Origin of the sequence: Deinococcus aerius, from assembly GCF_002897375.1 — a bacterium.
In the GTDB taxonomy this organism is placed as follows: domain Bacteria; phylum Deinococcota; class Deinococci; order Deinococcales; family Deinococcaceae; genus Deinococcus; species Deinococcus aerius.
On the sequence record NZ_BFAG01000002.1, the window covers coordinates 231,642 to 288,343 of the forward strand.

A 56,702-nucleotide genomic window follows, 5' to 3' on the forward strand; every position below is an offset into this window, starting at 1 on the left:
CAGCGTCCCGGCGAACCAGTCCACCAGGCCGCGCCAGTGCGTCTCGCCCACCAGGTAGATCGGCAGGGCGTGCATCTTGCGGGTCTGCACCAGGGTCAGGATTTCGCCGAGTTCGTCGAGGGTGCCGAAGCCCCCGGGGAAGACCACGAAGGCGACGGCGTACTTGGCGAGCATTACCTTGCGGGCGTGGAAGTACTCGAAGTTGAGGCTGAGGGTCTGGTACGGGTTGGGCTTCTGCTCGAAGGGCAGGAGGATGTTCAGGCCCACGCTGACCCCGCCCGCCTCGTAAGCCCCCTGGTTGGCGGCCTGCATGATGCCGGGGCCGCCCCCGGTCATGACGCCGAAACCCGCCTGGGCGAGTTCACGCCCCAGCGTCTCCGCCAGGCTGTAATAGCGGTCGGTGATCTCGGTGCGGGCGCTGCCGAAGACGGTCACGAGGGGGGGCCGGACGTGGGCCATGCGGTCGAAGCCGATAGAAAATTCACCGAGGATGCGGAACATCCGCCAGGCGTCCTCGGCCATGCGGTCGAGTTCGTAGTGGTGCTGAGGTTCCTCCAGGGTCATAGGCGGGCTCCTCGGGCAGGGCAGGGAATAACGCGGACCTCACGGGTCACGGGACGGCCAGCCAAGAAAGTGGGGCGTGCAGGCGCGGTAACGGCGGTAGCCTTCGTCGTACGTGCGTTCCAGAAACGCCTCCTCCACGGGGACATAGGCGCGAAACGTCATCCAGAACAGCGCGGCGAGCCCCAGGCCCAGCCCGGAGCGGCGCACGAATGCCCCTCCCGTGAGCAGCAGGGCCCAGCCAACGTTCTGCGGGTTGCGGCTCACCCGGTACACCCCGCCCGTGATCAGTCCACTCGTCGCCAGACCGGAGTCGTCTGCGGGAGGCAGGGCTCGCCAGCCCGCTGCGAACAGCCCGGTTCCTGATAGCGCGAGCGGCAGGCCAACGCTGACGGCTACCGGAGCCGGCAAGGTCAACGGCCAGGCCCGCGCCCGCACCGCGCCCAGCCACCCCAGGGCGTGCAGGCCGTAGGCGACGTACACCACACCGGCCGTGGCACGCGACAGGTGCCCGTCTTCCGCGTACTCCCGCCGCACCCGGGGCAGGGCCCAGCCATACGCCCCCAATGCGCCCAGCAGGGCCGCGCCTTCCCAGGATCGTCTCATCTCCCGGTCTAGCCGCCCAACGCCGCTTGGGCGCGGCGTTGAAACTGCTGGAGTTCCTTGCTGGAGGGAAACGCCTTCAGGGCGCGTGTCGTCCAGGTCAGCGTCTTGCGGTGGTCGCCCGCTTTGGTCCACGCCTCGAACGCCTCCTGGCGGTACAGGAAGTACAGGGTGGGCACGCCCAGCGCCACTGCCCGGTCGAAGTTGTTCACCGCCGCCTGCACGTTGCCCAGCCGCAGGTTCGCCTTGCCCAGCCCCCACCAGACGTAGGGGTCGTTCGGCCGGGCCCGGGTGTCCTGCTGCCCGTGGGATCTCAGGTGCTGCCAGTTGGCTGCCGCGCTGAAGTCGTCGCCCAGCACCGCGCGCACCTGCCCCTCCTTCGCTGGCGGGTAGGTCACCAGGTACTCCCCGTTGTAGAAGCGCCACAACTCCAGCAGCTCGGCGGTGCTCAGGCGCAGCGAGGGGCCGCGCAGCGGATCGCTGACCAAGAAGTAGCCCGGGCCGTACCCGTAGACCGTGCGGAAATGTGCCACATTGCTGCCCGCCTTCAGGCGCTGTTGCAGCACCACCGGGAAGCCCCGGGAGAGCAGTTCCCGCAAGAGCTCCCCGTCACCCGCGTACCGGATTACGCTGCGCAGCCCGAAGCGGCCCAGGTACGCGGCGAGTTCCAGGCTGGTGACCTGCGGGTCGCCGGGGGCGTCCTTCATGGCACTCGCCGCCTGGGCCTGGGTGACGCGGGTGCCGTAGTACCCCAACACGGTCAGGGAGGTGACCGGGGCGCAGTTGTCCGGCCCCTGGTACTCGTGGCGGATGCCCCCCAGGGTGACGCTCGCGGGGAGGGCGGAGGCCGCTCCCCCCAGGGTGCAGAGGGCGAGGCAGAGCCGGAGGAGCGGGGAAAGCGTCATTCCCCATCCTGTCCGGTTCATGCCCACGTTTGCTCATACGTCCAGACGTCTTTCTTGAGTCTCCGTTGAGACAGGAAGAGGCTTGGACGGGTCGCCGCGTCTGTCCGGGACTCTCGGGCAGGCAAGAAGAACGGGTCACGCGCCCTGTGGAAGGCTCCCTCACGGGGCGGCACCCCTGAACTGGCCGTCCCCGGCGAGGGGCCAGGCCACCACGGCGCTCACCTCCTGGACCAGGTCTTCGGCTCCCCCAGGTCCAGCCGTCACCGGCGTTGGTACACTGCTCCACGCTCCATGACCCACGACCCACACCCTGAGGAAGATGTCCCCTTCCCCCCGGCCTTTCAGCCGCTGAGTGCCAGCCTGAGAACCCGCTTTCCGCGGGTCCCCGCGGACGTGCAGCAGGACGAACAGGACGTCGGGCGCGCGTATGCGCGGGCCCTGGAACTCAGCAACACCTTCCTGGCCCAGCTCACCACGTTCGGCGAACTGGTGCAACAGCGGGCGCTGCCCCGGCCCACGGGGATCAAGACCTGGGAGCGCACCTTTGAGAAGGCTGGCGCGTACGGACTGGTTCCCCTGGACATTCTGGCGGGGAAGTACGTGTTCCAGGATTTACGGACGCTCTACGGCGCCGCTGAGCGCATCGAGGCGGTGTTCCAGGTGCGCGCCTTTCAGGACCGGTTCCTGCAACCGCAGCCCAGCGGGTACCGCGACCTCCAGTTTGTGGTGGACGTGGAGGGCCACTGCGCCGAGGTGAAGTTGTGCCACGCCGCCTTCGATGAACTCGACAGCTATGAGCACGACCTCTACAAGATCCGGCGCAAGCTGGAGGGCAAGGTCGAGGATGGGATTTCGGTGATTGAACAGTTGGTCTTGGACACCCTCAACGATGCGAGTACACTGATGTTCCAGCGGGTGTGGGCAACCGTCCGCGGAGAGGCCGGTGAGTGAATGACGAAGTTTTACAGGGTGGGTAACGTGCCCGTGAAAATTACCAAGCGTGAGGACGGCGTGACCCTGATCCAGGCCTTTAACGCGGCGCTGGGCCGGTTCGAGAGCAACTCCCGGTACTACAGCATGATCCGCCGCGACGACACCGGCCTCGTGCGTCAGGTGACCGAGGCGGAGTTCGACCGGCACGTGAAATCGCTGAGCCAGCAGGCGTCCTGACGGGACGCACGTGGGGCCAGGCAGGTGCCTGGCCCCACCTTTACGCCCTGAGGAGCGCTTCGGCGTCGGCCCTCACCCGCCGGGCGGTCAGGACCGCGCCGGACTCCCCGAAGTTCAGCGCGGCGGCGTACGCCTCGGCCAGGAGGGCGGGCGCCTGCGGGTCGCGGTGTCTCGCCAGTTCCCGGGCGTAGTACAGCCGGGCCAGCACCTCGCGCTCGGTGTTTTTCAGGGCGCGTGCGGCCCGCAGCGCCTCCTCGTACAGCGCCGCGCCGCGCACCGGATCACCGCGGCGGAACGCGATGAGGCCCTCGGTGGCGCGCAGGGTCAACCCGAGTTCGTTCGCTGGGGCCACGGCCTGGGCACGCGCGAGGTACCGCTCGGCGCGGTCGAGTTGCCCAGCGTCCGCCAGGTAGAACGCCATGTTGTTCAGGAGGGTGTCCTCCTCCGGGGTGGCCGTCAGGCCGAGTTTGGTGAGTTCGATGGCCTGCCCGGGCGTCTCGTCGAGCAGATGCGAGAGGTACCCGGCCATGATGGCGGGCGTGGACGAGAACGGTTCATCCTGCAACCAGGACACGAATGCCGCGCGGGCGTCCTCGTAGTTGCGGGCCTCGTAGCTGTCCTGCCCGCGGGCCTCGAAATTCCGGGGAACGTCCACGAGTTGCGATTCCTTCAGCTCCAGCCGGACGTGCGGCGCCGCCCACTGCACCTGTGCGACCGCGTTCTCGGTCGGCCGCTCCAGGGCCTGCTGAAACAACTTCCGCACCCGCTTGGTCTTTCCGTCCGTCAGGTCGAGGGTGCCCAGGGCGGCGGCGAGTTCGCTGCTGTGGAGGGGTGAGAACTCCCGGTGCTCCAGCACCTCGCGGGCCCGCTTGACCGACTTGGGGGGCAGGCCAGCCACCATCGCCGCGCTGATCTCGGCCGCCATCAGCCAAGGGTCCTGGAGGGTCAGCGGCTGTTGCCGCAGCAGCCGGACGGCCTCGCGGGGATCGTGGGCATGCAGGTGGAACCGCACCGCGGCCCGCAGGGTCAGGCGGTGGTGGGGGGCCAGGCCCAGCGCCACGGTGAGGTGGCGCTCGGCCTTTGCCAGGACACCCAGGGCCGCGTACATGCGGGCCAGGTCCACGTGAGCGAGCGGGCTCCGCGGAAAGGCCCGCACCACCGCCTTGAGGCGCCGCACTTCCTCTTGCAGCCGGTCCATGCTCAGGGCTGGGGTAACCAGCCTGAGGGGCGGGGCCTCAAGCTGGAACCCGAGGACGTCACGGGCCGTGGACAGGGCCGTGGGGGTCGTGTCGTCCGCGTGCAGCAGCAGGTACTCGGCGGCGTCCTCCGCCACCTGCGGACGCGCGGCGAGCGCCGCCGCACTCGTCAGTTCGGCCGCCCGCCCGATGCTGGGCCGTGCGGCGAACGCCACCCGCAGTTGGTTCAGGTGTGAGGCGATCTGGGCGCTCACCTGCTCCGTACTCGCGGCGCGGGGGGGCCGCAGGCTGGACGCCTCCCCCATCTCCACGGCCACCCGCGTGTCGCGCCAGCGCGGGATAACGCGCCGATCCTCCACCTTGTGGGTGAGGGTCACGGGGCCCGCTGCTTTCGCCGCAAGGCCGCCGCGACCGCGAGGCGGTCGAAGAGACTGACGTACTGCTGGAGGCCGGTCGGGTCCACCCGCCCGAGATTGCGGGGATGGCCACGCCGCAGGGGGTCGGGGAAACACAGCTCCCCGATGCTGCGGGTCACTTCCGCCGCGAGGACAGGTCCCAGGCGCCGCTGGAGTTGCGCCGACACCCCCCGCATCGCCCGCCCGAACGCGTCCAGCAGGTGCGGCAGCACCTGGGGAAAGTCCTCCTCCCAGTCCCCGCCGCAGAAGAGCGGCCGCATCGCCTCGTCCAGTTCGGCGTACAGGTAACTGTTGAAGTGCTGGTGGGTGAACAGGAACGTCACCAACCCCCCGAGCATGTACAGGTCGGCGCGCTTGCGGTCCCGCCAGACGTCGGCCGACTGGGCAAAATACAACGCCTCGGGCGGGGCATACTCCCAGGTGCCGGGAAAGGCCGTCTCATGGTGTGGGGATTTCCCGAGCGCGTCCACGGCGGTGCCCAGGTCGCCGATCTTCCAGCCGTCCTCCGAGAAGACCAGGACGTTCGCGGGTTTGAGGTCATTGTGGGCCAGCTTGGCGATGTGCAATTGCTGAACACCGACCGCCACATGGTGGATGCAGCGCAGCAGCCAGACCTCATCGATGGCCGTGATCGCCAGATGGTCGCGGACGTCCCCGTCCGCCCGGTCGAAGATGATGTACGGCACCGGGACATTCACCCCGGGCAGGCGCTCCTCTCCGTGACTGATGGCCCGCACCACGCGGTGCATGCGCAGGTTCCGGCACATCGCGAGCAGGGAGACTTCAAAATTGAACTGCGCGGAGACGGCCTGGAGTTCCTGCATGACGTTGGGGGCCTGGTAGACGTTCGACAGGTCGATGGCCTTGAGGAACCCCTCGCGCCCGTCGGCGTGCCGAACGAAGTACCCGACGGAGTGGTGTCCCTGGGAATAGGGCGTGGACGGTGCCGTGCTGCCCAGCACGGTCCAACCTTCTGAAAGCGTCAGACCGCTGAGAAAGTGAGCGGGGTGGGTTTCACGGGTTCGGGCCGCCGACAAGGTCATGGGGTCCTTTCGAGGAGGAGGGGGGGTGCGGGGCGGGGGGTGGAGGCTTGGGCAGGGACGCCCTGGGCCTTGGGCTCCTCATCCGGTGAGCACATCACGGGAGGAACGGGCTGTCTCCACCTCCACATCATCCTGGTCGCCGGAACACCCCCAGTTCCCCGTCCGGGTCATGAACAGCCCGGTCGGTGGGAGCCACCCGCTGCGGGAACACGGCGTAGTTGCGCCCACCGGGATAGCGGGCACTGGGGTAGAGGATGGCGTCGTACCGGGCGCTGTCCAGGACCGCCCGCGCGAGGAGTTGCGTCAGGGCCAGGTGCCCGTCCAGGTTCAGCGGCAACCACTCCTGGAAGAGGTCGCCTGGCTGCACGTCGAGGTGAGTCTGGACCCCGAGATCGGTCAGGTCGAGGACGGCCCCCAGGCGTAGCTTGACGGTGATGTCCAGCCGGGGGCGCTGGTCGGTGCCCGGTTGGATCACAACGCCTGGTGGGCCCGTCACCACCGTGATCACCCTGGCCTCGGCGTGGGCGACGGCCGTGTTTTCCGCCAGGTACAGCATCTCGTGTGCCTCTGGGAACCCCTGCGGCGCGTTGTACCGGCCCCCCGTCACCACTGAACCGGCGGTGTTCAGGGGGTCGGGGCTGTACTTGCGCAGCGCGAGCAGCGGCACCGTGCGGTAGGCATCGATGACCCGGGTCGGGGTCCACAGGGGGGCGTCGAGCAACGCGCGCTTCAGGTCCTGGCCCCGCCGCATCAGGTCGGCGTGCCCGTCTCCGCCAGCAGCAACAGGCGCTGCACGGCCACCGGCCGCCGTTCGAGCAGGTACGACAGCGGCGCCCGGCCCTCCAGCACCGGGTTGGGGGCGCGCAGCCACATCCGGCCCACCCCCAGGTCCCCGAAGACCTCCCTGAGATGCAGCCCGATCTCCTCCAGCTCGTGCAGCGGTTCCTGGAGCGAATCGCTGGTGGGGTGCTTGCTCAGCCCGCTGGGGTCGCGCTCCAGCGCCTGCGCCAGTTCGCGCATGGTCAGGCCGAAGGTGCTCGCCACCCGCCGGGCGTCCAGCTTGCCGCTGCGCGGGTCACGCGCGTCCATCAGCAGGTGGGCGGTCGGTCCTTCCGTGGTCGTCATCCCTTCACCCCCAGATTATCCTACCATCAAACCTCTATTCAAGCTCTATTTTTCCTCCTTCAGGCGGCGGGGCCGGCTCAGGACCGCTGGGAACTGTCCGCCGCAAAGCCGCGCCCCACCGTTGGGACGGACGCTCGACCCCGTGGACGACTCAGGTCTGGGGAGGCACGCTGCCCACCAGCACCGCGGTGACCCCCAGCACCACGAGCAGCAGGCCCGCCTCGACCGCCAGGGCCGCCCGGGGAAAGGAGGCCGTGTGCGGGGCGAGCGTCCGGCGGACGCCCACCGCGGCGAGGAGCGTGGCCGCGAAGACCCCCAGCTTCAGCAGCAGCGTGGTGCCGTACCCACTCCCGGGCCAGGCCTGGACGGGACCCGCGTGGTGCAAGCCCAGGTAAAGCCCGCTCAGCGACAGCAGCACGACGCTCCCCAGGGCCACGGGGGTAAAGGCCCGGGCCGCCGCCCGCCAGTTCGTCCCCCGCCCGCAGGCCAGCACCAGCACGCCCCCGGTCCAGGCGGCCATCGCCCCGGCGTGCAGGGCGTGGGCCGCGCGCATGGGGAGGTCGCCCCCCACCGCCCCGTGCCCGCCGCCCGCCACCCCCCAGAGGGTGACGGCCGCCCCCAGCCCCACGGGGACACTGGACCGGCCAAGGACCTCGCCGGTCAGGAGGACGGCCGTCCCCAGCAGCGCGGTCAGGGCCGCCCGGCCTGGCCCGGTCGAGGTGAGATAGGCCAGCACGTCGGCGGGGGCCGTGAACCCCAGGGCCGTCAGCGTGCCCCCGACTTGCAGGGCCACCCCCAGGGCGATCAGGAGCGCGCCGGCCCCCTGCCAGCCGGGCCACCCGCCGGGCGGGGCCCCGACCAGGCCCGCCAGACGGCGCCGGGCGAGCGCGCCGCCCAGCAGCAGGGCCAGCCCGGCGAAGGTGAGCAGGCTGGCGGCGGCCGGCGTCACTTCACCCGAAAGACGCTCTGCCCGCTGATCGGGTGACCGTCTTCCGAGGCGAGGCGCCACAGGACCGCGTACAGGCCCGGCTTCAGCCCGGCCTTGAGGGGCAGGACGACCCGCGCCGCCATGCCCGTGCGGGTCTGAATGGTGTCCGCCCGGGCCGCCGCGTCGTTCCTGGCATCGAGGGCCGTCTTGGCGAGGGTGGCGGCGGCCTGCTGCACGGCGGCGGCATTGCCGCTGGCGGTGAGCGGGTAGACCTTGAAGGTGGAAAAGCGCAGGCTGACCGGCTCGCTGAGGGTGAGGGTCACCTGCTGGGGAGCGGGCACCGTGGCGCCGCGGGCGGGGGTGACGGCGGTGACCTCGGTGTGCACGAGGGCGGCGCCCAGGGTAAGGGGGAGCAGGGCCAAGAGGCGCTTGAGGATCATGGATGTCTCCTGTTGGAAGGGAAACGGGGGAGCACCCCCGTCCCCCGGTCTTACTGGACGGTGATGGTGCTGGCGGGGGCCTTCTCGGGATCGCTGCCGTCCCAGAGCGCCACGCTGCCGTCGCTGTAGGTCTGATAGATCTTCCAGCTCACGGGGCCCGCCGCGTCCGGGTTGCGAGCCTGGAAGTAGAAGCGGGCGTACTCCTGCGGGGCGATGCGGCCCCGCCAGGTCACTTCCGTGATCAGCCCCGCCGCGTTCGTCTTGACGGTGCGGGTGAACCCGGGCGTGACCTGAAAGCGGGTGATCGTCACCCCGGCAGGGATCACGAGGCGAATCTCGGTGGTGCTGATCTCCTTTTCCGTGGGCACGTTCAGGCGGTAGGTCTCCGAGACGCCGACCTTCGATTCGCCCGCGCCGGTTTCGGTGCGGACGGTGGCGTGGGCGGCGGCGACGGGGAGCAGCAGGGCGAGGAGGAGAGGCAGGGGTCGGTTGAACATGGGAACTCCAAGGGGGAAGGAACGGGGACTCTGGCGGCCACCACTGGGGTGTTCAGAAGCCCTCGTCGTGGCGAGTCGGCATGACAAACGCCGACGCACACCTGGGGTGTGGGTCAGCTCGGCCGGGGGGGTGGCGCGCGGGCGTCCGCGTGCCGGGGCAAAGCCCGGCTCACCGGAAGCGTGAAGACGCCCGGGGGCGGCGGCGAGCGGGGAGACCCCGTGACCAGCTCCGGCACGCTGGCCTCCAGCCCGTAGGCCTGGGTCAGACAGAACAGGCAGTGGGCGCCGTGAGCGTGGGGGACCGGAGGCCGCCGTGGGGCCTCATCCCCGGGGTGATGACCACGATGGGTGGTCTGCGCTGCCGGAGCGCCGTGCTGGGCCTGGCCCACAAACAGGGGCGCCACCCCCTGGCCTCCTCGAGCCTGAAAGGCGAAGGCCGCCAGCACCGTCAGGAGGCCCGCCAGCAGGCGCATCCAGGGCAGGGGGACCGGGCGGGCGGCCTTCACGACCCTCTCAGGTTACGGGCCGCGGATGAGGAAGGTGCCCCGGGCGGTTACTCGTCGTGCGGCGGGGGCTGGTCGGGATCGCAGTAGTCGATGGCCGCCCCGGTCTGGAAGTTCCCCACCACGATCTCCCGTTTGAAGGGGTAGCCGACGCGCACCCCCTCGGCCGCCCGCTCGAAGGTGAAGCGTTGACCCTTGCGCACCGGCGTCTCCCCGAGCACCAGGGGCCGCCTCGCTTCGTAGATCGCGCAGTACGGCGTGCAGAAGTAGAAGCCCAGAGGCCGCCCCTGAGCGTTCTTCGCCACCACCGCGCCGCCCGTCTCCACCGCGCGGCGGATCTCATGCCACAGGGCCACGCTCGCCGCCGGGTCCGGGTCGAGCGCCCACATCTCGTCGATCACCCGCCCGGCGTCAGGGTCCTTGCGGAGGAACGCCACGCTGTTCGGGTCGGTCATCGCCCAGCGGTCAAACCCCGGCTCGCCGGGCAGGGCGGTGTGGAGGAGGGGAGCCTCGCCCTTGCGGGGGGAAGCGCTGCGCCCTCCCTCGGTCAGCAGCGCGGGGTAGCCGATCAGTTGCCCGACTCGGTACAGCCCCTCGATGGCCCCCTTGGCGTGCTCCTCGATCTGCTCGTGCAGGGCCAGCGACGCCCCAGGGCGGTACATGCCCGAGGCGTAGTTCGCCTTGGACAGCGCCCCCTCGAACTGGCCGCGCAACCGGGCCAGCTTCGGGGCGTCGGCCTCCGGGGTGGTCTTCTCCAGGTTGTGCATCGCGGCCTCAGCGTGCAGGCGCATGGCGTCCAGGGCCGCGATCATCGCGTCGAGGTGCGGCCTCGGGCAGGGCTCCACCGGGGACCACTTCGGGAGTTTGGCGGGTAAGGTCCTGGCAGGCAGTTCGAACGCCGGGTCGTGTTCCGCCTCGCTCGCGTACCCCAGCCAGCGCCCCACCTCGGCGTAGTAGGCGTTCACCTGGTCAAAGGTCACCGGGGGCACGAAGCCCACCGTACTGGGGTCGGCGGCCTCGTCCGCCTCCAGCATCTTGTCGGCCAGCGTTTGCAGCGCAAAGGCGTTCCAGGCACAGGCGAGTTCGAGCCCGACGTGGCGCTTCACCGCGAAGGGACTCGTGCCGCTGAGGGTGAGGTCGAAGCGGCGGCGTTCGGCGGCGTCGAGCAGCGGGTGAACCTGCGTCCCCGCCTGGCGGTAGGCGTACAGCGTCTCGGCGTCCCGCTCACCACGGGTAAAGGCCCGGACTCGGGTCCACACTCCTGGGGTTTCCACGCCTGTACCTTACGTCACCCTTCGGGAAGTCGTTCCCTCAATTGAGGCGGGGGAAGAGGGCGCCGTGACGACCGGCGCCCCCCGTCCTCACCCGTGGTCCAGCAGGCCGCCGTGCAGCGCCCGCCACATCAGGGACAGGGCGAAGGTCCACAGCAGCGTGCCCACCAGCACGTCCAGCCACCGCCAGGCCCGGGGGGAACGGAACAGGGGCGCGAGGCGGACTCCTCCGAAGGCCAGCAGCGCGTACCAGGCGAGGGACGCAGAGACGGCTCCCAGGGCGAAGAGGGTCCGGCCCAGCGGCGGGAGGGGGGTGGACAGGGCGCCGAACAGCACCACGCTGTCCACATAGGGGTGGGGATTGAGCAGGGTGAGGCCCAGAGCCGTGGCCGCCACCTGACGGGGACCGCCCAGCTCCCGGCGGGGGGTCCGGGTGTCGATGACGTTCGGGGAGCGGACGGCGCGAAACGCTTTCCAGCCGTGCCAGAACAGGAACGCGGCCCCGCCCCACGCCGCTACCGGGGCCAGGAGCGGGAGGCGCGCGAGCAGCGCCCCCAGGCCGGTCGTGCCGAGGGTGATGAACAGCATGTCGGCCAGGACGCCCGCGCTTCCCGCCACAAGGGGGTGATGGCGGTGGAGGGCTTGGCGCAGGACAAAGGCGTTGAGGGCACTCACGCCGATCAGGTGCGCGGCACTCACCCCGAACCCCTGCACCAGGGCGGCCGGGAAGAACTCAGCCATACCCCGGCCCGGTCGGCTCTTGAGAAGGGCGAATCATCCTGCCGAGGATATCCGTCGGGGCTGATACGTGCGGGAGACTGCACGATCAGGAGGAAGGGAACTCTTCCCGGTCATGGCCGCACGCGGCCACCGCGGCCAGCAGGTCGTCGATCAGGGCCAGCATCTGGCCCACCCGCTCGGCCTGCACCAGGCCGCCGTCCCTCAGGCAGGCCAGGTGGTGGCTGACGTTGGGCTGGGTCAGGCCGGTGAGGGCCATCCGTTCGGACACGCGGCGTGGCTCCTCGCGCAGGGCTTCCAGGAGGCTCAGCCGCGAGCGGTCGGAAAAACCCCGGAACAGCTTGGCTTTCGCTTCCAGCAGGTCGGGCGCGGGGGGCGTCCGCACGGACATGGGACGCGCAGAGCGGCCTCCCGCGCCACGAACAGGAGGCCGCGGGCGGAGTCGCCCCTGAGCAGGAGAGACCCAGTCTGGGTCGTGCCACGATCAATCCCCGGCCACCGCGACGAGCCCAGGTGTGGCACGCTCGGCGCCGCCCGGCCAGCGGTCACGGCTGCCGGGGCCAGCCGCGCAACGCGCGGTAGCGCGCCCTCGGCTCGGCGGTGAGCGGGTGGATGCCGTGCCGGGCGCACCAGGACAGGTGGAAGACGGTCCCCAGGGCGAAGGGGCCGAAGGTCCACAGCAGCGACCACGGGCGGCCCACCGTGCGCGTGGTGAGCCCCACCCCCGCGAAGTAGACGGCCCACTTCGCCAGGCGCCTCTTGGGGCAGGTGCCCTCCTCGAAGTGGCGGAAGAGGGCGAGCCCGGCGCTCGCCAGGACGGGGGCGGCCACGAATTCCAGCGGCATAGGACACCTCCGGCGCGGGACGGAACGGGGGACCACGCGCTACCCCAGGAAGGTCTGCGCGAGCAGGTAGACGTTCAGGCTGATGATCAGCGCCGCGATCACCCAGCCCGTCACCGTGACGAGGCGGGTGTTGACCAATCCCCCCATGACGTCCCGGCGGGCGGTAAAGATCAGCAGCGGCACCAGCGCGAAGGGGATGCCGAAGGAGAGCACCACCTGCGAGAGGACCAGCGTGTCGGTGGGGTTGAGCCCCGCCAGGATCACCGCAAAGGCGGGCAGCATCGTGATCAATCGCCGCACGAGCAGCGGAATGCGGAAGCCCACGAAGCCCTGCATCACCACCTGCCCGGCCATCGTGCCCACCGCCGAACTGGAGAGCCCCGAGGAGAGCAGCGCGAGCGCGAACGCCACGGCGGCAGCGCCACCCAGCAGCGGGGTCAGCGTCCGGTACGCCACCGTCAGGTCCGCCACGTCCGCCTGGCCGCCGAAGTGGAAGGCCGCCGCCGCCGAGGCCAGCATGCTCAGGTTGATCAGCGCCGCGATACTCATGGCGAGCAGGACGTCAAGCTGGTTGTAGCGGACCAGTCGCCGCTTCTGCTCCTCGGTGCCCGCTGGGATGCGGTGCTGGGTCAGCGCGCTGTGCAGGTAGATCACGTGCGGCATCACCGTCGCCCCGATGATGCCCACCGCCAGGTACAGGCTCTCCGGGCCCTCGAAGCGCGGCACGAAGCCGCCCAGGGCGTCGAGTCCCGGGCGGCTGAGGATCACCTGCACCACGTACGCCAGCGCGATCACGGCCACGAACGCGGTGATGGCGATCTCGATGGGCCGGAAGCCCCGGTTCTGCAAGGCCAGGATCGTGAAGGTGATGACGCCCGTGATGACGGCCCCCCACAGCAGCGGCAGGTTGAACAGCAGCGCAAAGGCCAGCGACGCCCCCAGGAACTCCGCGAGGTCGGTCGCCATCGCCACGAGTTCCGCCTGCACCCAGTAAAACCACACCACCGGCCGCGGCCAGCGGTCCCGGATGTGCTCGGCCAGGTTCTTGCCGGTCACGATCCCGAGCTTGGACGAGAGCGTCTGGATCAGCATCGCCATCAGGCTGGCACTCAGAACCACCCACAGCAGCAGGTAGCCGAACTGCGCCCCGCCCTGGATGTTGGTGGCGAAGTTGCCGGGGTCCATGTACGCGACCGACGCGACGAAGGCCGGGCCCAGGAAGGGCAGCACCCGGCCCAGGCCCCTTCGGTTTGAGGTCCGCTCCAGAATGGCCGCCGCCCGGGCGTTCATCCGCTCGTCCAGGCTGGGGGACACGCGGCTCACGCCGTCACCCCCTCGGAAACCCGAACGCGTTCAGCGACGAGAAGGGCCAGGGTCAGCGGAGCCCCACCGACCTCCAGGGTCAGGGTGCCCAAGGCTGGCTCGTGAGACAGGACCTTCACCTCCGCGCCGGGCGTCAGCCCCGCCTCCATCAGGCCGCGCAGCACCGCCGGGTCCTCCGGGACCCGGGTGACCTGGGCCCGCTCACCCCGGCCCAGACTCGCCAGCCGCCGCTCGCCCTGGACCGGCAGTTCCCCGTTCAGCCCGGGGATGGGATCGCCGTGCGGGTCGAAGTTCGGGTCGCCCAGCCAGGCGGCGATGCGGGCCTCGAAGGCCTCGCTGATGACGTGCTCCAGGCGCTCGGCCTCGTCGTGTACCTCGTCGAGGGGATAGCCCAACGCGCGGTGCAGGTACAGTTCCAGCAGGCGGTGGTGGCGCACCACCTCCAGGGCGACCTTCTCCCCGGCGGGGGTGAGCCTCGCGCCCCGGTAGGCCGCGTGATCGACCAGGCCGAGGTCGGTGAGTTTGCGCAGCATGCCGGTGGTGCTGGCCGGGGTGACGTTCAGGGCGTCGGCGAGTGCCTGGGTGCCCACGGTCCCGCCCTGGCCCAGCAGGTAGAGCTGCTTGAGATAATCCTCCGCCGCGTGCGAGAGAGTTCGGTCCGTCATAGGTCATTATTTAGGCTTACCTAAAAAGAAGTCAAGGAGAGAAAGAGGCGGGGCGCCCCCGATCTGGGGGTCGGCGATAGCTTTCCCAATGTCTGAATGTATGCTCATATGTAGGTGTGAGGTGATCGACGATGACACGAGACCCGGTGGAAGCCCTGGCCCTGCTCGTCTACACGCTGGCGTACGTGGGGATCGCCTTCGTGTGGCGCTCACTGCTGGTGTGGCGGCGGACGGGGGTGAACCCTTACGTGCTGCCCGCAGACGACTCCGCGCACGGGTACGTCGGGCGCGCGATGCGGGTCCTGCTGCTCACGGTGCTGGTCCTGGTGCTTGGACTGAACCTGATGCCCGGGCTGGAGGCCCGGCTCGGCCCGGTCCCCGCCCTGCTGGACCCACGTCTGGCCTTCCTGGGGTGGGTGCTGCTGCTGGCCTCCCTGGGCTGGATTGCCGCTGCGCAGGCGGGGATGGGGGCCTCCTGGCGGATCGGGGTGGACGAGGGCGCCCGGACCGACCTGGTGCAGCGGGGGCTGTTCGCCCATTCCCGCAACCCGATCTTCCTGGGGATGCGGGTGAACCTGCTGGGGCTCTTCCTGGTGGTGCCGAACGCGGTGACGCTGGCGGTGCTGGTGGCCGGGGAGGTATTGATGGGCGTGCAGGTGCGGCTGGAGGAGGCGTACCTGTCCCGGGTGCATGGAACGGCCTATGAGGGGTACCGCCGCCGCGTGCGCCGCTGGCTCTGACCTTTCGTTAAGCGCGCGCGTGCAGTACGAACTGTCGAATTGAAGCGGCGCAGGTGCCCGGGCGCTTCCCCCTCCTCAAGACGTATCGCAAGCGTGCAGTGACGAGACCGGCACCCGGGAAGCCCGCGAGATGGTCATTGAGCTGACCACGGCCTACGAGGCCTGGTTCCAGCAGGTGAACGAGGAGCTGGCCGCGGCCCCCAGCCGCAACGCCCGGGTCAAGCCGACCGTTGAGAACATCGAGTCGGGTGCGGTGGATTTCAAGGCGCTTGCCGAGGAGACCCGGCGCCGGCTCAACGCCAGCTTGGAGAAGGGGCAGACCCTGGCGAAAAGCTGCGCGCAGCAGCGGAAGAGTCGGGAGAGCAAGCCCGCGCGCGGACGCACGATGCGGGCCAAGAACTAGCCGCCCGCAGGCGAGGGGACGTTCCCCCGACGGGGGCGAGGACGAGCGCCCCCACCTTACGCCCAAGACGAGGCCCCTGGCGCTTGACCCTCGCGGGGTGAAGAACACCACGGTCATGCTCGGCGTCCCCGCCCTCAGCCTGCTCTCTCCCGTGCTTGCCCGAGGCCGCGCTTCCGGGCCCCACTACGGTGGGGCCACCATACCTCCTTGTACGACAGCAGCGACAGGGTCCGGCGGTCAAGAACCTTCGGCGAGCGCGCGGTACGGAAGGCCTTCCAGCCGTGCCAAACCAGAAAGGCCGCTCCTCCCCCGGCGGCCAGTGGGGCGAGGAGCGGGAGGTGGGTGAGCAGCGTCCCCAGGCCGGTGGTGCCGAGGGTGATGAACAGCGTGTCGGCCAGGACACCCGCGCTCACCGCGACGATGGGGTGGTGGCGGTCCAGGGCCTGGCGCAGCACGAAGGCGCTCAGGGCGCTCACGCCGACCAGGTGCGCGGCACTCACCCCGAAGCCCTGCGCGAGGGCGGCCGGGAGGACCTCAGCCACGCTGCCCCGGGAGTGTCTCTTGAGAACCGCGTCTCACGAGGCCGAGCATAGCGGTTGGTGACCCGCCCCTTCGGGAGGGCGTGATTCCCGAGGACACGGCCTGGGTTCAGGGCTTTGCGTGGGCCGGACGGGGTAGGGGGTGGGGGTCAACGGGCCGGAAGTGGCCGGACCCGGAAAGCCGAGGACCGCCGGACCGCACCGGCTCACGCCAGGGCGCTTGTTTCCTCGCGGCTCCTGGCGTCACCCCGGGTGGTCAGGGCCAGGGTCAGGATCAGCCCCTTCAGGCGCTCATGCTCCCCAGGAGTTGCTGGCACGCCTGCTCGCAGCGGCGGCAGGACTCGGCACACACCGCGCAGTGCGGCATGTTCATGTCGCGGGCGTGCATCTCGCACTCCTGCCCGCACGCCTGGCAGGCGGCGAGGCAGGCCTGAAGCTGGGCGCGCAGCACGTTCTGGTCGGGCTGGGTCAGCCGCGAGAGGACGCGCCCAGTGGTGCCGCACACGTCGGCGCAGTCGAGGTTCAGGCGGATGCAGTGGACGAGGTGCATCAGGTGCCCCTGCTCGCCCAAGCAGGCATCGGCGCAGGAGGTACAGACGTTCTCGCACTCGAAGCAGGCGTCGATGCACGCGGCGAGGGCGCCCTGGTCGAAGACGCTGGCGGGGTTGGGGTGCGTCTGGAGCATCCGGGCGGTGTTCTGCGGCATGGTCACTCTCCTGAACTGGGGCGGGGGGCGAGATGACGAGGCGGTGGTTCTTCCGCCGCTTCGCCAGCGTAGGCAGCCCTGTGTTCAGCTTGTGTAAAGCCGAGGCGACCTTCAAGGTGCCCTCAAGGCTCTGCTCGTCCCGGGCTTTTACAGGAACTGAACACGCCGGTTCTACGTTAATCAAGAGACCTTTTCGAGGTCAGAGGGGGAACCGATGACACACCACCACGAGGGACACCACGGACACCGCGTGAGCGTTCTGGAAGTGTCGTTCAGGAACTGCTACGACGCCAGCGAATTTGCCGATTTGGAAGGGAATCTCGCCCGGGTGCCGGGCGTCACCAGCGTCCACCTCGACCGCACCCGCGGCGTCGCTCATCTGGGGTACGACCCGGGAACCGTGACGCCGGAGGAACTGGAGCGGCGGCTACACGCATTTGGGTACGCCTGCGACTGCGAGGACGAGCGCCCCTCCACCGCCCAGCCAGGTCACCCCCAGGTGGGCCACGAACACCACGGCGGGAACCTGATGGCGCAGGGGCAAGCGGGTCACGCCGAACACACGGGCACGCTCCACGACCCACACGCGGGGCACCGGACCCAGACCGCCACGACCCACCCGTCAGATCACGGTGCTCACGCCGACATGGGCCAGGGCGGGCACGCGGGCCACGGCGCTGAGATGGTCAATGACATGCTGCGGCGCTTCGTCGTGTCGCTGCTTCTGACGCTGCCCATCGTGCTGTTCTCCCCCATCGGGGCGAGCCTGGGGTTTCGCCTTGCCCCGCCCTTCGGCCTGGGCATGGCGTGGTTCGGATTGATTCTCGCCACGCCGGTCGTGTGGTGGGGCGGCTGGCCGTTCATCTCGGCGGCCTGGCGTGCCCTGAAGCGCGGCGAGGCGAACATGATGACCCTGATCGCCACCGGCATCCTGGTCTCGTACCTCTACTCGCTCTGGGCCACGATCTTTTTGCGAACCGATGAGGTGTTCTTCGAGGCTGCCGCGATGCTCACCACTTTTTCGCTCGCCGGGCACTGGCTGGAGATGCGCTCCCGCTTCGCCACGGGCAGGGCGGTGGAGGCCCTGCTAAGGTTGGCGCCTTCAACCGCCCGGGTGATGCGGGGCGGCCAGGAGGTCGAGGTGCCGCTGGAGCAGGTGGGGGTCGGGGACGAGATCGTGGTGCGCCCCGGCGACCGGGTGCCGGTGGATGGCGAGGTGGTGAGCGGCCAGTCCTACGTGGACGAGAGCATGATCACCGGCGAGCCGGTGCCCGTCCGCAAAGAAAGCGGGAGCCGGGTGACGGGCGGCACAGTGAACCAGAACGGGGCCTTCCACTTCCGGGCGACAGCGGTGGGAGCGGACACCGCCCTCTCGCGTATCGTGCAGATGGTCCAGAACGCACAGGCGAGCAAGGCCCCGGCGCAGCGCCTCGCCGACCGGGCGGGCAAGTACCTCGTGTTTGTCGCCCTGGGCGCTGGACTGATCGCCTTTCTGGTCTGGTTCTTCCTGGGAGCCGGGGTGGTGTTCGCGCTGACGGCTGCCGTGTCCACGGTGGTGATCGCCTGCCCGGACGCGCTGGCACTCGCCACCCCGACGGCGATCACGGTCGGGGTAGGAAAAGGTGCGCGGGAGGGCGTGCTGTTCAAGAACGCGACCGCGCTGGAGGCGACCGCCGGGGTGGACACGGTGATCTTTGACAAGACGGGGACCCTGACGGAGGGCAAGCCCGCCCTCACCGATCTGGTGCCCCCACCGGGGGGAGACGAAGCAGAGCTGCTGCGCCTGGCCGCCTCTGCCGACCAGCCCTCCCAGCACCCGCTCGCCGAGGCCATCGTGCGGGGGGCACAGGAACGGGGGATCACCCTCAGCCCGGCCCAGGACTTCGACTCCATCCCCGGTCGTGGGGTACAGGCGCGGGTGGAGGGGCGACGGGTCCTGATCGGCAACCGCAGGCTGATGGAGCAGGAGGCCGTATCGCTGGGAAGCAGCGAGGCCGGGGTCGAGCGGCTGGCCGGGGACGGCAAGACGGCGATGTTCGTGGCAGTGGACGGGCAACTCCTGGGCGTGGTCGCTGTGGCGGACCGGATCAGACCGTCGGCGAAGGTGGCGGTGACGGAGTTACACCACCTGGGAGTCCAAACCGTGATGCTCACCGGAGATAACCGCCGCACGGCGGAGGCCGTGGCCCGGCAGCTCGGCATGGACACCGTGATCGCCGACGTGCTGCCCGAGCAGAAGGCCGCGAAGGTCCAGGAGTTGCAGGGCCAAGGGCGGAAAGTGGCGATGGTGGGGGACGGGGTGAATGACGCCCCAGCACTCGCACAAGCCGAAGTCGGCGTGGCGATTGGGGCAGGCACCGACGTGGCGGTAGAAACCGCCGACGTGGTGCTGGTCAAGAGTGACCCGGCAAGTGTGCCCACGGGGATCGCGCTGGCCCGGCAGGTGCAGGGCAAGATCAAGCAGAACCTGTTCTGGGCCGCTATCTACAATTTGCTCGCCATCCCCTTCGCGGCGGGTGTGCTGTACCCCGCGTATGGCGTCCTGCTGCGCCCGGAGTGGGCCGCCCTGCTGATGAGCGCCAGCACGGTCATCGTGACGGTGAATGCCCTGCTGCTCAACCGGCTGCGCTTTGGGCGGGGGGAACCCACCGCGGCACCCGGGCCCCTTCCGGCGGCCTGAGGGCGGGAAGACGAGCGGGGCCGGGCCAGGCTCGACCCCACCTCCAAGGCACCTACACTGCCGGGTGTCTTCCTTTCACCTTCGTCCCGCCACACCCCAGGACGCGGCGACCGTCGCCGCACACCGCTCCCCGGAACGGGCAGGAGGACAGCCCCCACACACGACCTCCGCGGCCTGGGTCGAGGACGCCCTCACCCGCGGCGTGGACCTCGGATGGCTGGCGGAGCACGACGGAAAGGTCATCGGGGGCGCCGGCCTCATCCTCCTGGAGTGGGGGCCGACCCGGGACGACCCCAGCCCGTTGCGGGCGCGGGTGAGGGGCGTCTTCACGGTGCCCGAGTGGCGCAGGCGGGGGGTGGCCCGCGCCCTGCTGGACCACGCCCTGGACACGGCGAAGGCGCGCGGGCTTCACACCCTCAGCCTGGGCACGACCGATCAGGCCCGCACGCTCTCTCAGGCCCTCGGCTTTCAGGCGTCCCCCCCCCGAGATGGGGCGCCGGACCCAGCCCTGAGGAAGGGCCACGGTGCGCGGGGTCACGCCACGTCGGTGCCACCGAAAGCAGCAGGATGACCCCGGCCGGGGCTCCGGGCCTGTCTCGGTGCCGCAGGACCCGGGGGCGGGTCCCACGGCCGCGCCACGTCCGGTCTCGCCCCCGGCTCACCCGCCCGGCAGGAAACGGGACCACGGCACCTCGAACACAAGGGTCTTGACCGCCAGCAGCAACACCACCCCCACGAACAGGCGGCGCAACCCCACTTCGCTCAGCCTCAAGGTCCAGCGTGCCCCGAGTCCGGCTCCCACCGCCATGACGGCCCCCAGCAGCACCCCGAGCGGCCAGTCGATCACCCCACGCCACGCGAAAATCAGGGTGGCGACCAGCGACGACGCGACGTTGACGACCTTGGTGGTCGCCACCGCCCGCAGGAAGGGCATCCGGAAGGTCGCCACCCAGGCCGCCGTCAGCAACGTCACGTACCCCCCGCTGAAGAAGCCGCCGTACACGGCGAGGAGCAGGGTCAGGGTGTAGCCCAGCAGGGGGCCGGTGCGGCTGGGGGTGGGAACGGTGGACGGGGGGACCGGCGTGGGCCGCAGGACGACCCCAGCGACGGCGAGCAGGGCGCAGGCGATGATCAGCGGCAACACGTCGGCGGGCACCGCAAACACCAGCAGTGCGCCGACGACCGAGCCGACCAGCGTCAGGACCACCAGGGCGGGGAGGCGTGGGCGGTCCAGGGCGTCTCCCCGCAGGAAGGGGAGGGTGGCGCCGACGCTGAGGGCGGTGAGGGCCAGCATGTTGGTGCCCAGGGCCGTGGTGATGGGCACGCCGAACGCCAGCAGGGCGGGCACGGTGATCAGGGAGGTGGCGCCGGTGACGACGCTGATCACGCTGGTGAGGAAGAAGATCAGGGACAGCGCGAGCAGGTCGAGCGGTGTCACGTCCCCTCATCGTACCCAAGGGAAAGCGGACGGCGTGTCTGCCGTCCGCAGGGCGAAGCTGGGGGCTCAGGTGTACTTGAGGGCTTCCATCAGCTCCTCGACGATCTCCACGCTGTCGCCCCGGGTCGAGGCGGTGGCAACGTGCGCTTCGAGATGCCCGCGCAACACGACCTCGCCCGCGCCCGAGAGCGCCCCCTGCACGGCCTTGATCTGCCGCAGCACGTCCACGCAGTAGGCGTCCTCCTGCTCCAGCATGGTCACGATGCTGTCCAGGTGGCCGCGGGCGATTTTCAGCCGCCGGGCGGCGCGCTTGCGGGCGTCCTCGGGCATGCACAGGTGATGCCCGGTGTGGGTGGCAGGCTCGGTCTTGGCTTGGGTCATGTCAACCGCGCACCTGGGCGCCGTAGCCCTCCTCGGTCACGGCGGCGATCAGCGCTTGGGGGTCGGCTTCCCCCTGTACCGTGGCGGTGCCACCTGGCAGGTCCACCCGCACGTCCTGCACGCCGGGCACGCTCCTCAGGGCACTTGTCACGGCCTTCTCGCAATGGCCGCAGCTCATCCCGGTCACCGTCAGTTCCGTCTTCGTCATGCCCCAAGCTTACACCCTCCCCAGGGGGTAAGACAAGAGTTGGGGGGGAGGAATGGGCCTATTTCTTTCCCTACCGCCTTTCAAGGCTTGCCCTTCTCCAGCTTCTGGCGTATCCTCACCGTATATCCCCCCAGGGGGGATTGGAGGCAAGCATGAGCAAGACCATCGAACTGGGCGTGCAGGGGATGACCTGCGCCAGTTGCGTGGGCCGGGTGGAGCGGGGCCTGAACAAGGTCGAGGGGGTCGAGCAGGCCTCGGTGAACCTGGCGACCGAGCGCGCCACCGTCACCTACGATCCCGAGCAGACCGGGCCGCAGGCCTTGATCGCCAAGGTCAAGGATGTGGGCTACGAGCCGGTGGTGGGTGAGATCGAACTCGGGGTGCAGGGCATGACCTGCGCGAGCTGTGTTAGTCGTGTGGAACGGGCCCTGAGGAAGGTGGACGGGGTGCTGGATGCCAGCGTCAACCTCGCCACCGAGCGGGCTCACGTCCGCTACCTGCCGTCGAGCGTCAGCCCCGGGCAACTCAAGGCGGCCGTGGTGGGGGCCGGGTACACCGTGCTGGAGGGCCAGACGGGCGTGGACCGCAGCGACCAGGAGCGGGAGGCCCGCGAGCAGGAGGTGCGGGGGCTGCGCCGCGCCGTGACCTTCAGCGCCCTGTTCGCCGTTCCCCTGCTCATCCTGGCGATGCTGCCGATGCTTTGGGCGCCCTTCGAGATGTGGCTGCACGAGCGGATACCGATGGCGGCCCTGAACTGGATCATGCTGCTGCTGGCCGCGCCCGTGCAGTTCGGCCCCGGGCTGCGCTTCTACCGCCTGGGCTGGACGAGCCTGCGGCACCGCTCGCCCGATATGAATTCGCTCGTGATGATCGGCACCAGCGCGGCCTTCTTCTACTCGCTGGTCGCCACGGTGGCCCCGCAGGTGTTCCCCGAGGGCACCGCGCACGTGTACTACGAGGCCTCGGCCGTCGTCATCACCCTGATCCTGCTCGGCAAGTATTTCGAGGCCATCGCCAAGGGGAGAAGCAGCGAGGCGATGAAAAAGCTGCTGAGCTTGCAGGCGAAGACGGCGCGTGCCGTCCGTGCCGGGCAGGAACTCGAACTGCCCGTGGACGAGGTGCTGATCGGGGACCTGATCTCGGTGCGCCCCGGCGAGAAGGTGCCCGTGGACGGTGAGGTCGTCTCCGGCAACTCCTTCGTGGATGAGTCGATGATCACGGGCGAGCCCATCCCCGTCAGCAAGCAGGGGGGCGCGGCGGTCGTGGGCGGGACCCTCAACCAGAACGGGGCGTTCCAGTTCCGGGCCACCCGCGTCGGCGCGGACACAGCGCTGGCGCAGATCATCAAGCTCGTCGAGAGTGCTCAGGGTAGCAAGCCTCCCATTCAGGGCCTCGCGGACCGGGTGGTTTCCGTCTTCGTGCCCATCGTGCTCGGCATCGCCGCCTTGACCTTCCTGATCTGGCTGTTCGTGGGCGGGCAGCAGGCCCTCAGCTTCGCCCTGGTCAATACCGTGGCCGTGCTGATCATCGCCTGCCCCTGCGCGATGGGTCTGGCGACCCCGACGAGCATCATGGTCGGCACCGGCAAGGCCGCCGAACTCGGGGTCCTCTTCCGCAACGGCGCGGCGCTCGAAGGCTTGCAGGGCGTGAACGTCGTCGCCGTGGACAAGACCGGCACCCTGACCAAGGGGCGGCCCGAACTCACGGACCTGGTGACCGCGCCCGGCTTCGACCGCGCCGAGGTCCTGGGCCTGGTGGCCGCGGCTGAGGAACAGAGTGAGCACCCCATCGCCCGCGCCATCGTGGACGCGGCGAGGAAAGAAGGCGTCCCCGTCTTCCTGCCCGAGAGCTTCGAGGCCGTCCCCGGGTACGGGCTGGAAGCGCGGGTACAGGGTCCTCTGGTCCAGGTCGGGGCCGACCGCTACATGGAACGGCTCGGCCTGAACGTCACCCCGTTCGGCGCACAGGCCTCACGGCTCGGGGACGAGGGCAAGAGCCCGCTGTACGCCGCCATCGACGGCCAGCTCGCGGCGGTGATCGCGGTCGCCGACCCCATCAAGGAGGGCAGCCCGGAGGCGGTGCGCGCCCTGCACCGGCAGGGGCTCAAGGTTGCCATGATCACCGGCGACAACGCCCGCACCGCGAACGCCATCGCCCGCCAACTCGGCATCGACGAGGTACTGGCGGAAGTTCTGCCGGGCGGCAAGAGCGACGCCGTCAAGGAACTGCAAGGGAAGGGCCAGAAGGTGGCCTTCGTCGGGGACGGCATCAACGACGCGCCCGCCCTCGCTCAGGCAGACGTCGGCCTCGCCATCGGCACCGGAACCGACGTAGCCGTCGAGACCGCCGACGTGATCCTGATGAGCGGCGACCTGCGGGGCGTGCCGAATGCCTACGCCCTCAGCCGCGCCACCCTGCGGAACATCCGGCTCAACCTGTTCTGGGCCTTCGCGTACAACGTCGTCTTGATTCCCGTGGCGGCGGGTGTGCTGTACCCCGCCTTCGGGTGGCTGCTCAGCCCGGTGCTCGCCGCGGCGGCGATGGGGTTCTCCAGCGTCTTCGTCCTGACCAATGCCCTGCGGCTGCGCGGCTTCCGTCCGCCCGTCCGTCCTGATCCCGTCCCCGTGGCCGCGCCCGCCCGCGTGGCCCGCGCCTGACCTTCCCGAGGAGTGCCCATGTCCAAGCTCACCGTCGGTCCCTGGATTGCCGCCCAGAAACTCCCCAGCCGTGACGCCGCCCGCGACCGTCTCGCCTTCCTGGAGCGGACGCGGGTCCGCCGGGAGACCCCCAGCGTGGCGGGGTTCCCGCTCGTCGGGCTGGGGGGCAGTTGCGGCAAGCCCTGCTTCGCCCTGCCCTACGTCCTGACCTGGACCGAGGAGAACACCCGGCGCTTGGAGGAGCTGGCCGCCGAGTTCGGGTGCTACGTCGAGTATGGTGCGTACCCGCACCTGAAGCTGCACGAGAACGACCAGGAGGTGGGGGCGGTGCAGGACTGGACGACCTTCGGCACCGTGTACCTGCGGCCAGGGTACGAGCGGGCGGAGGAGCTGTTGGTGCGGCTGGCGGGGCTCTTGCAGCCCGACAAACCACGGCAAAATCACCTATAACCTTGGGCAGTGGCACGGCCTCAGTGTGAAGAAGGGAGCCCTCAGCCGCGTGGCCGAGAGCCTACCGTTCGTTCTCACGCCGCTACTGGTGTCACCCCTGCATCCCGAACGGGGGTCGGTCGTCGCGCCATTCCTGGTGTTGGGCCTGCCACTTCTGCTGGTGTGCCTGGCGTGGTTCTGCACGATGGCGGCGCTGGCGGATGCGGTGTCCGGCGTGTTCAGGCGCCACCCGTCCTTCGTGCGGTGGCAGCGGCGGGTGATGGGTGGCGTGTACGTGGCGCTGGGCGTGCGGTTGGCCTTCGTGCAGCGCGAATGAGGGCCCCACGTGATGCTGGAATGTGAGCTAAGTTCCTAGCGTACCAGCATTCTGGAATCTTGTCCTGACCCCCAGACCAGGCCCCGGGTGCACCAGCTCCGGGACACCCGCGCGCCCTACCTCCCGCCGCCGCTCGCCGTGACGCCCGTCACCACCGCCTCCCGGATGCCCTGGGCGATGCCGAGCGCCACCCGGTCGAGGTAGGTGGGATTCTGGAGGTTGAGGCCGTCGACCGGGTGACTGGTGTACCCGATCTCGATCAGTGCGGCGGGAATGCGGCTGCCCCGCAGCACCGCCAGCGAGCGATTGTTTTTCAGGCCTTGCGAGAACGCGCCGGTGACCGTGATGACGTTCTTCTGGATCAGGGCCGCGAAGCTGCTGGAGAGCGGGTGGTTGGGATTCCACCAGGTCTCCACCCCGTAGCCCCTCAGCGCGTTCGCGGGCGGCATGGCGTTCACGTGGATGCTCAGGTAGAGCTGGGTGCCGGGCGTGCCCAGCCCCGCCCGCTGGTTCAAGTCCGTGGCCTTGTCCGGCGCCAGTTCCCGGTCGGTCTCGCGGGTCATCACCACCTCCACCCCGGCGACGCGCAGCAGGTCGCGCACCCGCAGGGCCACGTCCAGCGCCACCTGCTTCTCGACGACCGCGCCGACGCCCCCGGAGTCACGGCCGCCGTGCCCGGGGTCGAGGACCACCCGCGGTTTGACCCGGGCCACGCTGGGGGCCAGGAGCGCCGTGCCGCGCAGGGCCGACATCGGCGGCACGGCGGCCACCACCCGCTCGCGGGGCATGAGCGGCGTGAGGTCTGCCAGCGCGGGGGAGAGGTCGATGGCGAGGCGGGAGCGGTCGCTGCCCGCCAGCGGCGGCACGAGTTGCGCGCGCCACCCGCTGCGCCCGGTCAGGGGCGTGCCGGTGAGCAGCGTCACCAGGGCCCCGTCCGGCGTGGGCTCGACGCGCCAGGCCCGCACCTCAGGCGTCACCTGCTGCGCGGAGAGGGCCGGCGCGCTCACGCCGCTCAGCTCCACCCGCAGGCCCACCCCGCCGGGCACCAGGCGGTAGCGGGTGCCCGGCGGCAGGTCCAGCACCACCCGGGTCAGCCCAGGGTTCCGGCCCAGCCGGGGCGGCGTGAGCGCGGCCCCGGGCTGAAGCGCCCCCTGGGCCTGCCCGCTCAGGGCGCTGGGCTGCCCCAGCTCCTGGCCCGGCAACGCGGGGGGCGGGGGGCGGTGCCGGCGCGGCCACCCCGGAGGTGGCGGCCAGAGCGTCACTGGGGGTCAGGCCCTCGGGAACGGCGGGGCGGGCGGCCACCGGTGCAGGCGGACGCGGGGGCGCGGCGGCCGTCGCCAGGCCGTTCGGGGAAGAGGCGGTCAGGCTGCCTGCCCCCGTCCGGGGTGCGGACAGCACGGGGCCCGGGCGGGCGAGTGCCCGGAGCGAATCGCCCGGGCCCCCCACCAGGGTCGGCCCGAAATCCAGGATCAGGACGCGTGCGCCGCTCGCCAGCGTCGCCTCGTTGCCCCGCCACCCGTCCGAGGAGGAGAGTGGGAACGGCGTGGCGAGCAGCACCTGATGTCCGGCGGCCCGGTATCCCGTCACGCTGGGGCCCAGGCCCGCCCGCGTCTGGGACACCACCCGGGCGCCGAACACGTCGAGGCGCAACCCCCCGGAGGTGGGGGTGAGCCGGTACGTGATGCCCGCGGCCAGGTCGAACACCACCCGCGTCGTGCCGCGGTCACTGCTGGAGCGTGGGTTGCCGAAGGCCACCCCGGCGGCCGCAGATGTCCCTGGCCCGGTGGAACCGGGGGCGCCTCCGGCAATACCCGGCGTGCTGACGCCCGGAGCAGATGGGCTGGCCTGGACAGGGCCTGTCTGGGCCGCGGCCCACGAGCTGAGCAGGCCGCAGGAGAGGGTGACGGCCCGGAGCACCCGGAGTGGGGAGGTCAGCGCGGAACCCCTGGAAGGCACCTCCGGACTCTTCAGGCGCCGCCTGTCTTCTGCAGGTCGCGGGGCCGGGCGGGAAGACGTGCCGGGAGCCGTGCCGGTTGAAATGGGCGTTCCTGAGTGGATTCCTGCTGGCTGGCGTCTCCATACCCGAAGCGGCCCAGCGGTCCGTAAGAGGGCCACCGGGCACAAGGGCGACGAGACCCTCCGTGCCCAGGCCACGCAGCCAGGACGCCCACCGGAGGGCAGGTCAGGGCCAGGCGCCCTCCCCTCCAGGTCGCCGAAAGGCTGGTCCAGGCAACCGGCCGAACTGTACAGGGACGGAACACGAGCAGGCGTCATGAATCGCCAGCAGGTTACACCACATCTGTACAGACTTACAGTTAAATTGTCGTTACAGATCATTCCCGCGTCCTGGCCGCGGTCACCGCGCTCCCCGTCCTGCGGTGCCCGTTCCCGCCTGCCCGCACTGACAGCCAGGCTCCGGGTTCAGTAGCGAAGTGTTAGCGCGGGGTGAGGTACCGTGCGGCCCACCCAGCCCAGGCCCCGCCTTCCCGTTCACCTCCGGGGACGGCGGAACCGGCTGCTCCGAAAGGATGCCCCATGCCCCAACGTTCACCGCGCTCCACCCTCTCCCTGCGTTTTGGTCTGACCCTCGCGCTGACCCTGAGTCTCGCCGCCTGCTCCTCGTCGCCGGGGAGCGGGACGCCAGACGCGAACGACCCCGTCGCGGCCTACCCCTATGAGCCGGGCACGGACTACTCGTGGACCAGCACGGTGCCGAGCACGAACCCGTACCCCGGCGACCAGGGCTACCCCTGGCGCGGCCTGGCCGTGAGCGCGGCCGGGCAGCCCACCGACCTCGACCTGACGAGCGGGAACTGGGACTCGGCCTCCAACGGCTACGGCCCGGTCGAGGTGGACAAGAGCAACAACACCAACAAGGGCGGGGACGGTCAGACCCTGACCATCGGCGGCGTGACCTACGCCAGGGGCCTAGGCGCCCACGCCAACTCCGACATCCGCTACACCCTTCCCGGCCAATGCACCACCTTCACCGCCAGCATCGGCGTGGACGACGAGGTGGGCAACCGGGGCAGCGTGGTGTTCGAGGTCTGGAACGGCACCACCGCCAAGCTCTACGACAGCGGCGTCATGCGCGGGACCGACGCGGCCAAGGCCATTTCGGTGCCCCTGAACGGGGTCCAGCAGCTTCGGCTGGTCGTGCGCGACGCGGGTGACGGGATGAACTACGACCACGCCGACTGGGCCGCCACCCGGCTGCTCGGCTGCTCGGTGCCCGCGACCTCGGGCGACAAGTTCCTGAGTGACCTCACGCCGGTCAGCACCCCGGTCAACGGCTACGGTCCCTACGAGAAGGACCGCAGCAACGGCCAGAATGCGGCCGGGGACGGCAAGACCCTCAGCATCGGCGGCACCACCTATCCCAAGGGGCTGGGCGTGCACGCCGCCTCCACGCTCACCTACGACCTGAGCGGCACCTGCTCGACCTTCACCGCCGAGGTGGGCGTGGACGACGAGGTGGGGGACCGCGGCAGCGTGGTGTTCCAGGTGCTCACCGACGGCACCAAGGTCTATGACAGCGGGATCATGACCGGACGCGACCCGGCCCGTTCGGTGAGTGTGGACGTCGCGGGCAAGCAGCGCCTGACGCTGGCCGTGACGGACGCGGGCGACGGCATCAACTACGACCACGCCGACTGGGCGAGCGCCAAGGTGAGCTGCTCGGTGACCCAGCCCACGGTCAGCAGCGTGACGGTCAACCCCGGCAGCGCGGTGCTGTCGGTGGGGGGAACCCGGCAGTTCACGGCCGACGTGCAGGGCAGCGGGGCGTACGGCTCGGACGTCACCTGGACGAGCAGCAACCCGGCGGTCGCCACCGTCAGCGCCAGCGGGCTGGTCACCGCTGCCGCTCAGGGGACGGTGACGATCACCGCCACCTCGAAGTTCGACCCGAGCAAGTCGGGCAGCGCTCAGGTCACGGTCAACCCCGCCTCCACCCTCCCCGCGGGCGGCATCCTGATCAACTTCCAGCCAGCGGGCTCGGGCACGCCCGCTGGGTACACCAAGGACACGGGCGCGGCCTTCGACGCGGCGCGCGGCTTCGGCTGGATCCGGGAGGACAGCGTGGGCACGGGGACCAGCGTGCCCCTGGACATCACGCCGAACACCCGGGACCGCGCGCTCGCCGGGGTGGACGGGCGCCTCAACACCTTTGCCCATATGCAGTTCCCCGCCAACGTGAGTAGCTCGACCGCCGTGCGCACGCCCGCCGCGTGGGAATACGCCCTGCCCAACGGGGTGTACAGCGTGACGGTCGCCGTGGGGGACGCCAGCAACAGCCTGGATAGCCAGCACCAGATCAACGTCGAGGGGCAGCTCGCCATCTCCCGCTACAACCCGGTCGCGTCCAAGAAGTTCATCACCTCGACGGTGCGCGTGGGCGTCACCGACGGCCGCCTGACGGTGGACGCGCGCGGCGGCACGAACACCAAGATCGACTACGTGACCATCCAGCCCGGCGACCAGCCCAGCGTGCGCGTCACCAACCCGCAGGACGCCGAGACCCTCGTGCCGACCACCGCGTCCATCACGGCCGACGTGAACCTGCCCAACAGCGGCGTGGACGTGAACACCCTGACCGCCTCGACGGTGCGGCTGATCGACGCGGGCACGAACGTCGCGGTGCCCGCCACGCTCAACACCTCGGGCGGCGGGGACGTGATCGTGCTCAAGCCCAACACGCCCCTGAATGCCAACACCCGGTACATCTTCGAGGTCACCGCCGGGGTCAAGGACACGAGCGGGGTGCCTTTCCTGCCGCTGCGGTCCACCTTCGTGACGGGGTCGAGCACCGGGTCCAGCAGCAACGTCGCCTTCGAGCAGGTCGCGCTGCCCACGGTCCCGGCGATGCCGTACACGGCGGTCGAGATGGGACCGGACGGCAAGCTGTACGCCGGGACGCTCACCGGCGAGATCCTGCGCTTCGGGATCCTGTCCGACGGCACGCTCACCCAGCCGCAGACCATCACCTCGGTGCAGACGGCCAACGGCGGGCCGCGCACCATCATCGGCCTGAAGTTCGACCCCACCTCCACGCCCGACAACCTGACCCTGTGGATCAGCAACAACTACTTCTGGGACGGCAGTTCCAACGCGCCCGACTGGAGCGGCAAGATCACCCGCCTGAGCGGCCCCAATCTGGAGAACGTGCAGGACTACGTGGTCGGGCTGCCGCGCTCGATCCGTGACCACGAGACGAACTCCATCACCTTCCGGCCCGGCGACCCGAACGCCCTGTACGTCCTGCAAGCCAGCAATACGGCGATGGGCGCCCCCGACGCCGCCTGGGGCAACCGGCCCGAGCGGGTGCTGAACGCCGCGCTGCTGCGGGTGGACCTCTCCAAGATCACCAACCCGCCGCTGGACGTGAAGACGGCGGAGGGCGGCCTGTACAACCCCTACGCGGCGGGCGCGCCTGTGACCATCTACGCCTCGGGGATGCGCAACGCCTACGACATGGTGTGGCACACCAACGGGCAGCTCTACGTCCCCACCAACGGCTCGGCGGCGGGCGGGAACACGCCCGGGACCCCAGCGACGCTGCCTGCCGCCTGCCAGACCCGCGAGGGCGGCCCCTACACCGGCCCGGCGGTCCCGGCGCTCAGCGGGGTCAGCGGGCAGCATGATTACCTCTTCCGGGTGGTGCCGGGCGGCTACTACGGCCACCCCAATCCCCAGCGCTGCGAGTGGGTGCTCAACGGCGGCAACCCCACGGCGGGGGTGGACACCGCCGAGGTCGTGGCCTCCACCTCGGGGGCAGGGTACGCGGTGGGGGTGCAGCCCGACCGCAACTACCGGGGCTTCTCCTACGACTTCGGCGAGCACGCCTCCGCCAACGGCGTGATCGAGGAGTACACCACCGCCCAGAACTCCACCCTGAAGAACAAGTTGCTCGTCGTGCGTTACAGCGCGGGCAAGGACATCATCGTGCTGACCCCCGGCGGGCCGAACCAGGACATCGTCAGCGCCGACACGCTGATCACGGGCCTCACCAACTTCAACCCCAGCCCGCTGGACCTCACCGAGAACCGCTCGACCGGCCACCTGTACGTCGCGCAGCTCGACGAGCGCACCGGCAGCGGCAAGATCACCCTGGTGCGACCCAAATAAAGCGCTGGAGCCGAGCGGCGCGCCCCCAGGTTGACTGGGGCGCGCCGCTCAGCGGTTGGACTCCTGCTCGGCCAGCAACCCCTCCGTGTGCCACGTTGCTCCGCCTGGGTGGGAGTGTCCCGGCCGCTTCTTCCCGTCAAACCAGGCTGCCCAGTACGTTCAGGGTGAGGGCCAGGATGGGGCCACGTTGAACCAGAAGGCGGTCAGGCCGTGCCACAACGCGACCCGCCGGATGACCGGACTGGAGACGGCCACATCCGAGACCTGAAACGTCATGCCGAGGACGAAAGCGAAGTACGCGAAATCGAGCGCGGCGGGTGACGTGTCGCCCGGGAACTCCAGACCACCGTCCGGCCCGGCCTCCTGATCCCCACCGCTGGAGGACAGGTGCGCGTACCGCAGGGCGTAGGTGGTGTGCGTGAGGAACCAGCCGCCGACCACTGCCACGACCGCGAACGTGATCGGAACCCCGGGCGCTACGGGAGACAGGCGCTGGGCACCGTCGATCACCCAGGCGGCCGCGATCAGGCTCACGACGCTGGAGACAAGGACACTGGCGCCCACAGCCGCCCGGCCAGGATCCTCGGCGGCCGCCGCGTACCGTGTGCGTTCGGGGGGTGAGCGCAGGATGAAGTGCCAGGTCAACGCGAGCAAGGTGAGGGCGCCCACGTCCCAGCCCAACATGGCCCGGATCACCCCTGCCGGGGAAACGGGCAGCACCAACGCCGCCACCATTCCGGCACTCCCCGCGATCACGAGCCGCGGCCAGGACTTCGGCCACGGACTCTGTGGCGTGGGGGAGGAAGGCAAGCGGTTCATGATCACGGCCACTCGGGGGTGGGGTCAACCTCGGGGCACGATGCCCTGCTATCTCGGCGCTTCCCGTGGAAGGGGGCTGCTGGTTGCCGGAGGAGGGGTGGAGGCGGCGGGCCCTCCGTGGGGTACCCGGTCCCGCTGGTCTTCTCGCCTGTCCCAGACGCTCACGGCGGTCAGGAGCAGCAGGGCCAGCACGAGGCCAAGGGCCGCCTGGGCATCACGGGGGTCCACACGGTTCCGCACGGGGGCCTACCTTCCAGGGCGCCCGGCCCTGAGCAACTCGGCCAGGTGCAGGTGCCTGCGGTTCAGCAGCAGGAACACCGCGGTGAGCGCCAGGTAGAGCCAGCCCAACGCGACATGCACCCCCTCGACCGGGATGAAAAACTGGACCAGAAACAGTCCCGCGAGCGTCAGCGCGCCCCGGAGGGTGAACCGGAAGGTGAGGAGCAGCGAGATCCCGAACAGGGACTGCGCGGCCGTCAGGAACACCTCGTCCACCGACTGGGCCGTCAGGGGCAGCGGCGCGACGTGCCCCTGCCCGACGCTGTACGCCAGGGGGATCGCGGCGATCAGCAGCGTCCACTGGTTGAGCTTCGAGGAGATCAGGTTGCTCAACCCCTTGCCCGCGAACACGATCAGGCCCGCCCAGATGAACGCCGTGAGGCTCTCGGGAAACTCCGAGAGGAAGGGAGCCACCCACTGGATCAGGATGAACTGCGAGACGCCCACCTGCCGGGCGACCTGGAGCACCGCGTCGATAAAGGGTTCCGCCCCGAAGAACAGCACGTACGCTCCGGCCAGCAGGAACAGGCTGATAACCAGGGTGCGCGTCCCGGGCGGGAGACGCTTGACGCGGGCGGCGACGCCGATGTCCCGGCCCTCGTCCTCCTCGTCGGCGTCCTCCGCGGGTTCGCTGTTCTCCTCCAGTTCCGCACTGAGTTCCGTCTCCGTGAGCACGCGGGCCGGTGCCTGGTGCCGCCGCTTGGACTGGCGGAACGCGGTGAGGATGTAGGCGACGTAGAGCGCGACGAGGACCACGGAGTCGAGCAGGCTGAACGACCGCTTCAGCACCAGCACGAAGGCGTACAGGGAGGCGAGCAGCAGGAACAGCAGTTCGGGCGCGTTCCGCGCGTCGAGTTCAATTTCCGTGAAGCGCTGGCCCTGGCGCCGGGCGCTCAGGAACGCCACGACCATGATCAGGGGCCAGCCCAGGCCGAGCAGCAGCCGGTTGGCACCCGTCATGCTGGCTGCGGCCAGTTCGGTCTGCCCGCGGTAGGCCAGCAGGACCTCAAAGGCGTACTCGGGGGCGACCTCGATCAGGGCGAGCAGGGCGAGCGCCACGGACTGCGGCACCACGGTTTCCAGACCCTCCGTCGCCCACGAGAGAAAAAAGGCCGCGGCGATGATCGCCACCCCCAGCACCAGCGAGGTGAGCAGCGGGTGCCCCTGCGCCAGGCCGCCGAAGCGGACGAGGGAAAAGGGCACCAGGGTCGAAGCTGCGGCCCCAAGGGTGATCCAGTCGCCCCGGGTGAACCCGAGGTGCAGGCCAGGGGCGGGAGGAGCGATCGGTGGACGCGGCAAGGTCGGGTTCTCCTGACGGGAGTGGAGGTTCAGGGCGGCACCTGACGTTCAGTGTCCAGGCCTTATGGAAATCTGTACAGACGTACATTCTTTAACAATGGGTGGGCGGCGCGTTCGGCTTCAGAGGAACGTGCGTCTGCGGGCAGCCGGGCCAGGAACGGGCCTGAGCGAGGTCGGTGTCGTCGAACGGTTGAAAGTCCATGGCGGCGTCTCCCCCCTCCCCCATTTCGTCAAAGACCTGGGGGGAGATCGGGGTTATGACCACGCGTGTCCTTGGCCGTGGAAGACGAAGAGCCTCAACCGCTGGCGCGGCCTCGAAAGTCAGCTTCCAGGTCTCTAGAAGCTGGTCGAGGACGAGAAGGACTGTGTGGAGGGGATGACCCTCTCCCCCTGCGCCAAGCGTGCCTTCGAGTCCACCGGTGATGTGATTCTCGACGCGTACGTGGTGCCGTGCCTGGCGCGTGTCGCCACGCCCCCCAACGGGTGAGGCTGCTCAACCTCGCCCGGTGGCGAAGGGAGCGTGGGAACACGCCGACCCCTGGACTCTTCTCATGGTGTCTGTACAGTTATACAGATATCATGTGCCCAGTGTCTCCTCGCCTGTACCTGACCTGTTCGCTGGGCCTCGCCCCTGGCGCCGTTCCTCATCCTCACCCACCGCCGACTCGGTGCCCGAGCAGGCCCCAGTCACGGCACACCGGGCTTCGCCTGCTCTGGCAAAGCCCTGAGAGCCTTACTGTGGCCTGGCGGCCGACCGGGGAAAGGGCTTTCCCGGCCCGCAGGAGGGGAGCTTCCCCGTGAATTCAGCCTCCCCCGGCGCTCACGTCCCGGCGGCCCTGTGGCGACGCCTCCTGCCACCCGTGCTCGCCGCCGTCCTCGCGGCCACCCTGGGTGCGGCGTTGCTCAACCCGGCGCGCGGCACGACCAGCGGCGGACCACTCGTCGGGAAGCCGGCCCCCGCCTTCGCCCTCCGGAGCCTGGACGGTGCGTCGGTTCGTCTGGCGGACCTGCGTGGTCGGCCCGTCGTCTTGAATTTCTGGGCGTCATGGTGCACGCCCTGCCGCGAGGAAGCGCCTCTGTTCCGTGAACTCAGTGGGCGGCAGGCGGCGGGACAGGGCCTCGCCGTGATCGGCATCCTCTTCCAGGAGACCAAGGAACAGAACGCCCGCGACTTTATCCGCGAGTTCGCCCTCGCGTATCCCAGCCTGCGCGACCCTCAGTCCAAAACCGCGATCAACTACGGCGTGGGCGGGATTCCCGAGACCGTCTTCATCGACCGGCAGGGCGTCGTTCAACACGTGGACCGCGGCGGTCTGTCCCGCGAGCGCCTGAACGTCGGGCTGGAAAGAATCGGGGTGCGCGGGCTGTGAGGGGTGGTCTCCGAAGTCGTGGCGCAGGCTCGGCCCCTTCTCTTTCGGGCAGGAGAACGCTCCCGTGTCCTGGACAGCCTTCCTAAAGGGTGTCTCCGACCTGGCGCCGGGGCTGCTCGACGGCCTCGCCCCACCGGCCACGGCGGCGGACCTCCAGGCCCTGACCGCGGCGCTGAACAGTCCGCTTCCCGAGGACGTCCACCAGGTGCTCGCCACGCACAACGGGCAGCGGGCCGGGCACCGCATCCTGTTCGGGCTGACCCTGATGAGTGCGCAGGACATCGCCCGCCACGCCCGGAGCGTCGCTCACGCGCTGGAACGCGAGGGGCTTGTTCCGGTGGAGGACCTGGACAGCCGCACGCAGGCGTACGAACCGAATCCGCACCACGTGCCGCTGTTCACGGACAACACCGGGAACTTCCTCGGCTTCGACCTGGCCCCGTCGGCGTCGGGCGTGTGGGGGCAGGTCGTCATCTTCGGCCTGGACCTTCCGCGTCCCCGGGTGGTCGCCGACTCGTTCCACACGCTGTTCGAGGAGCTGAGCGCCGAACTTCGGCAGGGGAACTACCGGATCAAGGACGTGGGCGGGTACAGCTCCATGAGCTGGAAGCCAGGGAACGGCTCGGCCCTGTCCGAGATCTTGCTGTAAGCGCGGGGAGGTGGGCTCGCCCGCTGGCCCTGCCGCAGGCGGATGAACGGAAACCCCACCCAGACGGTGCCGCCCTGATGGGTCTCCGGCCAAGCCTCCCGACCCTCTGCGCGTGTGGTCGTGACCTCCTCCTGCTCCGCCCATCCGTGTGACGCCTGACTCGCTCTGACCCTCCCAGCACCCGCCGAAGCGATGGGTCCGGCAGGTGAGCAGGAGCAGGGCCAGCAGCCCCAGGGCGGCCTACGAGCGTAGGGGCTCCTCGATTTGGAGATGGTCTTTCGCCTGAGGCATGCGGTGGACGTGGAGAGGACGCTGGAACGGGCTGGCCTAACCGAGTGGTTGGAAGCGGTAGCGCAGCAAGCGGTGGACCCTCCGCAACAGCGGGACACGGCGCAGCACCCGCCAGGCCGCCCGCTCCACCCTGGGCAACCGTGCGAACCCCGGCAGATCGAGCAGGCTGACGTCGTCGAGCAGGTGGAAGCCTGGCGGCCAGGTCTCCACCTCCCGGGGGTCCTCCAGCCCCCAGCGCAGGGTGGCGCCAGACGCGCGCAGGGCCGGGTGCCACCCTCCCAGGCGCACCCCCAGCCCACTGAGGGCGTCGCACACCAGCTCCCCTCCGGGGAACATCTCCCCCAGCCGCGTGAGCAGCGCGCGCACCTCAGGCTCCGGCAGGTACATCAGCAGTCCCTCCGCGATCACCAGCACCGGCCCGTCCTGTGGCACCTCCCGCAGCCACCCTCCCTCCGTTACCGAAGCGGCGATCATCCGGTAGCCCGGTCCCTCGTGCCGGGGGTAGACGGTCCGGCGCAGCGCGATCACCTCCGGCAGGTCGAGGTCGAACCAGCGCGCGCCGGGAGGAACCGGCACCGGGTCCACCCGCCCGTCCAGCCCGCACCCCAGGTGCAGCACGGTGGCCGCCGGATGCCGGGCGAGGAAGGCCGCCGTCCACTCGTCCAGTGCCCGGGCGCGCAGCGCCAGCCCGAAGGCGTCGCCGCGCAGGGCGGGCCGGGCCGGGACCGCCCGCCCCAGACGACGCAGCACCTGGGCGGCCGTCTCGTCGCGCAGGATCGGGTCGCGCCACGTGTTCTGGCTCGCCTTGGCGACGAGCGGGATCAGCAGGGTCGCCTGCTCCGGGGTGAGTTGGCCTGGCCCGCTCACGCTCCGCCCGCCCGGCCACCGCTCCGCCGGACCCCGCTTAGCACCAAGCGGCTGGCGGGCCGCGCCGGGTAGCGCGTGAGGCTCACCCGCAGGTCCTGCGGCGGCACCACGTAGGTCAACTCCTCCGTCAGGAAGCGCAGCGCCCCCTGCATCAACTCGATGGTGATCCACTCGCCCGCGCAGCGGTGCCCCTGGACATGGTCCCCACCGCCCTGCGGGATGAAGTTGTACGCGCTGCCGTTCCAGTCCCGGAAGCGCCCCGGGCGGAACCGCTCGGGGTCCCCCCACAGCCTCCGGTCGTGGTTGGTGCCGTACAGGTTGAGCAGGGCCCGCCGTCCCCGCTGGAAGGGCTGCCCCCGCCACTCGAAGTCCCGCCGGACCTTGGCCAGCGCGAAGGGGAAGAAGGGATAAAACCGCCGCACCTCCTGCACGAAGTGCTCCCCGGCCCCCCGGCCGCTGAGCAGGTCGCGCCTGGCCTCCGGGGACTCGTGCAGCGCCAGGGCGGTGAAGGTCACGTACAAGGCGACCGCCACCGTGGGTCGCAGGACATTCAGCACCTCCACGGCGGCGGTGTGCTCGTCCAGCAGCTCTCCCGCCGGGTCCCGGTGGAGCGCGATCACACGCAGGGCACTCGCCTCGTCCGGGTCGAGGTCACCCGCGCGCACCTGACGGATCAGGCCTCCGGCCCAGCGTTCCGCCCGCGCCCGCCCCAGGCGGCCGCGCCAGTGCCGGGGTCCCACCGCGCCCGCGCTGTCAATCATGGCCGCGAAGTCCGCCGTCCGGAGCGTCACCTCCGCCGGCGTGAGCGGCACGCCCGCCCAGCGGCACACAGCGCGGCAGAGCAGCTCTTGCACCTCGTCCAGCAGCACCACCCGGTCCTGCATCTCCCACTTCACGGCGGCCGCGTGCCACTGCGCGGTGGTCAGCCTCGCCAGGTCGCGCAACCTGTCCGGGGTCATCAGGGACATGAACATCCCCTTGCGCGCCCGGTGGGCTTCGCCGTCCAGGCCCTGCACGCCGCCCTGCCCGAAGAGGGTCTTCTGTGCCCGGGGCGGGGCGGCCCCGCGCCGCTCAAAGCGCTCGGGGTCGTAGAACAACCGGGCGGCCTCCTCGCCGTGCAGGCACAGGAAAGGCAGCCCCAGCAGGCGGGTCTCGAAGACGTCGGTGTGGTCGCGCTCGCTGCGGTGGAGGAGAAACGCGTACCCCTCGCGCAGCAGGGCCACGGTGCTGTCGGTGGGATGGCTTCTGGCCGCGGGCATGGTGGAACCTCCTAACGGTGAGGAACGGTGGGCGAGCCTGAACCTCAGGCCGTGGACGAGGACCGGGTCGGGGAGCGCGTGCTTCGCAGCAGCAGCAACAGCACGCCGCTCACCACCCAGACATCGGCGAGGTTGAAGACCGGAAAGTCCCCCTGCCCCAGCGCGCGGGTGACCGCCGAGAGGGTGTGCGACGCGAGCGTATCCACGACCTTGCCCAGCCGCCACCCGTCGAGCGAGTTGCTGAGCGCCCCCCCGGCAATCAGGGTGAGGGCCACACCCGTTAGGGGCGGAACGGCGCGGCGGGAGAGGTACACGAGCAGCGCCACGCCCACCACCAGCCGCAGCGCGGCGAGGGGCAGCGCCGCCCCCGCGAACAGGCTCCAGGCCGCCCCCGTGTTGTAGATCAGCCCCAGACTCAGCACCCCGGGGAGGACCTCGCGGAACTCGCCGAGTGTGAATTCCCGCACGGCCCACGCCTTGAGGCTCTGGTCCAGCAGCAGGCACGCGAGCACCCCGGCGATCACCGCCGGTCGGGGCCACACCACCCCCGCCCGCCTCAGCGCCACAGCACCCACCCCAGGATGGCGAGGCCCGCGAGCACGCGGTACACCGCGAAGCCCCGGAAGTTGTGCCGGGAGACGTAGCGCAGCAGCCAGCTCACCGCGAGCAGCGCCGTCACGAACGACACCGCCAGCCCAACGGCGAGGGGGCCGAGTTGCGCTGCCCCCAGGGCGTCGCGCCCCTTCAGCAGGGCGTACAGCGTCGCCAGGCCCAGGGTCGGAATCGACAGGTAGAACGAGAACGCGGTCGCGGTGGGCCGGTCGAGCCCGGTCAGCAGGCCGCCGATGATGCTCGACGCGCTGCGCGAGACGCCGGGCACCAGGGCGAGGCACTGGGCGCAGCCCACGACGAGGGCCTGGCGCCGACTCACTTGGGTCAGGCCCCTCGTGGTGGCTGCCACAGGCCGCCCCTCGATCACCCACAACACGATCCCGCCGATGATCAGGGAGATCGCCACCGTGACCGGCGAGAAGAGGTAGCGCGTGATCAGGTCGCTGAACAGGAAGCCCAGGATGGCCGCCGGGAGGAAGGCCAGGGCCACGCCCAGCCACAACCGGCGGGCGTCCGGGCTGACCGGCAGGGCGCGCGCCTGGCCGAGCAGGTCGCGCCCGTAGTACGCGATGACGGCCAGCACCGCCCCGAGCTGGATGACGATCTCGAAGGTGCCGCCCGAGTCGCGGAACTTCAGCAGGTCGGCGGCGACAATCAGGTGGCCGGTGGAGGACACCGGCAGGAACTCGGTGATGCCCTCGACGAGGCCCAGCAGGGCCGCAGAGATGGAGGTGTTCAAAAGCGGGGTCCTTGAGAAGCAGGGGTGGGACGGGAAACCCCGGGGGGGAGCGTCCTCACATGGCTTTGGCGTGCTCCAGCACGTCCGCGATCAGCCGCGTGACGCCGTCGTTCGCCAGTCGGTAGTAGGCGATGCGGCCCACCTTCCGGAAGGTCACCAGGCCCAGCGCGCGCAGGTGGCGGAGCTGGTGACTCATGGTGGACTCGTTGATGCCCGCGATCACCGCCAGGTCGCACACGCACAGTTCCTCCAGCGCGAGCGCGGAGAGGATGCGCAACCGGGTGGGGTCGGAGACCACCTTGGTCAGGGTGGTCGCGCGCTCGATGAGGGCCTCGTCCGGCAGGCCCGCCGCCGCGCGGGCCACGGCCTCGGGGTGCACGCAGTGGACTTCGCAGTCGGCCGCACGATCGGTCTTGACGTCGGGAAGGGAGGAAGTCATGCCCCATTGTCGCTCAGGGCGGCTTCCAGCAGGGGGCGCTGGTCCTCAAAGGTGCCGTAAAAGGCCCGCTCACCGATGACGGTCACGGGGGCGACGCGGACGTTCGCCCGCGCCTGCATCTCCGCCAAGGCCGCCGGGTCCTCGCGGACGTTCTTCTCGATATAGATGACCCGCCGCGCCGTGAGAAAGCGCTTGACGGCCTCGCACGACGAGCAGTTGGGGACGGTGTAGACGATCACGGTCGGGAGCATGAGACACCTCGGCAGGAAAGGAAGCGAAGGAGCGTGGAGGGCGGGTCCGGCCTCAAGCCTCCGACCGGGCCGTTTCCGCAGCCTCGGCCGCCTCGGACAGGATTTCCCGACCTCCGTTGGCCGCGATGGCCGACACGATCACGCCGAGCACCAGGTCCGGCAGATTCGAATCCAACCACAACACCAGCGCGCCGGACAGCACGACGGCCAGGTTCACCAGCGAGTCGTTGCTGGTGAAGATGGCCGACGCCTTGAAATTGACGTCCTCGCCCTGGTGGCGCCTGAGGAGGTGCAAGCAGACCAGGTTCAGCCCCGCGTTGACGGCGGCCATGACCATCATCGCGGGGCCGACCGGCTCTTCACCCCCGAAGAACCGGCGCAGCACCTCCACGAACAGCAGCACCGCGAGGCCGATCAGGAGCCAGCCGGACAGGCGGGCGGCGCGCACCTTGATGGTGGCGGCGCGGCCCACCGCGTAGAGGCTGACGCCGTAGACAGACGCGTCGGCCAGGTTGTCGAGGGCTGCGCCGATCAGGGCGGTGGAGGACGCCCACACGCCGACCCCTGCGCCCGCCAGGGATTGCCCGAGGTTGATCAGCAGCACCAGCCACAGGATGCGGCGGTCGGCCGCCTGGCTGGCGTCGAGATGGTGTGCGTCGTCGTCTGTCCGGGAGTCGCTCACTGGCGTCCACCTTTCTGATGGCAGCCGCTGACGGTGAAGGCGCTGTGGGTTCCGAAGGTCAGGCCTGAACCGGGGAGGAGGTTCGTGGTTGGTCGTGGGTGCGACCGCGAGGGCCGCGGTGGGCAACTGCTCACGCGCCGGGCTTGAAGCGCAGCAGGCGCAAGGCATTGGCGGTCACGAGCACAGTCGCGCCGGTGTCGCTGAGGATCGCGGGCCACAGACCGGTGATGCCCAGCAGCGTGGTGACCAGGAAGATGGCCTTGAGGCCCAGCGCGAAGGCGACATTCTGGCGAATGTTGGTCATCACGGCGCGGGAAAGCTGCACCAGCTCCGCGACTCCCGTGACGGAGTGACGCAGCAGGGCGGCGTCGGCGGTTTCCAGGGCCACGTCCGTGCCGCCCCCCATCGCAATGCCCACGTCGGACTGGGCCAGTGCGGGGGCGTCATTGATCCCGTCGCCGACCATCGCCACCTTGCCGCCCTGCTTGAGGGCGGCGATCCGCCGGAGCTTGTCCTCGGGCAGCAACTCCGCCTCCACGTCCAGGCCCAGGTCCCGCGCGATGGCGTTCCCCGTGCGGGCGTTGTCCCCGGTCAGCATCAACGAGCGCACGCCCAGCCCCTTGAGCGTGGCGACGGCCTCGCGCGCGTCGGGACGCGGCTCATCCCGGATGGCGATCAGGCCCAGCGGCCCGTGCCCGTTCAGCAGCACCACCACCGTCTTGCCCTGACCCTCCAGGGCCTCGATCCGCGACCGCACCTCCGGGGTGAGCCCCGTGCGCTCCTGCGCGTACCGGGGCGACCCGACCGCCAGGTCCTCGCCGTCCACGACGGCCGTCACGGCCTTGCCCGAGATCGCCCGGGCCTGCCGGGGCGTGGGCACCGCCAACCCCTGGGCACGCTCCACGATGGCCTTGGCGAGCGGGTGCGCCGAGCCCGTCTCCACGGCGGCGGCCAGGCGCAGCACGTTCGCCTCGTCCCCGAACAGCGGAATCACGTCGGTCACCTGCGGCTTGTTCTCGGTCAGGGTGCCCGTCTTGTCGAAGGCGACCGTCGAGACGCCCCCGATGGTCTCCAGCGCCGCGCCCCCCTTGATGAGCAGGCCGCGCCGGGCGCCCGCCGAGATCCCGCTGGTGACGGCCGCGGGCACGGAGAGCACCAGGGCGCAGGGACAGGCGATGAGGAGCAGGGCCACGCCCTTGTAGATCCACTCGTGCCAGGGTTGGCCGAACAGCAGGGGGGGCAGGACGGCGAAGAGCAGCGCGACCGCCATCGCGGCGGGGGTGTACCAACGGGAGAAGCGGTCGATAAAGCGCGCGGTGGGGGCCTTGGAGGACTCCGCCTCCTCGACCAGGTGGATGATCCGCGCGATGGTGTTGTCGGACGCCCCCCGGTCCACCCGCACGGTGAGCACCCCGTCGGTGTTGATGCTGCCCGCGTACACGGCGTCCCCCACGCCCTTGTGGACGGGCACGCTCTCGCCCGTCACGGGGGAGTCGTCGAGGTTGGAGTCGCCCTCGGTGATGGTGCCGTCGGCGGGCACCCGGCCGCCCGGCTGCACCCGCACGAGCTGGCCGACCCCAAGCCCCTCGACGGGCACCTCACGGGTCTGCCCGCCTTCCAGCAGCAGGGCGGTCTTGGGCGCCAGGGCGGCGAGGGCCTGGATGCCGGCCCGCGCCCGCCCGGCCGCCACGTTCTCCAGCAGCTCGCCGATGGCGAAGAGGAACACGACGAGCGCGCCTTCCGCCGCCTCCCCGATGGCGATGGCGCCGATGGCGGCCACGCTGATCAGGGTGTTGATGGTGAAGGGTTCTCCCAGACGGGCGCTGGCGACGGCCTTGCGCAGCAGCGGCCAGGTGCCGATGGCGGTCGCGGCCGCGTACGCCCAGAAGGCGAACCCCGGCGCGACCAGGCTGAACACGAAAGCCAGGGCCAGCAGGGCGCCGGTGAGCAGGACGTTGCGGCCCTTGCCCGTCTGATACCAGGGGCGTTCAACCCGGGCCGGGCGGGGGGCGGCCGGAGTGGTCGGGGCCGTGCCGGGCACCGGGTTGACCTCGTCCTGCACTTCCGGCGGGTACCCGATGGAGCGCAGGGTCTGTTCGAGTTGGGTCCTGGGCGTCCGCGTCTCGTCGAGCGTCAGGCTGAGCGTCTGGGTGGTGAAGTTCACTTTGGGCTCGCCGACCCCCGGCAAGCGAGTCACCACGCCCTGTACCTTGTTGGCGCAGTCCGCGCAGTCCATGTTGTTCACGAAGTAGCGCAGGGGAGCGTTGGGGGTCACGGCCGGGGCCGCTTCCAGGGTGGGGGGATACCCCAGGGAGCGCAGGGTCTGTTCCAGCCGCTCGCGGGGCATCTGGGCCTCGTCCAGCGTGAGGCTCAGCGTCTGGGTGGTGAAGTTGACCTGGGGCGTGTCCACCCCGGGCAGCCGGGTGAGGGCGCTCTGCACCGTGCGGGCGCAGTCGGCACAGTCCATGCGCTCCACGAAGTAGCGCAGGGGCGTGCCCGGGGTGGAGGGGGAACTCGTCATACCTTAAGATATCTGTATGAGTGTACAGGTATCAAGCGCGGCGGCCCGACCTTGGGCATGAAGGGGACGCTCCAGATCAGGAGGGGGAGATGGCTGAAGAAGGGCACCCTGTCCGGCGTGCCGAGCCTGCCGTCCGTGGGGCTGGGCGCGGCCCTCGCCCTGACCGCCGTACCCCACGCCTGGAGCGCCCTCACCCCGCTGCCGCTCGCCGCGCTGCTCTGGTGGGTCAGCACCCCGCAGGCCCCGCGCGCGGTCGCCGCCCGGCTGTTCTGGGGCATGACCGCCTTCTTCAGCCTGCACCTGCTATTCCTGCCGCTCAGTTTTGCGCAGCTCTTCGGTGTGGCGGGCGCGCTGCTCTTCCCGGCGCTGTTTGTGCTCGAGGGAGCCTTTTACGCGCTACTGGGGCTGCTGGTGGCCCGGCTCACACCCACCTTCCTGGGGCGGGTGTGGGGCCTGGCTTTCGGATGGGTGGTGCTGGAATGGCTGCGGCACCTGGGGCCCTTCGCCTTTCCCTGGGGCACGCTGGGGTACACGCTGCTGCCCACCCCGCTGATCCAGGTGGCCGATCTCGGCGGCGTCCTGCTCGCCAGTCTGCTCGTCACGACCCTGGCAGCGGCGCTCGCCAGCCTCGCCCGGCAGGAGGCCCGGCCCCTGGCGCTGGCGCTGCCCGTCTGGGGGCTGGCGCTGGTCTACGGGCTGACGCGGCCCGAGCCCCCACCACCGACCCACCGGGCGCTGCTGGTGCAGGGCAACCTCGACCCGCTGGACAAGGTGGCGGGCAGGGCCGACCCGTTGCCGATCTATGCCCGGCTCAGCGGCGCTGCCGCCGGAGCGGTTGCGGTCTGGCCGGAGACCGCCATCTCGGGGGATGACCTGGGCCGTCTGCCCGATCAGCCCCTGCTGATCGGCGTCGCCCGCCCGGCTCAGAACCGGGTCGAGGCGTGGGACGGCGGCCTGATGGGGGCCTACGACAAACGGCGGCGGGTGCCGTTCGCCGAGTATTTCCCGCTGCGTACCCCCCTGGCGCCGCTGTACGAGCGGGTCTTCCGGGCGCTGGGCGTGCCCGACCCGGCCGGCCTGCTGCCGGGTCGCCTCGACCGGCCGCTGACCCTGGGCGGGGTGGCTTACGGGGCGTACGTGTGTTACGAGAGCGTCTTTCCCGGGATCGCCCGCGGCCTCGTGCGGGACGGCGCGGGGGTGCTGGTGAATGTGTCCAACGACGGCTGGTTCAACGCGGGGAACGGGGTGGAGCAGCACTTCCAGATGGGGCGGGTGCGGGCCATCGAGACCCGGCGCTTCCTGCTGCGCGCGGGCAATATCGGCGTGACGGCGGTGATCGACCCCAGGGGGCGGGTGACGCAGGCGCTGCCGACCCGGCGTGCAGGGGCACTCCAGGCCCGCTTCGCCGCCCAGAAGGGAACGACCGGGTACGTCCGGCTGGGGGACTGGCCGGTGGGGGTCGCGGCCCTGGGCCTGCTCGGCGTCGTGTGGGGCCGCCAAAGGCCCCGTTCCGATGGGACCTTCCGGAGGTGACGGCAGGCTGCCCCCGCGAGGTGGAAGGGGCCTCATCCGGGGAACACCACGGCCTCTCCAGACGCTCGCCGCCGGCCCCTCCAATGGCGTCCATTCGGGGCTGGCAGGATGCCCCCGGACGTTCACTTGATGAGCCGGCCCTCGACCCGCCACCCCCCTGGGTCGCGCTCGGGCCGAGACGGCGCAGGACCCGGGAATTATTTCCCGCTGGGTCAAACACGGTGTCCCCGGCCTGAGTTACCCGATTCGTCCAGCACCACGTCCACCGTGGTCACTGGCTGGAGGTCTTCAGCGCCTTAGGTCAGGGCATCCACCGTCCTGGAGACTGCGGCTGGGACCGCCGGGGAACAGCGCTGAGGTGGGAGCGGTCACGCGGGTGGGCGGGTGGGGCCGACGGCCGCCCGGGAAGCTCCCACACCGCGCAGCAGCGCCGCGCCCAGGCCCAGGTACGCGAGGCTCAGCACGGGGGCCAGGAACGGTTCGAGGTCGGCCAGACCGAGGGGCTTGGTGGCGATCACCACGCCCGCGAGCCCCGCCGTCACCAGAAACCAGGTCCCCAGGGCGGCGCTCCGGCGCAGGCGCAGCAGCAGGCCCCCACTCAGTGCCAACCACACGCCCAGCAGCAGGTCCGACCCCAGCCGCAGGTGGAGGGCCAGGTCCCCGACCATCCCCCCCACCACCTCCACCGCGTCCCGCGTCTCCCCGGAGGCCTGCACGTAGCTCTGCGCCAGGACGGGCGACGCGGCGGCGAGCACGAGCGGGGCGGCCAGCCCGAAGACCACGCCCCCCACCCCGGCCACGGCCGCGACCCTGGAGACCCCTCTGCCCCCGGGGCGCAGCCGGTCGTGCAGCGCCAGCGGTGCCGGCAGCAGCGCCAGACTGGAGAGCAGGGTCAGCCACCACAGGCCGGTGTAGGCGCGGGCGTGCTCCGCCACCCACGGCAGCAGCCGCGCCTGATCCTCGAACATCTCCACGTCCAGCCCGGCCCCGGCCAGGACGCCATACACATAGACGAGGGACAGCAGGAACAGCGCTCCGGCCAGCAGGGCACCGCCGCCGCCCAGTCGGGCGAGCGCTTGATCTTGGTCTTGAAGCGTGGACAAGGGAGAACTCCTGGTGAGGGGTCGAGGCAGGGCGCCCGTGGACGGCCGGATGGAGACGGCCTCCCACCGGTCAGCCGGAACAGCGAGGTTCCCCTTCCGACTGGACGGCGGGAGAGTCCGCACGCCTCTCCCGGCCCACGGCACGAAGGCGTGCGGGGGCAGGCCCGGGGGACGGCGCAACCCATCCGGCCCCAGGTTATCTGTACACCTCTACAGGGATCAAGAGAAAGGCCGGCCCTGCGGGCGTCCAGTGTGACGCGGGCGCCGCACGGGGACTCATGCTGAGGAGTGCCGTCCCAGACGACCATTCTTGACAGCACCCGGGACCGGGCCTACGCTTCATCCGACTATCTCCTCGGATGAAAAGGAGAACCGTGCGAACCGCCCCGATCCTGCTGACCCTGCTGCTCTCCTCGACCGCCCTGGCGGCCGATCTGAGCGGCACCAAGACCTACCTGCTGGGCCGTCTGGGCGCCCTGAACGCCTCCACGGCCCGGCTCGCGCGGGCCGCCGCCCTCCTGGGGGTCAAGGTATCGGGGCAATGAGGCGGCTTCTCCCCCTGCTCCTCACCCTGGCCAGCACGGCGGGCGCCGCCGACCTCGCCACCGCGCAGACGTTGCGGACGCGGCTCTCCGACGCGCGGGTCGAGCTGATCCTCGATGTGGGGCTCGTGGTGGTCCGGCAGGGGGTGAAGACGAGGCCCGGCTGATGCCAAGGGGTGAGCCTGCCCTTGATCGGCCGAGGCCGACGAAAAGGCCCGCGCTGAGGCCGTTTGACTCCGTCCACGCTTCGAGGGGTGCCAGCCCGGCAAGGGGAGGGGCAACACGTCAGCACTCCTGACCGGAGATCGTATCGGGCTGCGCCCGGGGGTCCGCGTCTCATCGAGGGTCAGGCTGAGGGTCTGGGTCGTGACGTTGCCCCTGGGCGGGGTCCGCCGACCCCGGGCCGTCGAGTGACCACGCCCCACACCTTGCTGGTTCAGTCGGCGCGGTCCACGGTGTGCACGAAGTGGCGCAGGGGCGTGCTCGGGGTGAGGGTGGAACTCGTCCTCCCCCAGGGCTGGACAGGGCTCAACCACGAGAGGACGTGGTTGAGCGGGCGGGAACGGCGAGGCTCAACGGGCACAACGCGGTTCTTCGTTCTTCGCTCCCGCACGGCCCGGATCAGTGCTTCTCGTCCATCGTCATGCCGGGCATCGCTGCGCTCATCATGGTTCCCGCCGTTCTTGGCAGCGCGGGCTCATAACGTCATGATGCTGGAGGCTCAGGGTGGACGAAGAGGTAAGGAGCGGAAAGAGCGCGGGGAGGGCCATTCCCCGCGCTGCTGACCTTGGCTAATCGGCGGCGCTGGGGGCCGGTGCGCCTTGCCGAGGCAGGGCGTAGCGCTCCTGCCGCCTGCCCCCCCGGAAGATCGCCAGCGTCACGTACTCGAACTCGCCGTCCGCCTTCTCACGCACCTGGTCCAGGTCCGTGCTCTTCGCGCCCCGGCTGATCTTGACCGCCGCGGGCAGCTTCATCTTGCGTGAGTCCACCGCCTCCAGTTCCCGAATCTTGTACGCCTGCCCCCGATGGATGATCAAAACGTCACCCTCCGGACTGGTCCACTTCCTCGCCCCGATCAAGCTCCAGTCGAAATCGGAGAAATTGTCATAGGGGAATGGATACCCACCGGGTGGCACCTCGCCGCTGGTCCACCCCAGACGGCCGTACCTTCTGAGGGTGTCCTCCAGCGCCCGCTCGTCCGGGACGTCCACCAGAACCTTCGCGCCGAGGTCGCTGCGAAATTCAATGTGCATGGTTTACCTCCACGGGGGAACCTCCCGCCCCGGCGGGAGAGGGTCAAGCCTGGAACCGTTCCCGCCCGGCAGAGGGAAGGGAGGCCTTTCCCCTCCCCCTCAAGCCGCGTGAGCGCGGTCCCGGATCGGATCAGCCCCCAGGGCGGTCGCCACGATGGCGAGCAGACGCTCCCGGAACCGCTCGGAAACCAGTTGCTTCCCGGTACCCTCCACCACCCGGGGGTCACCGCTCAGCACCGCGACCTGCGTGACGGTCAGGTGCTCGCCTTCCGTCCTCACCGCGTAGTGCATCACCACGTGCCCGGTGATCAGCAGGCTGCGCAGCGTGTACTTGTCGGGACTCGCGTGCAGCATCACCTCGTCCCCCCTCACGCTCACGCTGATCACCCCCTCGGGATTCCGCGGCACCGGGCTCATTCGCCGGGCGTCCAGGGCGTGTACGGCGGCGTTCTTCGGCAGGCTGATCGTGGGGCGGGCTCCCAGGCTGAGCGACTCGCGGTAGTGCCCGGGGTGGGTGCTCGCCTCGTACCCGGCCCCGCCCGTCACCTGCCGGAAGTTCAGCACGGTGCTCTCCCCCGTCTCCCGGACCACCGTCACCGCTCCGGCACTCACCTGCGTTACCTCGACCCGCCCGCCCTCGTGCACGAAGGTCAGTCCGACGTGGACGGGCAGCACCCCGATCCAGTGCAGTTCGCCCACGTAATTGAGCAACCGGGCGAAGCTGAACTCTCCCAGCAGGTCGAGTTCCCGCCTCACCCGCCCGTACGCCTCCCGCGCCTGGGTCAGCAGGGCGTGATCGTTCGCCGTCCAGCCGTTCTTGCGCGCATCGGCCCGCTCACGGACGGTCTGGACCCGCTCACGCACGCTCAGGACCCGCGCCAGGACTTCGAGGTTGCGCCGCAGCGCCGCGCGGCCGGTGAGGTCTTCGAGCGTCTTTTTCTTCTCCCGGATCTCCCGCCGGGTCTGCTCGGGGTCGTCGCTGAGGAGCAGGGCCATCTCCTCGCCGTTGAAGCCCGCCGCCGTGTTCTCCAACTCGTCCACGTCCAGCCACAATTGCGAGAGCCAGGACTTCTTCCCACTCATGATCGTGTAGGTGATGGCGTCGAAGGACCCGCGCATCAGCAGGTACACGTTGCGCACCCGCTGGGCCGTATTGCCTTGCCTCGCCCCGCGTCCGACGCGCTGACGGATCTCCTCGTAGTTCCACGGGATGTCGGCGTTCACGATCAGCGTCGTGCCGTGCTGGAGGTTGAACCCCTGTCCCAGCACGTCCGTCCCCAGGATCAGGGAGAGGTCCCCGAAGTTGTAGTCGTCCTCCAGGTCCTGGCGAGCCACGCTGCTCTTGTGCGTGTCGCTGGACACGATGGCGATCTCGTGCTCCGGGTACCCGGCCTCCACCAACAGCGCCTTCAGCCGGGCGAAGGCCCCCTCCTTCTCGCCGATGCTGAGGAACACGATGCCCTTGCCGCCGGACGCGCGGTTCTCCAGGGCGAGTTCGGCAATCTTCTCGAAGCGCGGGTTGCGGCCCCGGACGCCCAAGAGAGCCGGGTCCACGGTGAGCTTGCGCATCTCCCAGAGGATCGCGAAGGGGTGGTTCGGCCCCTTGGCCCGCGCGTCGGCGGTCCGGGCACGTTCGCGCAGCGACCGGTAGAGCGCGGCCTGCTCCTCGCTCATGTCGATCATCACCTCCTCCGCCACCGCCGACGGGACCTTCAGCGGCTGGCCGTCCCGGGTGACGACCAGCGGGTCCCCGTAAGAACGGGTGATGACGTGCCCGCTGATGATGCCCTTGAGTTCGCGTAACCGCCGGAAGCCCTTCACGCAGGGCTTCACCTCCACGCTGCCGTCCATCCCGGTTACGATGTCCGGCTCGATGCGCAGGTACTGCTCCATCAGGGCCTCGCCGGTCGGCAGGCCGTAGCCCGGCAGGGCGTCCGTGACCATGCTGAGCATGGAGTAGACCTCCAGCGGACTGTTCTTGATCCACGACGCGGTGAAGGCGAAGGTGCGGCCGCCCCGCTCGCGGACGAAGCGGCCCTTGTGCAGCGCGTCGAGCGCCCGCTGGCTCTCCCCTCCCCCACCGAGAAAGCGCGGGGTCTCGCCGAAGGTGGTCGGCGGGGCGAAGAGGTTCTTGTTGCAATTGTGAACGAGAATGCCCTCGGCGAAGTAGTTGTGATGGCCTTCTACTTCAATGTTGTAGACCAGGCCGCCCGGGCACAGGCCGCCGTATTCTCCATGATCTCCCGGTTCGAGAATCTCAAGACTTGCCAGCCGAGTGAGGACAGTATCGCCTCCTTCTTTCGGTCCTGAGCCTGCTGGGAAAGCGACTTGTGTGACGGCCCGTCGCACTCGACGGCAAGGCGCAGGGTGGGATGCGCCAAATCCACCTTGTAGACCCGTGGGCAGCCCCGCTGCCTCAGGCCCGTCTTGATCGGGTGCTCCGGAATCCATTCCACGCCCGTCAGTTGCCACAGTTCCACCCAGAGGGCTGCTTGCGGCGCCGTCAGACCCTGTCCATTGCCTCCGCGGATCCGGGGCTTGTGACCCCGCGCCTTCATCGTTTCGCGCATCCGGGCCACCACTTCCGGCTGGGCGGCCTTCCTGCGCATCTCCGCCATCTGCGCCTTGAGCTCGTCGATCCGGGCAAGGTTGGCGGCCTGCACACTGGCCCTGAATTTCAGGCTGGTTCTGGCCGTGTGCTTCGTGCGGCAGGACTTGCTGCAGAAGAACTGCGTCGCCTTTCCGGTGCGCAGCTTCCAGGACTGCACGTTGTTCAGGGTGAACAGGACGGCGCATTCCTCGCAGTGCCGCTGAATCTTGGGGAGACGCGGTTTCGGCTTCGTCCGGTGCCGATGCAGTTGGATGCACCGACTCCCGCAGAAGACCGGCAGCCCACGCCTCACTCGGGTGCGCTGCTCCTTGGAGAGCGAGATCAGCGTCCGGCACTGACCGCAAGGGTGCGTTGCACTGCTTGTCGACATAGAGCGTTTCTCCAGGGGTGAGCTGACGGGCGTCAAGGTACCCTGCCGGGGTAAAGAAGGGATGATTCCCTGTCGTGATGATCTGCCTTCCATCCTCAAGGGTGAGGCGGAGCAGATCATGGGGACGGCGCACCTGGAGATTGAGGACCCGTGCTGACTCGATGCGTCCGGTGACGTGATTGAACGCTCGTACGCGCTCCCCCGCCCGATACGCCTCGATGTACTTGCCGTCCACCAACGTCCCCGCAGGGAAGCAGTGTGCCTCGTCATGCCCAGTGAAGTCGCAGCCCAGCAGCTCGAAGGAGAGTTCGCCCTCCTGCGCGATCTTCGTGCGGGCGAGCATCGCCCCGAAGACGCCGAGCTTGCGCACGAGTTCCTGGTGCTTGCCCCGCTTGGGCATGCCCTCGTAGCTGCCCTGCGTCTCCAGGTTCCGCTGATACTGCGGGTCTTCCAGGATCAGCCGCTGACGGGTCTCACGCAGCATCCCGATCCCCGTGAAGGATTCGCGACTCATGATGACCAGGTCCACCTGCCCGGCGCTGAGGGACGCGATCTTCTCGCGCTTGACCGCCGGGGAGTCCTCCTTCCAGGCCTCGATGCGTTTGCCGCCCTGGTCGAGCATGGGCGTGCCGTCGCGTTTGGTCTTGTAGACCTTGTTCCCCTGCCGGTCGCGCCGCACGCTCATGCCCACCGTCACGATGTTCCAGCCGGGCAGCGCGAGGGCCGCATTGGTCGCCCAGTTGCTGACCAGCCCGGCGGGCACGACGATGATGGGCCGCGAGGCGCAGCCGCAGGTCTTGAGGTACGCGATCAGGCCGAGAAGACTGAACGTTTTTCCCAAACCGACGTCGTAGTTGTTGACCATGCCGGTGGTGGCCGCCATCGCGCGGATGTCCATCACCTGGTAGGGATGGTGCTCGGGGCCACGCCAGTCGGGCAGGTGGAGGGGCCGCGCCGTTCCTTCTGGGCGCAGGATCGCGCCGCGGGCATAGGTGTAGGCCTCCTCGACGACGCCCACATGCGGACTCTGCATCAGCCAGTTGCCGAAATGCGCCTGGGTCTGATCCTCGTACGCCTGGGCCGCGTCGATGGCCGTCGCGCGCTCCGCCTGGTACTGCTCGCGCGACATCTCCCCCGCGCCACGAACGGCCTCCACCTCCGTCTTGTGGTTGAGGTAGTTCTCCAGCGCCCGGGCCTTCTCCTGGTCGAAGGCGCTGCGGGCCCGCACCCCTGCCTGGCCCGCTCCACCCTTGAGGCGGAAACGCACCGCCCCGTTCTCCCGGCGCACGCTGATCAGCGGCTTCTGGTCGGCCGCACTGCCGAGGTAGGCGTTGACCCACTCTTCCAACACGGCGACGGGAATCACGGCGTCACGGGGGCTGAGGGCCAGTTCGCTGAGGTTCGCGCGGCGCACCCGGCTGATGAACAGGTCCGCCTGTTTCAACAGCGCCGCCCGCCGGTGGCCGCCGAAGTGCTCGGCCTGCGCGCGGGCCTGCTCGGCGCGCAGGAAGGCGTGCCCGGAGTAATACAGCCCCGGCTCCACCCAGATGTCCCCGTTGAAGGCGTAGTGCCCGGTCAGGTGCGCCACCGCTTCCGGCTCGGACACCCCGGCGTACTGCATCAGGGTTTGCTCGGTGAGCGCCATCAGGTCGGCGAGCTGCTGGGCGATGCCCTCCATCCCGGTGGCCGTGATGGGCAGCGCGTACGTCCCGTCATCCGGCAGGTTCAGCTCACCCAGGGCACCGAGGTGGGCGAGCAGGACGGCGAAGAGCGAGTACCGGGGAATCAGCCGGGTAAAACGCTGGCGGTCGTACCCACCGTGCGTGGCGCGGTACTGCACGTCCAGGGCCAGGGCCGTGCGGCGGCGCTGCGGGGTCTCCGGACGTCCCAGCTCGCGCGCCTCCAGGTACGCCTGGAGGGCCTGCGCCACCTGGACCGCCTGCGCGACGACCGGCGCCGCGATGTCGTCGGTGACCACCCACTGGCCGAGCCGGAAGGCGTGGCGCCGGTCCGTGGAGAGGGTGCCCTCCGGGATCGCGTGCAGGTCCGCGCCGTGCGAGGCCGCCTCGGCGTTTCTGGCGGCGTCCTCGCCGAGCCGTTCGCGCACGGTCTCGATCAGGGTCCGGAATAGCACCGGGGCGCTACTCATCGCGGCCTGCATCTGGTCGTGGACACGCTGCACCTGACGGGTGTCCACCTCGCCTTCGAGCAGCGGGTTCCCGAAGCGGCCGCAGCGGAGGGTGCTCTCCTGACTCAGCCGGAAGCTGCCGGAGAGCTGGCGCAGCCGGTGCGTCCAGGCCCCCTCCTCCCCCTCGGTGATGACCAGGCTACTCCCGTCCACGAAGCGTTCGACCAACTCCCGGTGGACGGGATCGGCGACGAACTCCAGCAGCGTGTCCGTGACCTGGGCACCGCCGAGGGTGCTCAGGGCCTCCCGCACCCCGTGGTCGTGGCGGCGCAGGACGAGCAGCACCGTGGTGACCCCCGCCCCAGCCGCCTTGAAGGCACCGGTGGGGACGAGCACTGCGTGCAGGGGCAGGGCGGAGGTGAGCAGTTCTTCCCGCCAGTCCCGGTGCCGGTGGCCGTGCAGCAGCGACAGGGGCAGCAGCACGCTGACGAGCCCGGTCTGGAACTGGACGCGGCGCAGGATCTGACGCATGAAGTACCGCTCGCTGCGGACCTCGTCGGGTTCGTGCAGAGATCGAGTCTCGCCGCGCGGGCCGTAGGGCGGGTTGGCGACCACCAGGTCGAAGAGGGGATCGCTGCTGCGGGTGGTGTACTGCTCCAGCGGCATCACGTGGACGCTGGCGTGCGGGTGCAGGTGCGCGGCCGCCCGGCCCGCCACCGGGTCCAGCTCGACGCCGGTGAGCAGGACGCCCTCGGGGGCATGCGCGAGGACCGCCCCGTTGCCGCAACTCGGTTCCAGAGCCCGGACGGGGCGCTTCTCGTCACCCAGCTTGAGGAAGGGCGTGACGAGGTTCCATAACAGCGCCGCGACGGCACTGGGCGTGTAGAACTGGTCCACGCTCTCGCCGAGGCCGCCCCCGCCACTGTAGGCCCGCAGGACGGCCAGGTCAGGGTGGGGGGCCAGGATCTCGTGGCGGGCCGCCTCGTTGGCGCCCAGGCGGGCCTGTTCTCCGCCGCCCGTCACCTCCACGCCGTAGGGTTCGCCGCCGGGGGCGAGGGCGGGCCGGGGGGCACTGACCACGTCGTAGCCCTCGCGGGTGAGCAGTTGTCCGTTCAGGGCCAGCGCCGACTTGTCGGCCGGACTGAACTTGGGCCAACGCGTGTGGGCGTACGGCAGCTCGCTGTTGAGGCCGAACAGCGCGAGGAATCCGGTCACGGCGGTCAGGGCGAAGCCTTTGGTTTGACGCATGCGATCCCGTCCATGCCGGATGGCCGTCAGGCCTCCGGCATGAGGGACCCCACGTCGCCCGGGCAAGTCCCCCCCGGTCCCAGAGGTCACGTCCGCAAACGGGCACGCAGGGTGGTGAGGGCAGCCTGGACCGTCCGGCTCACCTCGTCGAGCGTCATCACCGGATAGGCAGCACCGAAGAGGTCCAGGTAGCTTGAAGCGAACTGGACGCTCTCGCCGATCAGGATGGGGACGACGGCGAGGGTCCGGCGATAGGGGCGCTGATCGTCCAGCAGCAGGCCGCAGGTCCTCACGTCGGCGGGCAGAAGTTCCCCGTCGGTGATCACGATCAAGATCTCCTGCTCGTCCGGCCGGGCACACCCCTGGAGGGCGAGTTCGAGGCCCCGGGAGAGTTGCGTGCCGCCCCCCGCCTCCAGGCCGACCAGACGTGCGGCCGCTTCCTGCCAGGGGAGGTCGGGCGGGACGATCTCGTGAGCGGAGGAGGTGAAGCCGATCACTTGCAGCCGGCTGCGGGCGAGGTGGGCGGCGCGGGCGAGCATGAAGGCCGCCTCGCGGGCCGCGCGCAGGCGTTCCCCGGACATGCTGGTTGACAGGTCGACGCACAGCCGCAGCAGAAAGGGAACGGGACGATCTTCACCCACCCGGCGCCGGAAGGGACGCTCGGCGCCCTGCACGTGTCGGTCATAGCGGAAGCGTCCCCGCGAGCGGTGCGCTTCCTGCCGGGCGGGACGGCCGGGGGGTGCCAGTAGGGGCGCCAGACGCCGCGCGTAGCCCTCGGTGAGGAGCAGCAGGCGATCGGGGGCGGTCGCGACCGGTGCCGGGGGTGGCCCGGGAAGTTCCCCGGCGCCGGAAGTCCCCGGGCGGGAGATGTCTTCCGGAATCGGGTTCTCGCTCCCGGGTCCACCGCTTCCCGCTTCCGCCGTTTCCTCGTCCCCCCGCTTTCCTTTCCCGCGGACAGGCTGCTGGGGCTCCTCCGGCTGCACCCCACTCATCCCTCCGCCGTCCGCACCGAGACCCGGCTCGGCTTCCTCCCGCAGTTCCTCGGGCAGCACCTCGAGGATGGCCCGGGCAATCTCCATGACGTCATCCCGGTGGGCCTCCCAGGCCTCCTCGACCAGCGGGCGGACCTGCTCCCGCCACAGCCCCTCGAGTTCCAGAGGAACGGCAAAGGGGACGTCGGGACGGTCATGGGCCCAGCGCCAGACCAGGCAGGCCGTCTGCAGGTCCACCTGCGGGCGATGGTCTCCCAACCACAGGACGTCTCCCAGGAAGTCGAAGTCGGCGCACAGCTCCGGGAAGCGGCGCATCACGAGCCGTTCCATACGCTCGTCTTCCAGCGCGTTCCACAGCCATCCGAGACGTTGTTCCTCAGGTTTGCGGCCACTGAAAACGACGTGGCCTCCCTCATGCGAGGCGATCGAGCGCAGCAGGGTGACGCGTCGCCCGTACTCGTCTCCGGGATCGAAGCGGACGCCCAGCGGTGGCACAGAAAGCAGGGCCGGGTCAAGCAGCAGGCGACGTTGCTCGGGGAGCACCCCGGCGGTGAAGGGCAGGCGACGGAACTCGGTGGTGAAGTCACGACGGCGACTGACCAGGCGGAAGAGTTCCTGAACGTAGGTCCGCCACGCGAGCTGCCGATGCCACTGCACGGCGGGAGCCTGCCTAGGAAGAGTGAGCATACCTCCATGGGTCTCCGATCCGGGGAGGGTCACGCCGCTTCCAGCACCTCCTCGATGATGCGGCGGGTGAGCATCTCGACCGCATCCTTCTCCAGGCGGCCGTCGCCGTCGCGCGCGCAGCAGTGGGGAATGACCACCGTCTCGCAGGCGCACAGCAGCGCCGCGGCCTCCTCCAAACCCTCGTTCAGGAGCGCCGCGACCTCCTTCACCAGCGCGATGGTCTTGCGCGCGTCGAGCGCCCGCACCGGCTGCACCCCGGTCCCCTGCCGCGCATCCCGCGTCACCAACTCCACAGCATAGGCGAGGTCCGCCACCCGCTCCGATCCACCGATCTGCCTGTACAGGGTACAGGCGGTCTCCTCGTCCGCGTACTCGAAGTCGATCACGAGGTCGAGCCGGCTGAGCAGGGCCCCGTCGAACCGGTCGGCGGTCTGCAGGTGGTCCTCGCCGAGGTTCGTGGTCAGGACCCAGGTGAGATTCTCGGCTGGACAGCACAGGTGCTCACCATTGGGGAGGGGCAGCAGGTGATGTCTCTCCCCCACCAGCATCGTTTCCGGGATGCCGACCGCCAGCGCCTCCGCCCGGGACACCGTGTCCATCGCTCCCTGCAGCGCGTTCAGGGCCTCAGGGTGGTACCGCAAGGCCTCGTCGATCAGCAGCAGCGTGCGGCCCCGCGTGGCGGCCACGAAGGCACGGCTGATCGGGCCGTCCACCCACCGCGGTCCTTGCTCCGTCGGGTACACGCCGCCGATGAAGTCGCGGTCCTCGACGCCGGGACCCCCCTTGGCGATCACCAGGGTCAGGCCCTCCTCGACCGCGACACGCTTGGCGGTCTCGGTCTTGAAGGTGCCGGGCGGGCCGACGAGCAGGGCCGCGCCGCCCCGGCGGGCGAGGCGGCGCAGCTTCGTGGCGGGCGTCTCGGGCGCGGGACGGTGCACGGGCGGGTGGATCAGCAGCGCGAGGTTCACGCTGGAGAGGAACCGGTCATGGGGGGTGATGTGCGTGGGGGACGACAGGGTTCCCTGGGCGAGGCGGGCCTGCGTTTCGGCGTCCAGCGTATCCGTCAGGTGGTGCAGGGCGAACCGGACGTCCGGCAACCGTGTGGCGGCGGCCAGGGCGTTCTTCGGCATGGGATACCGCAAGCCCAGGGGCATGAGGACGCGCACGAACTTCCGGAGGGCTTGACGGGTCTGAGGAGCGCCAGCGCCGGTGAGTGCTTCCGCGAGCGCCAACAGCGGGGCACCCAGGAACGAACCCGAGGGCGCCCCGCCCGCGTGCCAGGACC

Annotated in this window: 54 protein-coding genes and 1 pseudogene (2 of these 55 cut by a window edge); 15 read left to right on the plus strand and 40 right to left on the minus strand. The window is 70.1% G+C overall.

Features of this window, described 5'->3' with window-relative positions:
- The 3 genes in view from DAERI_RS03970 to DAERI_RS03980 are tightly spaced (at most 39 nt apart) and all read right to left on the minus strand, a layout consistent with a single transcriptional unit that may run on beyond the window.
- Positions 1-564, minus strand: partial view of an LOG family protein gene (locus DAERI_RS03970; protein ID WP_103128126.1) — the 5' portion only. 165 nt of this gene lie to the left of the window's left edge; 564 of the gene's 729 nt are visible here — the first part of the coding sequence; its start codon is at positions 562-564; its stop codon lies beyond the left edge, outside the window.
- A gap of 39 nt (positions 565-603) precedes the next feature.
- A complete protein-coding gene (locus tag DAERI_RS03975) occupies positions 604-1,167 on the minus strand; it encodes a methyltransferase family protein (RefSeq protein ID WP_103128127.1) in 564 nt (187 codons plus the stop codon).
- Positions 1,168-1,175: 8 nt separating this feature from the next.
- Positions 1,176-2,069, minus strand: a complete 894-nt coding sequence (locus DAERI_RS03980) for a C39 family peptidase (RefSeq protein ID WP_103128128.1) — start codon at positions 2,067-2,069, stop codon at positions 1,176-1,178.
- Between the two features lie 291 nt (positions 2,070-2,360).
- Here DAERI_RS03980 and DAERI_RS03985 point away from each other — a divergent pair, with 291 nt between their 5' ends.
- Both DAERI_RS03985 and DAERI_RS03990 read left to right on the plus strand, forming a co-directional pair.
- Positions 2,361-3,020, plus strand: a complete 660-nt coding sequence (locus DAERI_RS03985) for a nucleotidyltransferase family protein (RefSeq protein ID WP_103128129.1) — start codon at positions 2,361-2,363, stop codon at positions 3,018-3,020.
- Positions 3,021-3,239, plus strand: coding sequence for a hypothetical protein (locus DAERI_RS03990; protein WP_103128130.1), 219 nt, complete (start codon positions 3,021-3,023; stop codon positions 3,237-3,239).
- Between the two features lie 40 nt (positions 3,240-3,279).
- Here DAERI_RS03990 and DAERI_RS03995 read toward each other — a convergent pair whose 3' ends face one another.
- The 14 genes from DAERI_RS03995 to DAERI_RS04060 form a co-directional block, all read right to left on the minus strand.
- A complete protein-coding gene (locus DAERI_RS03995) occupies positions 3,280-4,812 on the minus strand; it encodes a tetratricopeptide repeat protein (protein ID WP_103128131.1) in 1,533 nt (510 codons plus the stop codon).
- Entirely contained in the window at positions 4,809-5,813 is a 1,005-nt protein-coding gene (locus DAERI_RS04000) for a protein kinase domain-containing protein (RefSeq protein ID WP_164973329.1), read from the minus strand. Before DAERI_RS04000 ends, DAERI_RS03995 begins: the two co-directional genes overlap by 4 nt.
- 208 nt (positions 5,814-6,021) lie before the next feature.
- A complete protein-coding gene (locus DAERI_RS04005; RefSeq protein WP_103128133.1) occupies positions 6,022-6,645 on the minus strand; it encodes an RES family NAD+ phosphorylase in 624 nt (207 codons plus the stop codon).
- A complete protein-coding gene (locus DAERI_RS04010; RefSeq protein ID WP_103128134.1) occupies positions 6,645-7,019 on the minus strand; it encodes an antitoxin Xre/MbcA/ParS toxin-binding domain-containing protein in 375 nt (124 codons plus the stop codon). The genes DAERI_RS04005 and DAERI_RS04010 overlap by 1 nt, the downstream gene beginning before the upstream one ends.
- Positions 7,020-7,170: 151 nt before the next feature.
- Positions 7,171-7,968, minus strand: a complete 798-nt coding sequence (locus tag DAERI_RS04015) for a CopD family protein (RefSeq protein WP_103128135.1) — start codon at positions 7,966-7,968, stop codon at positions 7,171-7,173.
- On the minus strand, positions 7,965-8,387 hold the full coding sequence (locus tag DAERI_RS04020; protein WP_103128136.1) for a copper resistance CopC family protein: 423 nt from the start codon (positions 8,385-8,387) through the stop codon (positions 7,965-7,967). Before DAERI_RS04020 ends, DAERI_RS04015 begins: the two co-directional genes overlap by 4 nt.
- A gap of 50 nt (positions 8,388-8,437) precedes the next feature.
- On the minus strand, positions 8,438-8,884 hold the full coding sequence (locus tag DAERI_RS04025) for a DUF1775 domain-containing protein (RefSeq protein ID WP_103128137.1): 447 nt from the start codon (positions 8,882-8,884) through the stop codon (positions 8,438-8,440).
- Between the two features lie 113 nt (positions 8,885-8,997).
- Positions 8,998-9,390, minus strand: a complete 393-nt coding sequence (locus DAERI_RS04030) for a DUF2946 family protein (RefSeq protein ID WP_103128138.1) — start codon at positions 9,388-9,390, stop codon at positions 8,998-9,000.
- A gap of 47 nt (positions 9,391-9,437) precedes the next feature.
- Positions 9,438-10,661, minus strand: a complete 1,224-nt coding sequence (locus tag DAERI_RS04035) for a hypothetical protein (protein WP_103128139.1) — start codon at positions 10,659-10,661, stop codon at positions 9,438-9,440.
- A gap of 87 nt (positions 10,662-10,748) precedes the next feature.
- Complete coding sequence (locus DAERI_RS04040) at positions 10,749-11,399, minus strand: LysE/ArgO family amino acid transporter (RefSeq protein ID WP_103128140.1); 651 nt, start codon at positions 11,397-11,399, stop codon at positions 10,749-10,751.
- Between the two features lie 85 nt (positions 11,400-11,484).
- Positions 11,485-11,787: an ArsR/SmtB family transcription factor gene (locus DAERI_RS04045; RefSeq protein WP_103128141.1), complete on the minus strand. Its 303-nt coding sequence runs from the start codon at positions 11,785-11,787 to the stop codon at positions 11,485-11,487.
- A gap of 154 nt (positions 11,788-11,941) precedes the next feature.
- Entirely contained in the window at positions 11,942-12,241 is a 300-nt protein-coding gene (locus tag DAERI_RS04050; RefSeq protein WP_103128142.1) for a hypothetical protein, read from the minus strand.
- A 39-nt stretch (positions 12,242-12,280) separates the two neighbouring features.
- The gene (locus tag DAERI_RS04055; RefSeq protein WP_428991960.1) at positions 12,281-13,564 is read right to left on the minus strand and encodes an Nramp family divalent metal transporter; all 1,284 of its coding nucleotides are present in this window, start codon (positions 13,562-13,564) and stop codon (positions 12,281-12,283) included.
- Positions 13,561-14,229 (minus strand): metal-dependent transcriptional regulator, encoded by a 669-nt coding sequence (locus tag DAERI_RS04060; RefSeq protein WP_103128143.1) that lies wholly within the window; start codon positions 14,227-14,229, stop codon positions 13,561-13,563. Before DAERI_RS04060 ends, DAERI_RS04055 begins: the two co-directional genes overlap by 4 nt.
- Positions 14,230-14,360: 131 nt before the next feature.
- Here DAERI_RS04060 and DAERI_RS04065 point away from each other — a divergent pair, with 131 nt between their 5' ends.
- Both DAERI_RS04065 and DAERI_RS04070 read left to right on the plus strand, forming a co-directional pair.
- Positions 14,361-14,969 carry a methyltransferase family protein gene (locus DAERI_RS04065; RefSeq protein WP_103128144.1) on the plus strand — a complete coding sequence of 203 codons (609 nt, stop codon included), beginning with the start codon at positions 14,361-14,363 and terminating at the stop codon, positions 14,967-14,969.
- 130 nt (positions 14,970-15,099) lie between these two features.
- Entirely contained in the window at positions 15,100-15,372 is a 273-nt protein-coding gene (locus DAERI_RS04070; protein ID WP_103128145.1) for a hypothetical protein, read from the plus strand.
- 134 nt (positions 15,373-15,506) lie between these two features.
- Here the strand turns inward: DAERI_RS04070 and DAERI_RS04075 are convergent, their stop codons facing one another.
- Both DAERI_RS04075 and DAERI_RS04080 read right to left on the minus strand, forming a co-directional pair.
- Positions 15,507-15,914, minus strand: a complete 408-nt coding sequence (locus tag DAERI_RS04075) for a LysE family transporter (protein WP_103128146.1) — start codon at positions 15,912-15,914, stop codon at positions 15,507-15,509.
- A 280-nt stretch (positions 15,915-16,194) separates the two neighbouring features.
- Positions 16,195-16,617: a four-helix bundle copper-binding protein gene (locus DAERI_RS04080; RefSeq protein ID WP_103128147.1), complete on the minus strand. Its 423-nt coding sequence runs from the start codon at positions 16,615-16,617 to the stop codon at positions 16,195-16,197.
- Positions 16,618-16,831: 214 nt separating this feature from the next.
- Between DAERI_RS04080 and DAERI_RS04085 the strand changes: the two genes are divergently transcribed.
- Positions 16,832-19,297: a copper-translocating P-type ATPase gene (locus DAERI_RS04085; protein WP_103128148.1), complete on the plus strand. Its 2,466-nt coding sequence runs from the start codon at positions 16,832-16,834 to the stop codon at positions 19,295-19,297.
- Positions 19,298-19,361: 64 nt separating this feature from the next.
- On the plus strand, positions 19,362-19,868 hold the full coding sequence (locus DAERI_RS04090) for a GNAT family N-acetyltransferase (RefSeq protein ID WP_235610251.1): 507 nt from the start codon (positions 19,362-19,364) through the stop codon (positions 19,866-19,868).
- 87 nt (positions 19,869-19,955) lie between these two features.
- Here DAERI_RS04090 and DAERI_RS04095 read toward each other — a convergent pair whose 3' ends face one another.
- The 3 genes from DAERI_RS04095 to DAERI_RS04105 form a co-directional block, all read right to left on the minus strand.
- Positions 19,956-20,735 carry a sulfite exporter TauE/SafE family protein gene (locus DAERI_RS04095; protein ID WP_103128150.1) on the minus strand — a complete coding sequence of 260 codons (780 nt, stop codon included), beginning with the start codon at positions 20,733-20,735 and terminating at the stop codon, positions 19,956-19,958.
- A 66-nt stretch (positions 20,736-20,801) separates the two neighbouring features.
- Complete coding sequence (locus DAERI_RS04100; RefSeq protein WP_103128151.1) at positions 20,802-21,116, minus strand: metal-sensitive transcriptional regulator; 315 nt, start codon at positions 21,114-21,116, stop codon at positions 20,802-20,804.
- A 1-nt stretch (position 21,117) separates the two neighbouring features.
- Positions 21,118-21,324, minus strand: a complete 207-nt coding sequence (locus DAERI_RS04105) for a CopZ family metallochaperone (protein ID WP_103128152.1) — start codon at positions 21,322-21,324, stop codon at positions 21,118-21,120.
- A gap of 152 nt (positions 21,325-21,476) precedes the next feature.
- Between DAERI_RS04105 and DAERI_RS04110 the strand changes: the two genes are divergently transcribed.
- Genes DAERI_RS04110 through DAERI_RS04120 form a run of 3 tightly spaced genes read left to right on the plus strand, consistent with a single transcriptional unit; the run spans position 21,477 to position 24,747 of the window.
- Positions 21,477-23,981, plus strand: a complete 2,505-nt coding sequence (locus DAERI_RS04110) for a heavy metal translocating P-type ATPase (RefSeq protein WP_103128153.1) — start codon at positions 21,477-21,479, stop codon at positions 23,979-23,981.
- Between the two features lie 18 nt (positions 23,982-23,999).
- The gene (locus DAERI_RS04115; RefSeq protein WP_103128154.1) at positions 24,000-24,431 is read left to right on the plus strand and encodes a hypothetical protein; all 432 of its coding nucleotides are present in this window, start codon (positions 24,000-24,002) and stop codon (positions 24,429-24,431) included.
- Between the two features lie 25 nt (positions 24,432-24,456).
- Positions 24,457-24,747 carry a hypothetical protein gene (locus DAERI_RS04120; RefSeq protein WP_129117515.1) on the plus strand — a complete coding sequence of 97 codons (291 nt, stop codon included), beginning with the start codon at positions 24,457-24,459 and terminating at the stop codon, positions 24,745-24,747.
- 116 nt (positions 24,748-24,863) lie between these two features.
- On the opposite strand, the gene DAERI_RS04125 is transcribed toward DAERI_RS04120, so the two are convergent.
- Positions 24,864-25,949 carry an N-acetylmuramoyl-L-alanine amidase family protein gene (locus tag DAERI_RS04125; protein WP_235610252.1) on the minus strand — a complete coding sequence of 362 codons (1,086 nt, stop codon included), beginning with the start codon at positions 25,947-25,949 and terminating at the stop codon, positions 24,864-24,866.
- Between the two features lie 1,333 nt (positions 25,950-27,282).
- On the opposite strand from DAERI_RS04125, the gene DAERI_RS04130 reads away from it, so the two are divergent.
- Complete coding sequence (locus tag DAERI_RS04130; RefSeq protein WP_103128156.1) at positions 27,283-30,873, plus strand: NPCBM/NEW2 domain-containing protein; 3,591 nt, start codon at positions 27,283-27,285, stop codon at positions 30,871-30,873.
- Between the two features lie 159 nt (positions 30,874-31,032).
- Here DAERI_RS04130 and DAERI_RS04135 read toward each other — a convergent pair whose 3' ends face one another.
- Both DAERI_RS04135 and DAERI_RS04140 read right to left on the minus strand, forming a co-directional pair.
- On the minus strand, positions 31,033-31,683 hold the full coding sequence (locus DAERI_RS04135; RefSeq protein ID WP_165794061.1) for a DUF1345 domain-containing protein: 651 nt from the start codon (positions 31,681-31,683) through the stop codon (positions 31,033-31,035).
- A 255-nt stretch (positions 31,684-31,938) separates the two neighbouring features.
- Positions 31,939-33,270, minus strand: coding sequence for a calcium:cation antiporter family protein (locus DAERI_RS04140; protein ID WP_165794062.1), 1,332 nt, complete (start codon positions 33,268-33,270; stop codon positions 31,939-31,941).
- A 797-nt stretch (positions 33,271-34,067) separates the two neighbouring features.
- On the opposite strand from DAERI_RS04140, the gene DAERI_RS04150 reads away from it, so the two are divergent.
- Together DAERI_RS04150 and DAERI_RS04155 are read left to right on the plus strand one after the other, a co-directional pair.
- On the plus strand, positions 34,068-34,640 hold the full coding sequence (locus DAERI_RS04150) for a TlpA family protein disulfide reductase (RefSeq protein ID WP_103128159.1): 573 nt from the start codon (positions 34,068-34,070) through the stop codon (positions 34,638-34,640).
- A 64-nt stretch (positions 34,641-34,704) separates the two neighbouring features.
- Positions 34,705-35,289, plus strand: a complete 585-nt coding sequence (locus tag DAERI_RS04155; RefSeq protein WP_103128160.1) for an SMI1/KNR4 family protein — start codon at positions 34,705-34,707, stop codon at positions 35,287-35,289.
- 327 nt (positions 35,290-35,616) lie between these two features.
- Here the strand turns inward: DAERI_RS04155 and DAERI_RS04160 are convergent, their stop codons facing one another.
- From DAERI_RS04160 to DAERI_RS04195, 8 genes are all read right to left on the minus strand, one after another.
- Positions 35,617-36,447 carry a class I SAM-dependent methyltransferase gene (locus DAERI_RS04160; RefSeq protein WP_103128161.1) on the minus strand — a complete coding sequence of 277 codons (831 nt, stop codon included), beginning with the start codon at positions 36,445-36,447 and terminating at the stop codon, positions 35,617-35,619.
- Complete coding sequence (locus tag DAERI_RS04165) at positions 36,444-37,706, minus strand: cytochrome P450 (protein ID WP_103128162.1); 1,263 nt, start codon at positions 37,704-37,706, stop codon at positions 36,444-36,446. Before DAERI_RS04165 ends, DAERI_RS04160 begins: the two co-directional genes overlap by 4 nt.
- 44 nt (positions 37,707-37,750) lie before the next feature.
- Positions 37,751-38,272: a signal peptidase II gene (gene lspA / locus DAERI_RS04170; RefSeq protein WP_369689442.1), complete on the minus strand. Its 522-nt coding sequence runs from the start codon at positions 38,270-38,272 to the stop codon at positions 37,751-37,753.
- Complete coding sequence (locus DAERI_RS04175; RefSeq protein ID WP_103128163.1) at positions 38,263-39,057, minus strand: undecaprenyl-diphosphate phosphatase; 795 nt, start codon at positions 39,055-39,057, stop codon at positions 38,263-38,265. The genes lspA and DAERI_RS04175 overlap by 10 nt, the downstream gene beginning before the upstream one ends.
- A gap of 55 nt (positions 39,058-39,112) precedes the next feature.
- Positions 39,113-39,496 carry an ArsR/SmtB family transcription factor gene (locus tag DAERI_RS04180; RefSeq protein ID WP_103128164.1) on the minus strand — a complete coding sequence of 128 codons (384 nt, stop codon included), beginning with the start codon at positions 39,494-39,496 and terminating at the stop codon, positions 39,113-39,115.
- Positions 39,493-39,747: a glutaredoxin family protein gene (locus DAERI_RS04185; protein ID WP_103128165.1), complete on the minus strand. Its 255-nt coding sequence runs from the start codon at positions 39,745-39,747 to the stop codon at positions 39,493-39,495. The genes DAERI_RS04180 and DAERI_RS04185 overlap by 4 nt, the downstream gene beginning before the upstream one ends.
- A gap of 52 nt (positions 39,748-39,799) precedes the next feature.
- Positions 39,800-40,429, minus strand: a complete 630-nt coding sequence (locus DAERI_RS04190) for a cation efflux transmembrane domain-containing protein (RefSeq protein WP_103128166.1) — start codon at positions 40,427-40,429, stop codon at positions 39,800-39,802.
- Between the two features lie 130 nt (positions 40,430-40,559).
- Positions 40,560-42,950 carry a heavy metal translocating P-type ATPase gene (locus DAERI_RS04195; RefSeq protein WP_103128167.1) on the minus strand — a complete coding sequence of 797 codons (2,391 nt, stop codon included), beginning with the start codon at positions 42,948-42,950 and terminating at the stop codon, positions 40,560-40,562.
- Positions 42,951-43,067: 117 nt separating this feature from the next.
- On the opposite strand from DAERI_RS04195, the gene lnt reads away from it, so the two are divergent.
- Positions 43,068-44,483 (plus strand): apolipoprotein N-acyltransferase, encoded by a 1,416-nt coding sequence (gene lnt, locus DAERI_RS04200; protein ID WP_235610253.1) that lies wholly within the window; start codon positions 43,068-43,070, stop codon positions 44,481-44,483.
- Between the two features lie 368 nt (positions 44,484-44,851).
- On the opposite strand, the gene DAERI_RS04205 is transcribed toward lnt, so the two are convergent.
- Positions 44,852-45,586: a DUF4386 family protein gene (locus DAERI_RS04205; protein ID WP_164973334.1), complete on the minus strand. Its 735-nt coding sequence runs from the start codon at positions 45,584-45,586 to the stop codon at positions 44,852-44,854.
- A 374-nt stretch (positions 45,587-45,960) separates the two neighbouring features.
- Between DAERI_RS04205 and DAERI_RS22275 the strand changes: the two genes are divergently transcribed.
- Positions 45,961-46,131, plus strand: a complete 171-nt coding sequence (locus DAERI_RS22275; protein ID WP_164973335.1) for a hypothetical protein — start codon at positions 45,961-45,963, stop codon at positions 46,129-46,131.
- On the plus strand, positions 46,128-46,295 hold the full coding sequence (locus tag DAERI_RS22280; protein ID WP_164973336.1) for a hypothetical protein: 168 nt from the start codon (positions 46,128-46,130) through the stop codon (positions 46,293-46,295). Before DAERI_RS22275 ends, DAERI_RS22280 begins: the two co-directional genes overlap by 4 nt.
- A 624-nt stretch (positions 46,296-46,919) precedes the next feature.
- On the opposite strand, the gene DAERI_RS04210 is transcribed toward DAERI_RS22280, so the two are convergent.
- From DAERI_RS04210 to DAERI_RS04225, 6 genes and pseudogenes are all read right to left on the minus strand, one after another.
- On the minus strand, positions 46,920-47,381 hold the full coding sequence (locus DAERI_RS04210) for a single-stranded DNA-binding protein (protein ID WP_103128169.1): 462 nt from the start codon (positions 47,379-47,381) through the stop codon (positions 46,920-46,922).
- Between the two features lie 99 nt (positions 47,382-47,480).
- Positions 47,481-49,652, minus strand: a complete 2,172-nt coding sequence (locus DAERI_RS23275; protein WP_369689443.1) for a helicase-related protein — start codon at positions 49,650-49,652, stop codon at positions 47,481-47,483.
- Positions 49,565-50,482, minus strand: coding sequence for an endonuclease domain-containing protein (locus DAERI_RS23280; RefSeq protein WP_368773369.1), 918 nt, complete (start codon positions 50,480-50,482; stop codon positions 49,565-49,567). Before DAERI_RS23280 ends, DAERI_RS23275 begins: the two co-directional genes overlap by 88 nt.
- Positions 50,364-53,738: pseudogene (locus DAERI_RS23285) on the minus strand (N-6 DNA methylase); the annotation flags it as partial. The gene DAERI_RS23280 and the pseudogene DAERI_RS23285, both read right to left, overlap by 119 nt.
- Positions 53,739-53,824: 86 nt before the next feature.
- Positions 53,825-55,417, minus strand: coding sequence for a vWA domain-containing protein (locus DAERI_RS04220; RefSeq protein WP_103128171.1), 1,593 nt, complete (start codon positions 55,415-55,417; stop codon positions 53,825-53,827).
- A gap of 29 nt (positions 55,418-55,446) precedes the next feature.
- Positions 55,447-56,702: the 3' portion of an AAA family ATPase gene (locus tag DAERI_RS04225; RefSeq protein WP_133161953.1), read on the minus strand. The gene runs 280 nt beyond the window's last position; only the last 1,256 of its 1,536 coding nucleotides appear in the window; its start codon lies beyond the right edge, outside the window — the gene reads right to left on this strand; its stop codon occupies positions 55,447-55,449.

Bases quoted from the DNA above. Each gene is read 5' to 3' on its own strand.
- DAERI_RS03975 (WP_103128127.1), bottom strand. From the start codon at position 1,167: ATGAGACGATCCTGGGAAGGCGCGGCCCTGCTGGGCGCATTGGGGGCG.
- DAERI_RS03980 (WP_103128128.1), bottom strand. From the start codon at position 2,069: ATGACGCTTTCCCCGCTCCTCCGGCTCTGCCTCGCCCTCTGCACCCTG.
- DAERI_RS03985 (WP_103128129.1), top strand. From the start codon at position 2,361: ATGACCCACGACCCACACCCTGAGGAAGATGTCCCCTTCCCCCCGGCC.
- DAERI_RS03990 (WP_103128130.1), top strand. From the start codon at position 3,021: ATGACGAAGTTTTACAGGGTGGGTAACGTGCCCGTGAAAATTACCAAG.
- DAERI_RS04005 (WP_103128133.1), bottom strand. From the start codon at position 6,645: ATGCGGCGGGGCCAGGACCTGAAGCGCGCGTTGCTCGACGCCCCCCTG.
- DAERI_RS04010 (WP_103128134.1), bottom strand. From the start codon at position 7,019: ATGACGACCACGGAAGGACCGACCGCCCACCTGCTGATGGACGCGCGT.
- DAERI_RS04020 (WP_103128136.1), bottom strand. From the start codon at position 8,387: ATGATCCTCAAGCGCCTCTTGGCCCTGCTCCCCCTTACCCTGGGCGCC.
- DAERI_RS04025 (WP_103128137.1), bottom strand. From the start codon at position 8,884: ATGTTCAACCGACCCCTGCCTCTCCTCCTCGCCCTGCTGCTCCCCGTC.
- DAERI_RS04040 (WP_103128140.1), bottom strand. From the start codon at position 11,399: ATGGCTGAGTTCTTCCCGGCCGCCCTGGTGCAGGGGTTCGGGGTGAGT.
- DAERI_RS04045 (WP_103128141.1), bottom strand. From the start codon at position 11,787: ATGTCCGTGCGGACGCCCCCCGCGCCCGACCTGCTGGAAGCGAAAGCC.
- DAERI_RS04050 (WP_103128142.1), bottom strand. From the start codon at position 12,241: ATGCCGCTGGAATTCGTGGCCGCCCCCGTCCTGGCGAGCGCCGGGCTC.
- DAERI_RS04060 (WP_103128143.1), bottom strand. From the start codon at position 14,229: ATGACGGACCGAACTCTCTCGCACGCGGCGGAGGATTATCTCAAGCAG.
- DAERI_RS04065 (WP_103128144.1), top strand. From the start codon at position 14,361: ATGACACGAGACCCGGTGGAAGCCCTGGCCCTGCTCGTCTACACGCTG.
- DAERI_RS04070 (WP_103128145.1), top strand. From the start codon at position 15,100: ATGGTCATTGAGCTGACCACGGCCTACGAGGCCTGGTTCCAGCAGGTG.
- DAERI_RS04080 (WP_103128147.1), bottom strand. From the start codon at position 16,617: ATGCCGCAGAACACCGCCCGGATGCTCCAGACGCACCCCAACCCCGCC.
- DAERI_RS04085 (WP_103128148.1), top strand. From the start codon at position 16,832: ATGACACACCACCACGAGGGACACCACGGACACCGCGTGAGCGTTCTG.
- DAERI_RS04100 (WP_103128151.1), bottom strand. From the start codon at position 21,116: ATGACCCAAGCCAAGACCGAGCCTGCCACCCACACCGGGCATCACCTG.
- DAERI_RS04105 (WP_103128152.1), bottom strand. From the start codon at position 21,324: ATGACGAAGACGGAACTGACGGTGACCGGGATGAGCTGCGGCCATTGC.
- DAERI_RS04110 (WP_103128153.1), top strand. From the start codon at position 21,477: ATGAGCAAGACCATCGAACTGGGCGTGCAGGGGATGACCTGCGCCAGT.
- DAERI_RS04115 (WP_103128154.1), top strand. From the start codon at position 24,000: ATGTCCAAGCTCACCGTCGGTCCCTGGATTGCCGCCCAGAAACTCCCC.
- DAERI_RS04130 (WP_103128156.1), top strand. From the start codon at position 27,283: ATGCCCCAACGTTCACCGCGCTCCACCCTCTCCCTGCGTTTTGGTCTG.
- DAERI_RS04165 (WP_103128162.1), bottom strand. From the start codon at position 37,706: ATGCCCGCGGCCAGAAGCCATCCCACCGACAGCACCGTGGCCCTGCTG.
- DAERI_RS04180 (WP_103128164.1), bottom strand. From the start codon at position 39,496: ATGACTTCCTCCCTTCCCGACGTCAAGACCGATCGTGCGGCCGACTGC.
- DAERI_RS04185 (WP_103128165.1), bottom strand. From the start codon at position 39,747: ATGCTCCCGACCGTGATCGTCTACACCGTCCCCAACTGCTCGTCGTGC.
- DAERI_RS04195 (WP_103128167.1), bottom strand. From the start codon at position 42,950: ATGACGAGTTCCCCCTCCACCCCGGGCACGCCCCTGCGCTACTTCGTG.
- DAERI_RS22280 (WP_164973336.1), top strand. From the start codon at position 46,128: ATGAGGCGGCTTCTCCCCCTGCTCCTCACCCTGGCCAGCACGGCGGGC.
- DAERI_RS04210 (WP_103128169.1), bottom strand. From the start codon at position 47,381: ATGCACATTGAATTTCGCAGCGACCTCGGCGCGAAGGTTCTGGTGGAC.
- DAERI_RS23280 (WP_368773369.1), bottom strand. From the start codon at position 50,482: ATGATCTGCTCCGCCTCACCCTTGAGGATGGAAGGCAGATCATCACGA.
- DAERI_RS04220 (WP_103128171.1), bottom strand. From the start codon at position 55,417: ATGCTCACTCTTCCTAGGCAGGCTCCCGCCGTGCAGTGGCATCGGCAG.